This window comes from Sphingomonas floccifaciens, from assembly GCF_042681125.1.
In the GTDB taxonomy this organism is placed as follows: Bacteria; Pseudomonadota; Alphaproteobacteria; order Sphingomonadales; family Sphingomonadaceae; genus Sphingomonas; species Sphingomonas floccifaciens.
In genome coordinates this window covers 651-44228 of sequence record NZ_JBHUFC010000003.1, presented here as the reverse complement: position 1 = coordinate 44228, position 43578 = coordinate 651, and the positions used below count along the sequence as shown (strand labels likewise).

The following is a 43578-nucleotide window of genomic DNA, read 5'->3' as shown; positions in this document are numbered from 1 at the left end:
GAGTGGAGCGATGCTAATGCATCGTGACCGACGAGCGACGCCGCCCTGGGCCAAAATCGGCCCGCCGCAAGGCGGTTGCCCTGTCGCGCCCGCCGGTCAGCGTCGCGAGCCTCGCAGGTAGCGCCGCTACCTGCTGCGACGCGCTCCTCGCCGGACGAACACGACAGGGCAATCACGATGCCTTCACGCAGCCTAAACACGCTCCAAGGACGTCGCTCTTAACTCCCCTCCCTGGATAAGGGAGGGGTCGGGGGTGGGTCTGTATGGGGCGGGGCAAGCTCTTCGGCTGGCCGACTCACCCCATCCCCTCCCTTGTCCAGAGAAGAGAGGGCGTTGGCGAAGCCGACTATCTTTGGCTCTTCCGTTCCTGCTCCGGTTGCAATGTTGGAATCGATTTGCTCCGATCCCGATCGGCCACGCGGCCGTCGCTCCTTGACCTCGTAAGCTAACTCGTCCTCCGGCACTCTTCACCAACCGTTCGTGCTGAGCGCAGTCGAAGCACGTAGCGGAGGGCTGCCCTTCGACTTCGCTCAGGGCGAACGGGGGGTGAGTGCAGCCGTCTGGATGACTCGGTCACCGGCGCGGCGCGCACCACATCGCCCAAAAGTGGCAAAGGTGACAAAAGTGACGAAGGCTGACCGATTGACCGCGGTATCGCAACTTTTGCCGGTGCGCCGCCGCCTCGGCAGGACGATTGCACCGGACCGCTGCGCGCCCTAACTCTGCCGATATGCGCAAACACATCCTCATCGTGGTCGCCATCTTCCTCGCGCTCGGGGCCGGCGCCTTTTACTATCTCAGCCGCCCCGACGTCGCGCGGCTGCCGGTCGAGGCGGTGATGGGCGTGCGGCCCAACATCACAGATCCGCGCAAACAATGGTTCCCGACGATCGGCATCGCCGAAGTCGTCGGCTGGAACGGCGGCAAGCCGACGCCGGGCGCGGGGCTGCAGGTCGCGGCGTTCGCGTCCGGGCTCGACCATCCGCGCTGGATGTACCGGCTGCCCAACGGCGACGTGCTGGTCGCCGAAAGCAATTCGCCGCCGCGTGAAGGCGGCGGGATCACCGGCTGGGTGATGAAGCTGCTGATGGGCCGCGCCGGGGCCGACACGCCCTCGGCCAATCGCATCACCCTGTTGCGCGACGCGAACGGCGACGGCGTGGCGGAAACGAAGAGCGCGTTCATGACCGGGCTCAATTCGCCGTTCGGTATGGCGCTGGTCGGCGACTGGCTCTACGTCGCCAACACTGATGCGCTGGTGCGGGTGCGCTACACTCCCGGCGCGACGAAGATCAGTGCCAAGCCGGAAGTCATCACCACCTATCCCGGCGGCGGCAACCACTGGACCCGCGGGCTGGTCGCGGCGCCCGATGGCAAGACGCTGTACGTGTCGGTCGGTTCGGCGTCGAACATCGGCGAGAACGGGATGGACGTGGAGAAGAACCGCGCGGGCATCCTCCAGGTGTTCCCGGATGCGAAGTACAAGCGCCTCTATGCCGCGGGTCTGCGCAACCCGGTCGGCATGGCGATCGAACCGCGCTCGCAGCGGCTGTGGACGGTCGTCAACGAACGCGACATGCTCGGCTCCGACGTGCCGCCCGACTATATGGCGGCGGTCGATCTCGGCGATAACTTCGGCTGGCCTTGGTATTATTGGGGCGGCTATCCCGACACCCGCGTCGAGCCGCGCAATCCGGCGCTTCAGGAATATTCGAAGCGTCCCGACTATGCGCTGGGGCCGCACACCGCCTCGCTCGGGCTGGCGTTCGCGAGCGACGCGAAGCTGGGCGCGCAGTTCGGCAACGGAGCCTTTATCGGCCAGCACGGATCGTGGAATCGCGAGCCCAAGGCGGGGTACAAGGTGCTCTACGTCCCCTTCGGCGCCAACGCCTTTCCCGATCCGCGGGCAAAGCCGGTCGACGTGCTGACCGGCTTCCTCGACGGCGAAGGGCGCGCGAAGGGTCGGCCGGTGGGGGTCATTACCGATGCGACCGGCGCGCTGCTGGTGGCGGACGACGTCGGCAACGTCATCTGGCGCGTCTCCGCTGGGCGGTGAGCGGCGACTGACTCCTTCCCCCGCTCCGATGTATCGATCGGGCAAGCCGGCATGATCGAATCGGCGGACATCGTCGTCATCGGGGGCGGGTCAGGCGGCGCCGCCGTTGCCGGTCGCCTGGCTGAGGACCCCGGACGTACCGTCGCGGTGATCGAGCCGGGCGGCGACAACAGCGGCTGGCGCACGCGCATGCCGGGTGCGATGCCGTTCCAGACGCCGGCCACGAACTGGAGCTACCAGACGTTACCCCAGCCGGGTCTGAACGGCCGCTGCGGGTATCAGCCGCGCGGGCGGGGGCTCGGCGGGTCGAGCGCGATCAACGCGATGCTCTATGTCCGGGGCCACCCTCACGACTATGACGATTGGGCGGCGCTCGGGTGCGACGGCTGGTCCTATGCCGATGTGCTGCCGTGGTTCCGGCGGGCCGAATCGAACACCCGCGGTGCGGATGCGTGGCACGGCGCTGACGGGCCTCTGTGGGTCAGCGACCAGCGCCATGTCGTGGCCGCGTCCCGCGCCTTCCTAGACGCGGCGGCAAGCCTGCAAATCCCGCTCAACCCGGACTTCAACGGCGCGACACAGAATGGCGTCGGCCTCTATCAGGTCACGCAACGGCAGGGGGAACGCTGGACGAGTGCGCGCGCCTATTTGACGCCGCGGCCTAATCTGGCGGTGCTGACCGGTACGACGGCGGAGCGCATCCTGTTCGAGGACGGCCGCGCGTGCGGTGTCGCCTGTATACGCGACGGGCGGCGTCAGGTGATCCGTGCGCCGGGCGGGGTCGTGCTGGCGGGCGGCGCATTCGCGACGCCGCAACTGTTGATGCTATCAGGTATCGGGCCGGCTGCGCATCTGCGCGATCATGGCATCGCGGTCGGCATCGACCGGCCTGCGGTCGGGGCCGACCTACAGGACCATATTGACTATGTCGCGACCTTCGACTGCGATGCGCCGGGGCTGCTCGGCCGCTCGCTGAAGGGATCGCTGGCCGGGCTGAGCGGCATGGCACGCTGGTTCCGCAACCGGACAGGCCCGATGACCACGCCCTTCGCCGAAGCCGGCGGTTTCGTCGCGACCTTGCCCGGCCTGTGCGTGCCGGACGTTCAATTCCACTTCGTCGTATCGATGGTTGAGGACCATGGTCGCGTGAAGCTCAAAGGCCATGGCTACAGCTGCCACGTCTGCGTGCTGCGACCAGAGAGCCGCGGGACCGTGCGACTGGCGGGTGGCGATGTGCGGACGCCGCCCGTGATCGATCCCGCCTTTCTGAGCGAACCCGCCGACCTGGCGACGCTCGCCCGCGGCGTGCGGTCGATGTACCGGATTCTCGACGCACCGGCGATGCGGGCGCTCGGCGGGCGCGACCGCAATCCGGTCGACCTCGACGACATGACAGCGCTGGAACAGCTGATCCGTGCGCGGGCGGACACGGTGTATCACCCGGTCGGCACGGCTCGGATGGGATCGGACGAGGCCGCTGTCTGTACGCCGCGCCTGTCCGTCCGCGGAGTCGAGCGGCTGTGGATCGCCGACGCCTCGATCATGCCGCGCCTCATCGGCGGCAACACCAATGCGCCGACGATCATGATCGGCGAACGCTGCGCCGCCTTCATCGCCGCGGACCTTCGCTGACCTCCGCCGCGTTGTCGTCTTCCCCAAGGAGACGATGCGATGATCGACGATCCCGAACAGACCGACACGCCGAAGCCCGAACAGGACGAAAGCGAGATGGAAGCCGTGCAGGAAGAGGCCGCGCACGAGCGAGAGGAAGATCGCGGCTATCAATGACCGAAAAAAAGGGCCGGTAGCTTGCGCCACCGGCCCAGTCGTCCGCAGGAGGAACCTGGTTTAATAGTTGTAGGCGCGCTCGCCGTGTTCGTTGATGTCGAGGCCTTCCTTCTCGACGTCAGCCGACGGACGCAGGCCGATGGTGTACTTGAGCGCGAGGAACAGGACGGTCGACACGACGCCGGTCCAGACCACGGTGGTGCCCACGGCCCACAGCTGGGTGACGACCTGACCCGCCATGTCGTAGGCGCCTGCCTTGGCGACCGGAGCGGTGTAGTCGATCCAGCCCTGGCCACCCAGCGCCGGGTCGGCGACGATGCCGGTGCCGATCGCGCCGATGATGCCGCCCACGCAGTGGATGCCGAATACGTCGAGCGAGTCGTCATAGCCCAGCGCGCTCTTCACCTTGGTGACGAACAGGAAGCAGACGATCGAGGCGACGGCGCCCAGCAGGATCGCGGTGCCCGGATGGGCGAAGCCCGCGGCCGGAGTGATCGCGACGAGGCCGGCGACGACACCAGAGGCCGCGCCCAGCAGCGACGGCTTCTTATGGACGATCTGTTCGATGACGGCCCAGGCGACGCCGGCGGCGGCGGTGGCGGTCAGCGTGTTGATGAAGGCCAGCGCGCCGAACGCATTGGCTTCCAGACCCGAACCGGCGTTGAAGCCGAACCAGCCCACCCACAGCAGCGAGGCGCCGATCATCGTCATCACCAGGCTGTGCGGCGGCATCGGCTCGCTCTTGAAACCGATACGCGGGCCGATCACGATGCAGCCGATCAGGCCGGCGATGCCCGCGTTGATGTGCACCACGGTGCCGCCGGCAAAGTCCAGTGCACCCCAGCCCCACAGCAGGCCGCTATCGTTCGGCGCCGCATGAAGGAAGTCTGGGCCAGCCCAATACCAGACCATGTGCGCGATCGGGAAATAGGCGAGCGTCAGCCATGCGACCGTGAAGATCACCAGCGGGGTGAACTTCACGCGCTCGGCAAAGGCGCCGACGATCAACGCCGGCGTGATGCAGGCGAAGGTCATCTGGAAGATGACGAACACATATTCGGGCAGATAGACGCCGTTGGAGAAGGTCGCGGCGAAGGTCGCCGGGCTGACGCCCGCCAGGAACGCCTTGTCGAGCCCGCCGAACAGCTTCGGGAAGGGTGTGCCGGTCGAGGTGAAGGCCATCGAATAGCCCCAGCCGAACCAGACGAGTGCGGCGACGCAGACGATGGTCAGCACCTGCATCAGCACCGACAGCATGTTCTTGGTGCGGACGAGACCGCCGTAGAATAGCGCGAGCGCCGGCACCGACATCATCAGCACCAGTGCCGACGAAATGAGCATCCAGGCGACGTCGCCCTTGTTGACCATTTCCGCGGTCGGCACGAACGGCGCAGGCGGGGTGGCCGCCGCCTCCTGGGCCCAGGCGGGCAGTGCCGCAAACATCGCGAGGCCGGTCCCCGCGCCCTTGATCCAATGCTTCATCATGTCCCCCCTCACAGCGCGGTCTGGTCGGTTTCGCCGGTGCGGATGCGCACCGCGGATCCGACGTCGAGCACGAAGATCTTGCCGTCGCCGATCGCGCCGGTGTTGGCCGCGGCCTGGATCGCCTCGACCGCATTGGCTGCGACGTCGGAGGCGCAGACGACCTCGATCTTGATCTTGGGCACCATGTTGGTGCTGTATTCCGCACCGCGGTAGATTTCGGTCTGGCCCTTCTGTCGGCCGAACCCCTTCACCTCGGTCACGGTCATCCCCGCCACGCCGATTTCGGTCAGCGCCTCGCGCACCTCGTCGAGCTTGAACGGTTTGATGATGGCGATGATCAGCTTCATGCGCGCCCCCTTCGCAGTTTCGACGGGAAGCTTCGCAAGCGCTATGCCAAAGTGGATATGTTAGCAAAATCAACGATATCGCCTCGCGCGACGATCGTTACGCCTCGTTAATTTTTGTGCAGGTGCGAAAAGGGCTGCTTAAAAATCAGGCAGGATCGACGAAGCGGCGGGCTGCTTCGAGATCGTCAGAATCGACCATGACCCGCACCGGGATCAGCAGCCAGCTGCCGTCAGCGATGCTCGATCCGCCGTCGAATGCCAGCGCCGGAATGCCTTCGCTCTCCAGCCGCCCGACGATGATGTTCGCCAGGTTGCGGTCGACGCGAACGAGTTCGACGAGCGCCATCAGCCGGCCGGCGGGATGAAGGCCTGGACGCGCACCGGCAGTCCGTCGATACTGCGGTCGCGCGTGCGAATCTTCGCCATCCGCTCGACCGGGTCCTGTTGCGCATGGAATTTCACTAGCGTCTGGCGTTCGGTTTCCAGCGTCATTTTAGGGACGCCCCAGCCGCAACTCGTCTGCACGCTTTCGACGCGAATGACGAACACCTGTCGCACACCCGCCAGCTTCGGGAAGCGCTCCGCGAGGTCGGCGAAGCCCTCGTCCTGCGGCAGCACCGCGACACCGCGACCGTAGATGCGCAGGATCAGCGCGGGATTGTCGAAGGCGCAGAACATGACCGTGATCCGCCCATCGGCGATCAGATGCGCCTGGGTCTCGTTCCCCGATCCGCCCAGGTCCAGATAGGCGACCGTCCCCGCATCGATTACCCGGAACGCGTCATAGCCCTTGGGGCTCAGGTTCACCCGCGTCCCCTCCGCCGCGGTCGCGACGAAGAAGACGGGCTGGCGCGTGATGAAATCGACATGGATGTCGGTCAGGGCGGGGAAGAACTCGGCCATTGATCGGCACTCCGCTTGCGCATAATCTGTGCGCATGAAGCATGAAAGCATCCGGTCGGGCAAGCGCAAGGCGGTCAATCTGTCGATCGACTCCGGCATCGTATCAGCTGCGCGCGAGGCCGAGATCAATCTGTCCCAAGTTTGCGAAGCCGCGATACGCACCGCGACCGAGGCTGAGCAGGCTCGGCGATGGAAGGAAGAGAATCGGGCGGCCTTCGCCTATTGGAACAAATGGGTCGAGGACAACGGCCTGCCGCTCGTAAAATATCGTCTTTTCTGATGGCGCAATTTGATGTTTTCCGATTGTCGGACGGCAGCCTTGTCGTCGATTGCCAGTCCGACCATCTCGATTCCTATGACACACGTTTCGTCGTGCCGCTGATCGAATATCATCCCGGAATGGTGATGATGACGCGGCTGCATCCGCGGTTTACCATCGGTGGCGAGGACGTCGTCATGGTTACGCAGTTCGCTACGGCGGTTCAGGCGCGCGAGCTTCGCTCCCTGGTCGGTTCGCTAGCAGCCGATCGCTTACGCATCATCGATGCCATCGACGTGCTGACCGGCACCGCCTGACCGCTCACCCCGTCCCGCCGACCGTCAGTCCATCCACCAGCAGGGTTGGCTGACCGACGCCGGCCGGCACGCTCTGCCCGCCCTTGCCACACATGCCGACGCCTTCGTCGAGCGCCATGTCATTGCCGATGCCGCGCACGCGGGTCAGCACCGACGGGCCATCGCCGATCAGCGTCGCGCCCTTGATCGGGGCGCCCAGGCGGCCGTTCTCGATGCGATAGGCCTCGGTACAGCTGAACACGAACTTGCCGGACACGATGTCGACCTGACCGCCGCCGAAGGACTTGGCGAAGATTCCGGTCTTCACGCGGCTCAGCAGTTCGGCCGGATCGTCCTCACCGCCGCGCATGAACGTGTTGGTCATCCGCGGCATCGGCGCATGCGCGAAGCTCTCGCGCCGGCCGTTGCCGGTCGGGGCGACGCCCATCAGCCGCGCGTTGAGACGATCGTGGATATAGCCCTTGAGGATACCGTCCTCGATCAGGATATTCTCCTGCGTCGGCGTGCCTTCGTCATCGATGCTGAGCGAGCCGCGGCGGTCGTTGATAGATCCGTCGTCGACAACGGTGACGCCCGGCGCGGCCACCCGCTCGCCGATCCGGCCGGAAAAAGCCGAGGTGCCCTTGCGATTGAAATCGCCCTCCAGCCCGTGGCCGATCGCCTCGTGCAGCAGCACGCCCGGCCAGCCGGGGCCGAGCAGTACGGTGAACTCGCCGGCCGGCGCGGCGACCGCGTCGAGGTTGACCAGCGCCTGCGCCAGCGCCTCGTCGACCGCGCGGTTCCAGGTCGCGGGTTCGAGCAGCCGGTCATAGGTCGTCCGCCCGCCGGTGCCGAAGCTGCCCGTCTCACGCCGGCCGTTCGCCTCGACCACGATCGTCACGTTCAGGCGCACCAGCGGGCGCACGTCAGTTGCAACGAAGCCGTCGGCACGGACGATCTCGACCACGCTCCACGACCCGAGCAGCGACACCGACACCTGCACCACCCGCGGATCGCGGGCGCGGGCGGCGGCGTCGACCGTCTGGCACAGGTTCACCTTGTCGGCGAAGGGCACCAGATCGAGCGGGTCGGCATCGGTATAGAGGTGGCGGTTGGTCCTGGCCGGTGGCGCGGGGCGAGGGCCGACCGCGGGATCGATCAACGCCATCGTCTGCGCCGCCCGCCGGATCGCGTCCGCCGACAGCTCGTTGGCATGGGCGAAGGCGGTCGTTTCCCCCGATACCGCGCGCAGGCCGAAGCCAGCGTGGGTATCGTAGCTGGCGGTCTTTAACCGGCCGTCGTCGAAGCCGAAGGCCTCGGACTTGCGATATTGCAGGTAAAGCTCGCCATCGTCGGCGCGGGCCAGTGCATCGGCCGTCAGGGCTTGCGCGGCGTCGGGGTCAAGACCGGAGCGATACAGGAACTGGCGGGGGTCGGTGGGCGCGTTCATGTCAGGGAATATAGGGAGCCCCCGGCGAGAGTCACCGTATCTGTTCGACGGAGAGGCTTCCGCGCGCCAGCGGACGGCAAAGCTCGGCGCTGGGTATTAAGCGATCGAGCCACTGTGCCCAGTCCTCTCGACCCAACACCACCACCTGCCGATCATGATAGGGGGCTATGTCGGGGCCGGGCGGGCAGGTCAGCATCGACCAGGCTTCGCCGACCTCGGCATGAGTTTGCCAGATACCTGCGATGCAGAACCACGAATGGTCGTTCAACGTGAACGCCCATTTGGACTTCGGCCGGCGGCCTTTCACCGTCGAATCTTTTGGCGGATCGGTGAATTCGAAAAAGCCGTCGACCGGGATCAGGCAGCGTCCGCTGTCGATCTGTCGTCCGTCGGATCGGAAGTTGTATACCGGCCGACCGCCCTGCGCCAGCCAGCTCCAGCGGCGCATGACCAGTTCGGGCGTGCCGTCCCTGTCGGCGCGGATGATCGGTGCGCGGTCGGTGATGCGGATCGAGGGCTGTTCGCCGACGTTCGGTAGGCCTTCGGGGAAAACGAGCGGAATGCGGGTTTCACTCCAGTCGCGGGCGATCTCGCCGATCTGGGTGCGGCGATAGGCTTCGTTACACATCGCGAAGCCCCCGCCGCCGCCGTCAGTTGCTCGCGCCTTCCGAAATGTCCGGCAGCGTCGCCTGGTCGACACCGTCGGCCGGGCCGCCGATCAGCACGAAGCGGCGGTCGCAATAGCCGCAGTCGACATAGCCATGCTCGTCGATCTGCAACCACACCCGAGGGTGGCCGAGCGCGGCCGGCAGGCCGTCGTGCGCGCCATCGCAGGCGACGCGGGCGGAGGTGACGCGGGTGATTTCGGGCGGGGCGATCATGCAACCGCCGATAGCAATCGCGCGGGCGCCCTTCAATCGGCCATGTGAAGGCGTTAGGGGGACGGCATGACCGAAGCCGCCATCTCGATCCGCGACCTGTGCAAGACCTACGCCGCCGCCGGGGCGGCCGCGCCGAAGCGGGCGCTGGACGGGGTGTCGTTCGATGTGCCCCGGGGGCAGATCTTCGGGCTGCTGGGGCCGAACGGCGCGGGGAAGTCGACGCTCATCAACATCCTGGCGGGCCTGGTGAACAAGACCAGCGGGGCGGCCAGCATCTGGGGCTTCGACATCGACGCCCACCCGCGCAATGCCAAGGCGTCGATCGGGATCGTCAATCAGGAAATCCTGTTCGACCCCTTCTTCACCCCGGTCGAGACGCTGGAGATCCAGGCCGGGCTGTACGGCGTGCCCAAGGCGAAGCGTCGGTCGATGGAATTGCTGCGCGCGGTGCATCTGGAGGACAAGGCCAAGGCTTATGCGCGCACGCTGTCCGGCGGCATGAAGCGGCGGCTGATGGTCGCCAAGGCGCTGGTCCACAATCCGCCGGTGCTGGTGCTCGACGAGCCGACCGCAGGCGTCGACATCGAGTTGCGGCAGCAGCTGTGGGCCTATGTCCGCACGCTCAACGCCGCGGGGACGACGGTGGTGCTGACGACCCACTATCTGGAGGAGGCCGAGGAGCTGTGCGATCGCATCGCGATCATCAACCACGGCCGCCTCGTCGCCAACGAACCGACCCGCACTCTGCTCGGGCGCGCGCAGGAGAAGGTGGTCGAAGTGACCGTCGACCGCGACATCGCCACAGTCCCGGCGGCGCGTTGCTTCGAAAAGGTCGAGACGGCCGGACGGCTGCTGACGATCACCTATCGCAAGGATGTGGCGAACGCGGGCGAAGTGCTCGCGGCGGTGCAGGCCGATGGCTACGGCATCGTCGATGTGTCGACCAAGGAGCCGGACCTGGAGGATGTGTTCCTGAGTTTGACGCGCTCGGCGGGTTAAACCCGCCCCGTTCGTGCTGAGCGCGTCGAAGCACCGTACTGCGATACGCCCGCTGATGGTTTGCGGCACGAAGAACGGTGCTTCGACACGCTCAGCACGAACGGAAGTTGGCGGTTACCGCCGGTGACGCGCGAAGAACGCCCACATCGCGTCGTTGTCCGCGACCCAGCTGTGCCCGCCGCCGACCGTGATCCGGCCCGATACGTCGGCTTCGCTCCGGCAGCCCGAGTAGAGTTCCTCATACACGCCCGTCGTCACCCAGCGCGTGACCGGTGCCGCGGTACAGCCGTTGAGCTGTGCCCAGCGGGCCTCCGCAGCGTGCATCGTATATTGCCAATAGCCCGCGCCGCCGCCCTGGATGGGGTTGGTGCGGTCGGCGTCACCGGCAAAGGCGATGACGGGCATCGCTGCCTTTGGGCGGCACGTCTTCGGATCGGGGCGGGTCGGATCGTCCTTGCGCGGATTGCCGGCGCGCAGGCCGACGACCGGCGCGATCGCGGCAAAGCGCGGCGCGGCCACACAGCCCAGCCATGACGTCATGCGGCCGCCTCCCGACAGGCCGGTAGCATAAACGCGGGAGCGGTCCGCACAGCCCTGCGCTACGAACCAGTCGATCGCGGCGGTCAGATAGGCGACGTCGTCCGGATCGCCGGGGCCGGGAATGCGTCCTGCGACGGTCGGCACGCCGGGAATGTTCCAGACGAACCCCTGGTCATGCGCGATCCATGCATCGGGCGCGGCGACGACGAAGCCGTGGCGATCCGCCGCCTCCGCCAGCTTCGAATCCCGCAACATCGTCGCGCCTGTGCCGCCGCTGCCGTGGAGCAGCATGACGAGCGGTGCCGGCCGTGACGGATCGAAGCCGGTCGGCAGATGCACGGTCATCGCCCGCCCGGTATCGCCGATCGCGACGCGCTGGGTCGTGCCGGCGGGACCGATCGAACAGGTCGCGGCATGGGCGGCGGGGGCAAGGGCGAAGAGGACAGCGCTGATCAGGATACGCATCATGGCTTCATCCTGCACCGGCGGACGATCGCGACGCAACCGATGTGTCCGCCATGCACAAACCGCTGTCCTGCGGCGACGCACCTGTGCCACAGGATATCGCCATGACCGATCCTCGAACCGCCGACGTCCTCATCATCGGCTCCGGCGCCGCCGGGCTGACCGCGGCGCTGAACCTGGCCGACCGGTTCCGCGTGACGGTGCTGGCAAAAGGGGGCTTCGACGAAGGTTCGACTGCCTGGGCACAGGGCGGGATCGCCGCCGTGCTGGAGCCAGGCGACACGTTCGACAACCATGTCGAGGACACGATGGTCGCGGGCGCCGGCCTGAACGATCGCGACATTGTCGAATTCGTGGTGGAGGAGGCTCCGGCGGCTATCGCGCGGTTGCAGGCGCTGGGCGTGCCCTTCGCAACGGAGGGCGATGCGCTGCACCTGACGCGGGAGGGCGGGCATTCGCATCGTCGCATCGTTCATGTCGCCGACGCGACCGGCTGGGCGGTGCAGGAGGCGCTGCTCAAGGCGGCGCAGGCGCATCCCAACATCGCGATGGTGCCCGACATGGTCGCGATCGACCTGGCAACCAGCCGACACGAGGATCGCTATTCGGGCGCGGGCAACGTTTGGGGCGTCTATGCCTTCAACCGGCGGACGGGCAGCGTCGAGACCTACACGGCGCGCGCCACGATCCTGGCGACCGGCGGAGCGGGACGGACCTACCAATTCTCGACCGCGCCGCGCGGCGCGACCGGCGACGGCATCGCGATGGCGTGGCGGGCGGGGGCACGCATCTCGAACATGGAATTCATGCAATTCCACCCGACGTGCCTCTATAATCTGGAGGTCAAGAACTTCCTGATCACCGAGGCCGTGCGCGGCGAGGGCGGCCGGCTGATCAATCCGACCACCGGCAAGCGGTTCATGGCCGATTACGACCCCGAGCGCATGGAACTGGCGCCGCGCGACGTGGTGGCACGCGCGATCGATGCCGAGATCAAGCGCGACGGCCTGGATTACGTCCACCTCGACATCAGCCATCAGCCGCCCGAATTCGTGAAGGCGCATTTCCCGAACATCTACGACAAGCTGATCGGCCTGGGCATCGACATGACCAAGCAACCGATCCCGGTCGTGCCGGCACAGCATTATACCTGCGGCGGGATCGTCATCGACCGCGCCGGGCGCACCGACCTGCCGCACCTATGGGCCGCGGGCGAATGTACCCAGTCCGGGCTGCACGGCGCCAATCGCCTGGCGTCCAACTCGCTGCTCGAATGCTTCGTGTTCGGCGAGGCGGCGGCGAAGAGCATCGCGGACGGCTGGGACGATCTGCACGCCCCGCCGTCGGTCCGCGCATGGGACGAGAGCCGCGTGACCGATTCGGACGAAGAGGTCGTCATCAAGCAGAACTGGACCGAGATCCGCCGCTTCATGTGGAACTACGTTGGCATCGTGCGGACGACGAAACGGCTGGAGCGCGCACAGCACCGGATCGCGATGCTGATGGGCGAAGTCGCCGACTATTACGGCCACTTCCGCGTGACGCCCGATCTGATCGAACTGCGCAATCTGCTTCAGGCTGCCGATCTGATCGTCCGATCGGCACTGCAACGCCACGAATCACGCGGTTTGCACTATACGCTCGACTATCCGGAAACCGCTGAGATTGCGGAGGATACGATACTCGTTCCGTAGCGGTTCACCTATTTGTCGCTACGATGAGTCGGTTCGTCGCACGAGGGGGCGGATATGCTTGTTCCGCGGCGTCGATCGGGCATCTGGATAGGAATTGGGGCGAGGGCATAGCGAAGATCGTGACTTTCCTGGGCAGTTTCACCCGTATCGAACGTGCGATCACGCTGATCGGCCTGGCGCCGGTCGCGCTGATCGGGGCCGGCATTCATGGGGAGCCGGTTCCGGCCGACCTTCCGCCGCCGTCATACCAGAGCTTCCTGCCGGTCCCCGACGCGCGGCCGCGGACGCCGGCACCGGTCGGGCTGACCCGCGCGATCGAGACGTTGCGCAACAACTTCGACGGCCTCGCCGGCATCGCGGTGCGCAGCGTCGAGGATGGCTGGGCGATCGACAGCGTCGACGCCGACCGCCGCATGCCGCAACAGAGCGTGTCGAAGCTGTGGGTGGCGATGACCGTGCTCGATCAGATCGATGCGGGCCGGCTGACGCTCGATACGCCGGTGACGATCCGTCGCGAGGATCTGACGCTGTTCCATCAGCCGGTCGCGACACTGGTCGCAAAGGACGGTGCCTATGTCACCAACGTCCGCGACCTGTTGAAGCGCGCGATGACGCAGAGCGACAATACCGCGAACGACAGCCTGCTGCGCACGGTCGGCGGGCCGGCGGCGGTGCGGTCTTTCATCACCCGCAAGGGGCTGGGCAACATCCGCTTCGGTCCGGGCGAGCGATTGCTCCAGGCCGGGACCGCGGGGCTGACGTGGCGGCAGGACATGGCGATGGGCCGCGCGTTCGAAGCGGCGCGCGCCCGCCTTCCCGCCAGCGTCCGCCAGGCGGCCTACCAGAATTACGTCGCCAATCCGATCGACGGCGCCGCCCCGGCGGCGATCGCCAATGCGCTCGCCCGGCTCAAGAAGGGCCTTCTGCTCAGCCCGCAGTCGACTGATTATTTGATCCGCACGATGGAAAGCTCGAAGACCGGCAAATATCGCATGCGCGGCGCGGTGCCGCCGGGCTGGACCTTCGGGCACAAGACGGGCACCGGCCAGGATCTGCTCGGGCGGACCGCCGGATATAACGACGTCGGCCTGCTGGTTGCGCCGGACGGCCGGACCTATGCCGTGGCGGTGATGATCGGCGACACGCGCCGTCAGATCCAGGATCGCCAGCTGCTGATGCAGGGTGTGGTCAGCGCGATCGTCGCCAACCACCGCGCGCCCGGGGACGGCTTCGCCGACCGGTAACGCGCGGGCGCTGGCTCATCCATCGCGAGTGAACGCCCGAGCGACCCTGACGGCTCGCTCGGGCGCCTGGTTCAGTTGATTCGAATCTGAGATTAAAACCGCCAGCCGAGGCCCAGTTGGGCGATCGGATAGACCTTCACTTTGCTGATATCGTCTTGCAGGCTGACGCGCTCGCGCTCCAGGCTCGCCTTGAAGTTGGCGTCGTTCTGCAGCGTGCCGGAGGCGCGGAATTCGCGAAGGCGTGCTGCGCCCTGGAACAGCACGCCGCCCTCGGCGGTGAAGAAGAAGCCCTTGCGCTTGCTACCGCCCCAACCGAGCGTCAGGGCGGGGGCGAGCTTCTTCACGTCGGCGCCACCGGTCAACGTGCCGACCTGCGCCGCGGTGTAGGTGGTGTCGCCGACCTCGACCGTGCCGGTCGGCGTGGCACGGACATCGACGCGATTCTGGTTGATGCGCGCACCGGCCGACAGGCGGAAAGCGCCGCCGAAGGGATAAAGGTCGACCATCGCGCCGAACGACTTCAGCTTCAGATCGCCGCCGTAGGTGATGTCGTCCGAATCGAAGTCGGCACTGGCACTCAGGAACGCCGCATCGGCACGGACCCCGACGCGATCGGAAAAGCGCAATCCGATTTGCGGCCCGGCGCCCAGCGTGCCGGCGGTCGCTGCAACCGAAACCACCGGTCCCGTGTCCTCTGAGTCGGCCTGCGCCGAAGCCGGCGCGGAAAAGGCCATCAGCAGCAGCGCCACGGCAGCGCCACCGCTCAATTCTTTCAACGTCATCGTCATTCCCCCCATTTGTAGATTCGACACCGGACATCGCCGGTGCAGGGGGGCTTATGTGCATCAACAAACCAGCTTGCATCACCCAAAGGTGGTATGTCGGCGAGTAACTGAATTTAATTGGGGGAAAGAGTTCGACACGGGCGGATCGACGCTATCTCGATCCGCAAAGCGAGCGGACTGCACGACAGGATCGCTTGTTTCGTAGGTTTCCGTGCGAATGGAGGCGCGACGCCGCACGCCGGATGTAGATATCGATCCGGGCAAGAGGCTTAACCCGATCACGACGCTGCCGCGATCGGGTGAGATACTCTACCGCGCGATTCCGCCCGCAGCCAATACCGCCAGCGTGACGAGTTCACTCGCGGTCGACGTCATCGGTGCGATCTGGACCGGCTTTTCCATGCCGAGCAACATCGGGCCGATCACCGTCTCGCCACCCAGCTCTCGCAGCAGCTTTGCCGAGATATGCGCGGACTGGAGGCCGGGCATGATCAGGACGTTGGCCGGCCCCGACAGGCGCGCGAACGGATAGTTCGCCAGCTGCTTGGGGTTGAGCGCGACGTCTGGCGGCATCTCGCCTTCATATTCGAAGCTGACGTCGCGTCCGTCGAGCACGGCGACCGCATCGCGGACATTCTCCAGGAAAGCGCCCTTGGGGTTGCCGAAGGTCGAATAGCTGAGGAACGCGACGCGCGGTTCGTGGCCCATGCGCCGCGCGACCGCCGCCGTCTGTTCGGCGAAGTCGGCGAGCTGTTCGGCGGTCGGGCGTTCGTTGACCGTGGTGTCGGCGATGAAGACGGTATGGCTCTGCCCGACCAGGACATGGACGCCGAACGGCGTGCGACCGGGTTCGGGATCGATCACGCGCTTCACCTCGCGCATCGACACCGCCCAGGTGCGGGTGATGCCGGTGATCATCGCATCCGCTTCGCCCATCTGGAGCAGGGCGGCACCGAAGATGTTGCGATCCTGGTTGATCATGCGCTCGACATCGCGGCGCAGGTAACCGCGGCGTTGCAGGCGGGCGTAGAGGAACTCGACCATCTTCGGGACGATGGGCGAGCGGCGGCTGTTGTGGACCTCGTAGACGCTCGGGTCCTCGACGCCCAGCGCACGCAGGCGATCGTGAACGTCGTCGCGCCCGACCAGCACCGGCGTGCCGTAACCGCCCTCACGGAACGCGATCGCCGCGCGCAGCACGACTTCCTCTTCGCCTTCGGCAAACAGCACCCGCTTGGGGTTCGCGCGGGCGCCCTCATAGGCGAGCGTCAGGACCGAGGTCGTCGGGTTCAGACGCGCGCGCAGCGAGTGGCGATAGGCCTCCATGTCCGCGATCGGCTTGGTCGCCAGCCCGGCGTCCATCGCCGCCTTGGCCACCGCCATCGACACGACTTCCATCAGGCGCGGATCGAAGGGGGCAGGGATAATATATTCGGGGCCGAAGACGTGGCGGACGCCGTACGCCGCGGCGACTTCCTCCGGCACCCGCTCGCGCGCCAGTTCGGCGATGGCCTGCGCCGCGGCGATCTTCATCGAATCGTCGATGCCGGTCGCCCGCACGTCCAGCGCGCCGCGGAAGATGAAGGGGAAGCCGAGCACATTGTTGACTTGGTTCGGATAGTCCGACCGGCCGGTCGCGATGATGCAGTCGGGCCGTGCCGCCTTGGCGAGTTCGGGGCGGATTTCCGGTTCCGGATTGGCCATTGCGAAGATGATCGGCGACGGAGCCATGTCCTTGACCATCTCGGGCTTCAGCGCGCCGGCTGCCGACAGCCCCAGGAACACGTCGGCGCCGACCAGCGCCTCGGTCAGCGTCGTGCGGTCGGTCGCCTGCGCGTGGGCCGACTGCCACTGGTTGATACCGTCGCGGTCCGGCGTGATGACGCCGGTGCGGTCGCACATCAGGACATGGTCGTTGCGAACACCCATCGCCTTGATCAGTTCGGTGCAGGCGATGGCGGCAGCGCCGGCGCCGTTCACGACGACGCGGATGTCCTCTAGCCGACGATTGGTCAGCAGGCAGGCGTTGATCAGGCCCGCCGCGACGATGATCGCGGTGCCGTGCTGGTCGTCATGGAAGACCGGGATGTTCATCCGCTCGCGCAGGGTCTGCTCGATGATGAAGCATTCCGGCGCCTTGATGTCTTCCAGGTTGATGCCACCGAAGCTCGGCTCCATCAGCTCGACCGCGTCGATGATCCGGTCGACGTCCTCGGTCTTCAGCTCGATGTCGATCGCATCGACGTCGGCGAACCGCTTGAAGAGCACCGCCTTGCCCTCCATCACCGGCTTGGAGGCGAGCGCGCCCAGATTGCCCATGCCCAGGATCGCGGTGCCGTTGGAGATGACGGCGACGAGGTTGCCCTTGGCGGTATAGTCGTACGCGGTCGCGGGATCGTCGGCGATCGCCTGCACGGGAACGGCGACGCCGGGCGAATAGGCCAGACTCAGGTCGCGCTGGGTGGTCAGCGGCTTGGACGCGACGATCTCGATCTTGCCGGGGCGGCCTTCGGAGTGGAAGCGCAGAGCCTCACGCTCGGAATATTGGACGCTGGTTTCGGCTTCGTCGGACATGCGGGCTCTCTCCTGAATCCGGCCCGTCTTTAAGGGCGGGAGACGGATAAGGGAACCGGGCTTGCCGCAGGGGAACGCGGAAGGTTCGCAGGTTCCGGCGGCAAACTGGGCGGAAATCCACACAGTAGCGCGACTGGTCAAGCGAGCGCGGTCGCCCTATACATTCGTCATGGACCGCGAACCCGGCGACTTTTCCCGCGACGTGCCGCCCACTTCCGATGAAGGAGAGGACGCGGTCGATCGCTTGCTGGCCGAATTGCCGCCGGCGCCGGGTATCAAGCATATCGACGAAGACACCGAAGACGTCGATGCGCGAGCCTTGGCGGATGTCGCGGCCGGCCGGTATTACGATCACTCGGTGGTCAGCAAATGGTTGATGACGTGGGGTGAAACGGGTCAAAAACCGTTCAGGGAATGGCTCGCCGAACAGAATGTATAAGGTCGTCTGGCCGGATGCCGCTGTGGACGATCTCGATGCCATCGGCGACTATATACGAACATTTGACCCGTCCGCCGCGCGGTCGATCCGGCTCCGCTTGATACAGCTTGGGGAAAGTCTCGCCCATTTCCCAAACCGGGGGCGTCCATCCATTCGAGGCGCGCGCGAATTGGCGTCCGTCCCGCCCTATGTGTTGCGATATCGCGTCTATGGCGAGTTTGTCGTGATCCTTTCCATCCGCCACGGCCGCCGCCGCCCATTTGCAGACTGATCCCCGCATGACCGCCGCCCCTACCCCGATGATGGCGCAGTACCTCGCGCTGAAGGCCGAGGCCGATGATTGCCTGCTGTTCTATCGCATGGGCGATTTCTTCGAGCTGTTCTTCGACGATGCGAAGATCGCGAGCGGCGTGCTCGACATCGCGCTGACCGCGCGGGGCGAGCATTCGGGAGAGCCGATCCCGATGTGCGGCGTGCCGGTCCATGCCGCGACCGCGTACCTTCAGCGCCTCATCAAGGCCGGGCACCGCGTCGCCATCGCCGAGCAGACCGAGACGCCCGAACAGGCGAAGAAGGCGCGTGGGTCGAAGGCGCTGGTCGGACGGGCGATTGTGCGCGTCGTCACCGCAGGCACGCTGACGGAAGAAGCCCTGCTCGATTCACGGACCGCCAACTGGTGCGCGGCGGTGGGAGAGGCTGGCGGCGGCTTCGCGATCGCGGCGGCCGACATTTCGACCGGCGACTTCGTGGTGATCGAAAGCGACCGGGCGAACCTGTCGGCCGACCTCGCGCGGCTGGGTGCGGCCGAAGTCATCGCCGCCGAAGGGTCGGACGCGCCGGTGACCGGGCATCGCCCGAAGCCCGACTTCGACAGCGCGCGGGGCGAGGAGCGATTGAAGGCGCTGCACGGCGTCGCGACGCTCGACGGGTTCGGCACGATCGGGCGCGCCGGGCTGGCGGCGGCGGGCGGGCTGGTCGCGTATCTCGATCACACGGCCAAAGGTGCGCTGCCTTTCCTGCGCCCGCCACGCGTCGTCCAGTCGACCGCGACGATGGCGATCGATGCGGCGACGCGCGAGAGCCTGGAGATTTGTCAGGCGCAGGGTGGCGCGCGGGCGGGCTCGCTGCTCGATGCGGTTGACCGCACGGTGACGGGCGCCGGGGCGCGGCTGCTGGGGCAGGACCTCGCCGCGCCGCTGATGGACCGGGCCAGCGTCGAGGCGCGGCTGGCGACGGTCGCCTTCTTCCACGACGATGCCGGCGCGCGCGACCGGGTGCGGGGGGCCTTGCGCGCGATGCCCGATATCGGGCGGGCGCTGGGACGGCTGGCGGCGGGGCGGGGCTCCCCGCGCGATCTCGGGCAGTTGCGCGACGGGCTCGACGGCGCATGGCGGCTGGGCGAGAGTCTCGACCGGATCACCGATGCGCCGGAGCTGCTGAAGGCGCTTGCCCCGTCGCTACGCGGGCACGGTGCCCTCATCGACCTGCTGCAACGCGCGCTGGTGCCGAGCCCGCCGGTCGACGCCGCGCAGGGCGGCTATATCGCCGCGGCCTATGACGCCGCGCTTGACGACCTGCGCGATGCGGGCGCGGGCGGACGGCGGGCGATCGCGGCGCTGGAGGCGCAATATCGCGAATCGACCGGGATCGCCGCGCTGAAGATTCGCCACAATGGCGTGCTCGGCTATCATATCGAAGTGCCGGCGAAGTTCGGCGACGCGCTGATGGCGCAAGGGAGCGGCTTTACCCATCGCCAGACGCTGGCGGGCGTGGTGCGATTCAACGCGCCGGAGCTACACGAGGTCGCGATCAAGGTCAGCCAGGCCGGCGCCCATGCGCTGGCCGCCGAGGCGGCGCATCTGGAGGAACTGATCGCCACCACGCTATCCGACCGCGAAGCGATCGCGCGGACCGCCGATGCGCTTGCCCGGATCGACGTCGCCGCCGGGCTCGCCGAGCGGGCGGCGGAGGGCGGATGGGTGCGGCCGTCGCTGGTCGACCATGCCTGTTTCGAGGTCGAGGGCGGGCGGCACCCGGTGGTCGAAAGCGCGGTGGCGAAATCGGGCGGGCGCTTCGTCGCCAACGATTGCCGCCTGTCGCCGGATTCGCGGCTGTGGCTGGTGACGGGGCCGAACATGGGCGGCAAGTCGACCTTCCTGCGCCAGAATGCGCTGATCGCGGTGCTGGCACAGGCGGGCAGCTTCGTGCCGGCGACGCGGGCGACGTTGGGCCTTGTCGACCGGCTGTTCAGCCGTGTCGGCGCGTCGGACAATCTTGCGCGCGGGCGCTCGACCTTCATGGTCGAAATGGTCGAGACCGCCGCGATCCTCGCACAGGCGACGCCGCGCAGCTTCGTCATTCTCGACGAGGTCGGGCGCGGAACCAGCACCTATGACGGGCTCGCCATCGCCTGGGCGGTGGTCGAGGCGATCCATGAGGACAATCGCTGCCGCTGCCTGTTCGCGACGCACTATCACGAGCTGACGCGCCTCGCCGAGCGGTGCGATGCGCTGACGCTCCACCATGTGCGCGCGCGGGAATGGAAGGGCGATCTGGTGCTGCTGCACGAGGTGGCCGAGGGGCCGGCCGACCGCAGCTATGGCCTGGCCGTCGCGCGGCTGGCGGGGCTGCCGCCGGTCACGATCAAGCGCGCGAAATCGGTGCTCGACAAGCTGGAGGCGGGGCGGGCGAAGACCGGCGGGATCGCGGCGGGACTCGACGACCTGCCGCTGTTCGCCGCCGCGGTGCAGGCCGAGGACGAGGTGGTCGACGAATTGCGCGCGGAACTGGGCGCGCTCGACGTCGATGCGCTGAGCCCGCGTGAGGCGCTGGACGCACTGTACCGGCTGAAGGGACTTGTCGCATGACCGAAATCGTCTTCTACCTCGCGCGCGCCGAGAACGGCGTGATCGGCCGCGATGGCGATCTGCCGTGGCGCATCCCGGAGGATCTGCGCCGCTTCAAGGCGATGACGATGGCCAAGCCGATGGTGATGGGACGCAAGACGTTCGAGAGCTTCCCCAGCCCCTTGCCCGGGCGGCGGCATATCGTGCTGACGCGGGATGCCGATTGGCGCGCGGACGGAGCGGAAGTCGCCCATTCACTCGAGGCGGCTTTGGCGCTGGCGGGCGACGTGCCGGAAGTGGCGGTGATCGGCGGGGCGGAAGTGTTCGCGCTGTTCCTCCCCCATGCGACGCGGATCGAACTGACCGAGGTCCACGCGTCGCCTGAAGGCGATGCGGTCGTGCCGGCGTTCGTCGGGTGGCAGGAGGTCGCTCGTGAGGATCGCGAGGGGTTCAGCTTCGTGACGCTGCGGCGATAAGGAAGACGTGATTTTCATGCAAAGGCGCGAAGGCGCAAAGATTGTGGTATCTGCGGCTTGGGCGCGCAGCGACGACGACCTTCATGCAATCAGCACGATAAGCTCTCGCTCCCTTGAGATCAGCCGGAATAGAAACGTCTTCGCGCCTTTGCGCCTTTGCGTGAAAACATCTTCCTTCTTTTTCGCCTGAAGTTAAGGCATCCCACATGGTGCGCCTCAGCGGAGATGCGCCGATCCCCGACGCGTACCGCGGCGGGATCGTGGCGCTCGGCAATTTCGACGGCTTTCACCGCGGCCATCAGGCGGTCGCGGGGGCTGCGATCGCGCGGGCGCGGGCCGAGGGGCGGCCGGCGCTGATCGCGACGTTCGATCCGCATCCGGTGCGCTACTTCCGTCCCGACGCGCCGCCGTTCCGCCTAACGACGCTCGACCAGCGCGAGCGATTGTTCGCCGAGGCGGGGGCGGATGCGATGCTGGTGCTGGGTTTCGATTCTGCGCTTGCCGGGCTGGATGCGCGGGCGTTCGTCGAGCAGCGGCTGCTCGGTCATGTCGGCGCGGCCGGCGTGGTGACGGGCGAGGACTTCACCTTCGGTCGCGGCAAGAGCGGCGACGTCGCGGTGTTGCGCGATCTCGGCGCCGAGCTCGGCTTCTCGGTCGATACGGTCGGCCCGGTCGCGGCGGACGGCGCGGCCGTATCGTCGAGCCGTATCCGCGAAGCGCTTCAGGCCGGGCGCCCACGCGAGGCGGCGGCGCTGCTGACCCGGCCGTTCGCCGTCCAGGGCATCGTGCAGGGCGGGGCGAAGCTGGGGCGCACGATCGGCTATCCGACCGCCAACATCGACATGGGCAAGTACCTCCGCCCCGCCTACGGCATCTATGCGGTCCGCGGGCGGCTGCCCGACGGGCGCGTGCTGATGGGGGCGGCGAACCTGGGCATCCGGCCGATGTTCGAGCCGCCGGTCGAATTGCTCGAGGCCTATTTCTTCGATTTCGGCGGGGATCTCTATGGGCAGATGATCGAGGTCGAGTTGATCGAGTATCTGCGTCCCGAGGCAAAATTCCCCGATCTGGCGGCTTTGCAGGCGCAGATGGTCGCCGATTGCGACCGCGCGCGACAGATCCTTTCGGCGCCATAGGCGCTACGCCCTCTCCTCGTTCGCCCTGAGCTTGTCGAAGGGCTGCCCTTCTGACGCGCGACGGTAGAAGAAGGGCAGGGCTTCGACAGGCTCAGCCCGAACGGGAGAAGGTGTCTCCTTCGCAATCCCATTTGTTACGGCCCGAGTGACGCGCTAAGGGCCAACAATCTATGACCGACGCCCCAGAGTCCGCGCGCGATTGGCGCGACACCGTCTTCCTGCCGAAGACCGATTTCCCCATGAAGGCCGGCCTTGCCGCCAAGGAACCGGCGATCCTGGAACGCTGGGCGCGGATCGGGATTTACGAGCGGCTGCGCGAGCAGCGCGCGGGACGCGAGCGGTTCATCCTCCACGACGGCCCGCCCTATGCCAATGGCGACATTCATATGGGCCATGCGATGAACAAGATCCTGAAGGATCTGGTCGTCCGCTCGCAGACGCTGCTGGGCAAGGACGCGCCCTATGTTCCCGGCTGGGACTGCCACGGCCTGCCGATCGAATGGAAGATCGAGGAAGCCTATCGCGCCAAGAAACGGTCGAAGGACGAGGTTCCGGCGCAGGAATTCCGCGCCGAATGCCGCGCCTATGCCGCCAAATGGGTCGACGTGCAGCGCGAGCAGTTCAAGCGGCTGGGCGTGCAGGGCGACTGGGACGACCCCTATCTCACCATGAAGTACGAGGCCGAGGCAACGATCGTCGGCGAGCTGCTGAAGTTCGCGGAAAGCGGCCAGCTGTACCGCGGCGCCAAGCCTGTAATGTGGTCGCCGGTCGAGAAGACTGCGCTGGCCGAGGCCGAGGTCGAATATGAGGACATCACCTCGACTCAGATCGACGTCGGCTTCGAGATCGTCGAGGCGCCCAACGCACCCGAACTGGTCGGTGCCCATGCGGTGATCTGGACGACGACGCCGTGGACGATCCCGGTGAACCAGGCTTTGGCTTATGGGCCGGAGGTTGATTATCTCCTGTGTACGCAGGGCGGTGTCGACCTGCGCTTCCTGGTCGCCGAGCCTCTGCTCAACGCGTTCGAGAATCGTACCGGCATCGTCAGCGACGGATCGCCGGTCAGGATCAGCGGCTCCGACCTCGCCGGCGCGGTCGCTCGTCACCCGATGCACCATCTCGGCGGGTTCTTCGCCAAGCCGCGTCCGCTGCTGCCCGGTGACTTCGTCACGACCGACGCCGGTACCGGCTTGGTCCACATGGCGCCCGACCATGGCGAAGACGACTTCGCGCTGTGCAAGGCACATGGCATCGATCCCGTATTCGCGGTCGACGATGCCGGCTTCTACCGCGCCGACTGGGCGTGGCTCGGCGGGCAGGGGTCCGTCATCAACAAGAAGTTCACCGCGAGCGACGGGCCGATCTGTTCGGACCTGCGCGAGGTCGGTGCGCTGCTGGCGGCATCGGACGACTTCGCACACAGCTATCCCCATAGCTGGCGGTCGAAGGCGAAGATCATCTTCCGCTGCACGCCGCAGTGGTTCATCCCGATGGACCGCGCGGCGGAGCCTTCGCCGGAGCAGATCGCGATGGCCGCGATGGCACAGCCGGTCGAGGTCGGCGCGGGCACCGTGCCGGCGCTGGGCGTGGGTCTCGGCAACGGGCCGACGCTGCGCGAACTCGCGCTCGACGCGATCGAACGGACGCGCTGGGTGCCGGGTCGCAGCCAGAACCGCATCCGCTCGATGGTCGAGGGACGCCCCGACTGGGTCATCAGCCGCCAGCGCGCCTGGGGCGTGCCGATCGCGCTCTACGTCCACCGCCAGACCGGTGAGTATCTGAACGACGCGGGCGTGAACGCGCGCATCGTCGAGGCGTTCAAGGCGGGCGGCGCCGACGCCTGGTTCGGCGCGGACCATCAGGCATTGTTGGGGCCGGACTATGCTCTGGCCGATTACGAGCCGCAGAGCGACATCCTCGACGTGTGGTTCGATTCGGGGAGCACCCATGTGTTCACCGTGGAGGCGCGCTACGGCGAAGGCACGCGCGCGAACCTGTACCTCGAAGGCTCCGACCAGCATCGCGGCTGGTTCCAGTCGTCGCTGCTGGAAAGCTGCGGAACGCGCGGACGGGCGCCCTATGACGCGGTGCTCACCCACGGCTTCGCGCTCGACGGCAACGGGCGCAAGATGTCCAAGTCGCTCGGCAACGTCGTCGACCCGCTGAAGGTGATCGGCGAATCGGGCGCCGACATTCTGCGCCTCTGGGTCGCACAGACCGACTATTTCGAGGATGTGCGCATCGGTAAGGAAGTGCTCGCCGGCACCGGCGACACCTATCGCAAGCTGCGCAACACGTTCCGCTACCTCCTGGGCGCGCTCGACGGGTTCGACGATGGCGAGCGGCTCGACGTCGCCGAGATGCCTGAGCTTGAGCTCTACATCCTCCATCGGCTCGGCCAGCTCGATGCGGAACTGCGCTCGGCGGCGGAAGCGTTCGAATTCAACCGCTATTCCCGCGCGCTGACCGAATTTGCGCAGGACGATCTGTCGGCCTTCTACTTCGATATCCGCAAGGATTCGCTCTATTGCGACGCCCCCGACAGCGTCCGGCGGCGCGCGTGCCGGACCGTTATGGACGTGCTGTTCCACGCGCTGGTCCGCTACGCCGCGCCGATCCTGGCGTTCACGGCGGAAGAGGTGTGGCAGGCGCGCTTCCCGAGCGAAGATGGCTCCGTCCACTTCCTCGAATGGCCGGAATTGCCGACGCTGCCGGGTGACGATGCGGTGTCGACCAACTGGGCCGATGTCCGTCGCCTGCGCGCGCAGGTGACCGAAGCGATCGAGCCCTATCGTCGCGAAAAGACGATCCGGTCGTCGAACGAGGCGGAAGTGACGGTCCCCGACATGCCACTCGATGCCGCGTTGCTGGCGGAGACGTTCATCGTCGCCAGGGTGACGAAGGGCGAGAGCATCGCGGTCACCCGTACCGACTATCAAAAGTGCGGTCGGTGCTGGCGCCACCTGCCCGAGGTTGCGCAGGACGGCGCGTTGTGCGACCGCTGCGCGTCCGTCGTCGGCTGAAAGTGCAGATGCTTCGTTCCCGTACCCCCGGCTTCGCGCTCGCCGTCGCGATTTTCGCCATCGACCAGCTGATCAAGGCTTGGGTGACGGGGCCGATGGGCATCCGCCAGATCGGCGACGCGCGCGAGATCGTGTCATTCTTTGACCTTCGCTTCGTGCCGAATATCGGCATTTCGTTGGGGCTGCTGCCCGCCGATGGTCCCGTCACGCGCTGGGCGCTGGTCGCGCTGACCGGTGTCATCGCGATCGGCGTCGGCATCTGGATGTGGCGCGAGAAGGTGACGGGCGACATGCTCGCGCTGGCGCTCGTGCTTGGCGGCGCGATGGGTAACATCCTCGATCGGGTGCGGCTGGGCTATGTCGTCGACTATGCCGATCTGCACTTCGGCGAATGGCGCCCCTTTTTGGTCTTCAATGTCGCCGACGCCGCGATTACCATCGGTGTCGTGATCCTGCTCGTCCGTGCGCTGTTCGCGCCCAAGGCGGCCAAGCCGGGTCTTCAGGAGAAGTGAGAATGCGTAAGCTCGTCCTCGTCGCAATGACCGCCGTCGCCCTTGCCGGCTGCGGCCGCTCGGGCTTCGACCGTGCCCGTCCCGACGAGTTCGCCACCGCGCGCCAGGCGCCGCTGGTCATCCCGCCCGATTTCGCGTTGACCCCGCCGCAGCCGGGCGCCGCCCGCCCGCAGGACCAGAGCCCGTCCAGCCAGGCGCTGGACGCCCTGTTCGGCGGCCCGGCCCCACGGAGCCCGAGCGAGACGAGCGCCTTGTCGTCGGCCGGCCGCGACGTCGCCGACGCCGGCATCCGCGCCTCGGCCGGCGACCCGCAGACGGTGGTGGTCGACAAGGGAACGGTGACCCGTGACATCGTGGCCGCACCCGAAGGCGACGGCCAGGCCGCGCGCGTGTCGGCGGGCGGGCAGTAATCTCCTGATCTGTCAAAACCGTTCGTGCTGAGCTTGTCGAAGCACCGTCCTTCGTGCCGCGAGCGCACCGCGCGCGGGTCAAAGAGCGGCGCTTCGACAGGCTCAGCACGAACGGAGATAAGGGCGCTGGCGTGACCCTTTTCCGCCGCTGGTTCGCCATTCCCCTGTGGCAACGCGTGGTCGGCGGGCTCGTCATCGGCGTCCTGATCGGGCTGTTCGCACCGGCCGTCGCCCCCAGAATCGCGATTTTCGGCGACCTGTTCGTCCGTGCGATCCGGATGCTGGTCGTGCCGATCGTGCTCGTCACCATCGCCGCCGGGATCACCGCGCTTGGCGACGTGCGCAAGCTGGGCAGCGTCGGAGGGCGGACGGTCGCCTTCTTCGCGCTGACCACCTTGATCGCGGTCAGCGTCGGGATGGCGGCGGGGCTGATCCTGCGGCCGGGCGAGGGCGCCGCGCTGGCCGGAGTCGCACCGCACGTGCTGGGCGAGGCGGTGACGCCCTACGAGCAGCTGATCGGCATCGTCCCCACCAACATCGTCGAAGCGCTGGCGAAGGGCGACATGCTGGCGATCATCTTCGTCAGCATCCTGCTCGGTGTCGGCACGCTGGTCGCGGGCGAAGCGGGCGAGCCGGTCGCCCGCATGCTTCAGTCGCTGTCGGCAGTGCTGCTCAGGATCGTGCGGATCGTGATGGAGCTGACGCCGCTGGGTGTCCTCGCCCTCATCGCCAACGCGATCGCGACGGCGGGGCTGGGCGTGTTCGTCCATATCGGCTGGCTCGCGCTGTGCGTCGTACTCGCGTCGCTGTTCCAGATGGCGGTGGTCCATGCCGCACTTTTGCGCTTCGTCGCGCGGGTGTCGGTAACGCGCTTTTTCCGCAAGATCGTCGATGCGCTGGCGGTCGCCTTCTCCACCGCCTCGTCCTCCGCGACGCTGCCGGTGGCACTGCGGGTCGCGCAGGACCGGTTGGGCGTCGCGCGCGGGGTCGCCTCCACGGTGCTGCCGCTGGGGGCGAGCATCGGCAAGGATGGGACGGCGATGTATGTCGGGCTGCTGGGCCAGTTCTCGCTTCAGGCGCTCGGTATCGTGCCGGACGGCGTGATGCTGGCGACGATGCTGGCGACGGGCGCGCTCGCCGCGTTCGGGACCGCGCCGGTGCCCTCGGCATCGCTGTTCATGCTGACCGCGATGCTGGGCGCGGTCGGCGTGTCGGCCGAGCAGGTGGCGCTGGTCGTCGGTCTGGTCCTTCCCTTCGACCGGCTGCTCGACATGACCCGCACGGTGCCCAGCGCCAGTGCGAACCTGACCGTGGCGACCTGCGTCGCGCGGGGGGAAGGGGCGCTCGACGACGCGGTCTATCGGGGTGAGCGAACGGCGCCGATCGAGATGCCCGAACGCGCGCCGTAACACCGGGCGGTCGTCACCCGAACAGCCAATGGCCGAGCAGGCGGTTGAACGGGAAAGTGAAGAAGCCTGCGACCAGCAGTGCTCCCGTTACCAGCGCGCGCACGGCCCGGCGGTGGCGCTCCACCTGATGGGTTCGTGCGAGCCACCATAGCAGCGGCACCTGGAACAGCGTCCAGGCCGACAGGACGTGGATGAGACTCGGGCGGCCGTTCGCGATCTCGCGGATCAGGAACGACGATGCCGCGGTGGCGAGCATGGCGACGACCCAGATCGTGCCCACCGTGCGATGCCGGCGCGCACCGCGGCGGCCGAGCAACAGGACCGGAGTCAGCGCGACGGCGAGGGTGATCGTGGCGAGGTGAAGCCACACCGGTCCGGGCACGCGGTCGAACTGCTCGCGCCCACGCCACAGCGCGGCGAGGATGGCGATCAGGAGGATGACCGCGCCGCCGCTCAGGATGCGTTCGTAGGTGTCGGGTGCCAGGTTGCGCCGTGCTGGCGGCGCGTCCGCCTGTCCGATGATCGTCGCCATGTCCGCCCCCGGCTGCTTCCCGACACAGGCTAACCGGGGCACTGACACGGGGCAATGGCGCGTAGGGTCTACGGCGACGAACTATCCCGAACCCCGTTCGCCCTGAGCGAAGTCGAAGGGCAGCTCGGCATCGAGGGCTTCGACTGCGCTCAGCACGAACCGTTGGGCGAAGCCTTTGCGGGTTTAGGCTCCTCTAACGGCAACCTTCCGCTCTCTAGACACGAACGCGGCGAAGACCCCTCACTTCGGGATATAGGCGTTATCCTCGCGCTTCTTGGCCTCGATGATGCGCTTGTTATTCTGGATCTGCTGGCCCGCGCAGCCGATGCCGCCGCCGGGGCCGACCGCCGAGCAACTCCCGATCCCGCCGTTGCCGAGCGTCAGCGCCTGATCGACCCGCGTCGCCCACGCCTGATATTCCGGCTTGATCTCCGGCTGGCGGATTTCCTTGGGGATGCGGAACTGCTCGCTGGCGTCGCGACGCTGACAGACGACGATCTCGTCGCCGTCCTGATTTGTCGGGCATTTCTGGTCGCCGTACAGGATGACGACGCCGTTGATCGGAGCGTCCTGCGCGGCGGCCGGCGTCGCGGTGGCGGCGAGAGTCAGCCCGGCGGCGATCAGGATCGGTTTGAGCATCGTCAGGTCCTTCTCAAATGCGTTTGGCGACCGCGATCGCGGCGCGGCATCCCAGCCGGATCGCGGCCGAGAGCAGCGGATAGGCGGGCGCGTTTTCCGCCCCGCTGGCGAACGCGGTGTCGCGATGTTCGAGTTCCTCGTCGCGGAATCGCGCGACGGCGTCGGACAGTTCCGGGTCCTTGGTGCCGAGTTCGTCGAGTTGTGCGGCGTAATGCAGGTCGATCTCGGTTTCGACCGCCGCAGTGCAGGCCATTGCCGCCTCCGGCCCGATGGCGGCGGTGACGGCACCCAGCGCGAAGCCGGCGACGTGCCAGAATGGCTGGAACACGGTCGGCCGGACGCCACGCCGCGCGATCATCGCGTCGAAGAATTCGCGGTGGCGCTCTTCCTGCTCGGCCATATGCGCGACCTTGCGCCCAGCGGGCGAGCGATCCCCCAGGATCGCCAGCTGGCCGGCGTAAATGCGCGTCGCGCCATATTCGCCGGCCTGGTCGACACGGATCATCGCGTTCGTGCCCTCGCGGCGATCGCCCGGACGCCAGCGGGTCATCGCTTGACCGCCAGCAAGGCGACCACGCCGGCACCGACCAGCGAGATGATCGCGTTAAACCCGGCGAGCGAGATACCGGCAAAGGTCCATTGCGCGACGTCGCAGCGAATCATCGGGGCGTTCATGATCTGGGCCAGCATCTCTTCCGTACTTCCGGTCGGACGAACGGTCGAACTGCAGGTCGTGATCCCTTCCCACCAGCCATATTCGACCCCGGCATGAAAGACGCCGATCCCGCCGCTGATCGCGATCAGCAATGCGGCAAGCAGGACCAGGCCGCGGCGTGTCCCGCCGCTGGTGGCGAAGGCCAGCGCGGCGACGACGATCGCCGCATAATGCGGCCAGCGCTGCCAATGGCACATCTCGCACGGATAGAGCCCGCCGATATATTGCGAGCCGAGCGCCCCCGCCATCAGCGCGGCCGGGATTAAAAGCGCGAGGCGATTGGCGGTGACGAGCGGGCGGGCGGTCATCGAACCACACCGTTCGTGCTGAGCCGGTCGAAGCACCGTTCTTTGTGCCGCAAGGTCAGAGCGGGCGTATCGGAGTACGGTGCTTCGACAAGCTCAGCACGAACGGAGGTGGGGGCGCGCATCACTGAGTACCGCTCACCGCTTCGCCGTCACCGTCGGCGCCTTCGCCGGCGCCGCGCCGCCCAGCCGGCCGATCGTCTTCAGCGCGTAATCGAGCTGGAAGTCGGTCACGCCGGCCTTCTTCAGACCCTCCGCCGTCGCGGTGAAGCGCGGATCGTCGATCGTGTCTTCCTCCAGCGCCTTGTTGTCGACCTTGGCGGTGTTGATGAGGTGGCGGCGCAAATCGGCCTCGCGGAACACCGGGCGCGACTTGCGGTCGGGATCGGACAGTTGCGGCACGGCGATGTCGGGTTCGATCCCGCCCTCCTGCACCGACCGGCCTGATGGCGTGTAATAGCGCGCGGTCGTCAGGCGGAGCGCGGAATTCTCGCTCAGCGGCAGCAATGTCTGGACCGAGCCCTTGCCGAAGCTGCGCTCGCCCATCACCAGCGCGCGGTGGTGATCCTGAAGCGCGCCGGCGACGATCTCGGACGCAGAGGCCGTACCCGAATCGGTCAGGACGACGACCGGCAGGCCCTTCGCCAGATCGCCGGGCTTCGCATAATAGCGCTCGATATCGGTCTTCGCGCGACCGCGCTGCGATACGATTTCGCCATGGTCGAGGAACACGTCGCTGACCTCGATCGCCTGGGTCAGCAACCCGCCGCCATTGTCGCGCAGGTCGACGACATAGCCGAGCGGCGCATGGCCCAGCGATTTCTCGATCGCCATGATCGCGGCGCGGGTGTCGGCGCCGGTGTTGGCGCTGAACGTATTGATGTTGATGATGCCGATGCCGTTCTTGACCTCCCACTTCACCGGCTTCTGCACGATGACTTCTCGGACGAGGGTGACGTCGATCGGCTTGTCGCGGCCGGGGCGGACGAGGGTGATCGACACCTTGCTGCCCGGAGGGCCGCGCATGCCCTGAATCGCCTCGTCGAGCGACTGGCCGTAGATCAATGTGCCATTGATGTGGGTGATATAGTCGCCGGCCTTGATGCCTGCGCGATACGCCGGCGTATCCTCGGTCGGGGCGATGACCTTGACCGCGCCGTCCTCCATGCTGACCGTCAGGCCGAGGCCGCCGTAATTGCCCTCGGTCGCGATGCGCATATTGTCGAAATCGAGCGCGTCGACATAGCTCGAATGCGGGTCGAGCGCGGCGAGCATGCCCTGGATCGCACCCTTCATCAGCGTCTTGTCATCGACCTTGTCGACGTAATCCGCCTTCACCCGGTTGTAGATGTCCATGAACGTGTCGAGTTCGCGGTACGCACCGGTATCGACCTGCGCGAGCGCGGCGGTGGTCGCCGGCACGAGCGCGATGGTGCCGACAAGGGCGGCGGCTTGCAGGGCGGAGGCGAAGGGACGCGGCATCGATGTCCTGACGTACGGCGTGGAAACGGGTAAGATACAGGCTTGTAGCGAGCTTAGCAAAGCACGAGCGACGATGAACCGGGGCTGAGCATCACCCGATCAGTTGGGCCAGATCGACCGCCACGCCGCGGCGGCGGAGCTCGACGGTGACCCGCGGTGCCTCCGCCATCGCGGCGCGACCGATCGGCTGGCCCATGCGGACCGAATCGCCGGGTGCGAGATCGGCCGCGTCGAGGCCGGTGAGCGCGCTCGACCAGCCGCCCCCATGGTCGACGATGACGACGGTGCCATAGTCGCGGAAGCGCCGGGCGAAGACGATTCGTCCGGCGGCGGGGGCGAGGACGGGCGCACCGGCGGCGACGGCTAGGCTGAGCCCGCGTGAGCGCACGCCGGTGTCGGAGAGTTCGCCCAGCCCCTCGACGATCCGGCCGCGGACCGGCAGGCGATAGGGCGGCCGCGTGAAAGCAGGCGCCGCATCGCCGCCGCCCGGGCGGGGCAGCGGGCCGGCGAGGCTGACGAGCGACGCGCGGACATCGGCCGCCGCGGCGGTGGCGGCCATCATCCCGGCGAGGTCGCGCGCGCGCTCGCCAAGCGCGATCGCCTGCGGACTCTCGGTCCCGCCGCCAGTTGCGCCGCGCAACTTTTCCTCTCCCTGCAGCCGTGCGAGCGCCAGGCGACCAGACTGGAGCCGGGCATTGGCCTGGGTCAGCGCGGTAGCGGCCTCGGTCGCCCGAGCCCGCAGCGCACGGGTCTCAGCAAGGTCGCGGCGAAGCGACTCGGTGCGGGCCTGGACGATCGGCAGCATAGTGCCGAGCAGTGCGCGGGCGTGGACAATATCGTCGGTCGTCCCCGGCTGGAGGATGGTCAGCGCCGCCGGCCGCCGCGACAGCGCCTGGACCACGGCGACGAGGCGGGTGGCCGGCGCCTGCCGGACGGACAGACGGCGCGCTTCTTCGGCGAGTCGCTGGTCGGTCTCGGCGACCCGAGCCTGCGCCGCTGCGATGGTGGCTTCGGCGGCACGAATGCGCGCCGTGATCGCGGCCTCGCGCAGGCGGATCCGGCGTTCGGCATCGGGCTCGGCATCGGCCTGGCGTTCGAGCGCGGTGGCGCGCGCAGCGGCGGCGGCGGCGATCCGGTCTGCGCGCGGGGCGTCGGCCGCGCCCAGCAGCAACATCGCCACGGCGGCAAGGGCTAGTCTAGCCCTCGCGATGATAGGGGTGACCCGAAAGGATCGCGGTCGCCCGCCACAATTGCTCGGCAAGCATCGCGCGCGCCAGCATGTGCGGCCATGTCAGCCGCCCGAACGACAACAGCATGTCGGCCTGCGCGCGCTGGGCATCGTCGAAGCCGTCGGCCGCACCGATCAGGAACCGGCACTCGCGTACCCCGTCGTCGCGCCACCGTCCGATCCTTTGCGCGAAGGCGACCGACCCCGGCGTCTCGCCCGTCTCGTCGAGCATCACGATCCGCGCGCCGGCCGCGTCCGGCATCTTGCCGCCGGTATCGGGCAGTTCGGTAACCTTCACCGGCCAGCCGATCCGCTTCAGATAGCGATCGACCAACTCCCCTTCCGGACTCCGGCCAATCCGTCCACGTGCGACAATGTGAAGGAGCATCAGCGCAGTTCCGATCGACGATACGGGCGATGTCGTCCGATCCGTCGGGCGTCGGCGTGTGGCAAGCGCGTCTCGAACCGTCGCACTTCGTCCTTTGCCTCCGCATCGCCGGCGTCGGCCGCGCGCCGCAGCCAGTGCCGATAGGACGCCAGCTGTCCGCGATTGAAGGCGTCGATCGCACGGTTGTACGCGGCGACAGGGCTGCCTAGGCGCCAAGCGCGCCGATAGTCGAGGCGGGCTTTCATGGGCCGTTCGTCGCCTTCGACATCGGCCAGCACCGTCAGCGCCTCGGGCATGCGTCGAAGTGCCAAGCGCCGGATGATCGGCAGCCAGAAGCCGTTCGCCCGGCCATCGCGAATGTTCACGGCGCGGACATAGGCACGCTCGTGTTGCGTGACCTTCTCAAGACTGGGCCGCAAGGAGCGACCTCAGTTCAGCTCGCCGGCCGGCGTGTCGCCGAAGCCCCACATCCGTTCCAGATTGTAGAAGCTGCGCACTTCGGGACGGAACAGATGGATGATGACGTCGCCGGCATCGATCAGCACCCAGTCGGCGTTGGGCAGGCCCTCGATGCGCGCGGTGCGGCGGAACTCGGTCTTGATCTTCTCGGCCAGCTTGTTCGCCATCGACGCGACCTGGCGGGTCGAGCGGCCGGAGGCGACGACCATGTAATCCGCGATCGACGACTTGCCGGCGAGCGGGATCGAGACGGTGTCGACCGCCTGATCGTCCTCCAGGCTCGACAGGATGAGTGCGTGCAGCGCCTCTGCGCTGTCGGCGTCGGCAGCCTGGGCGTTATCGGGGGCGGCGGTGGGGGTGGTGGCCAAGATTACTCCAGTATCGGGTTGGTATGCCGTGCGGGCGACAGGGCACGCGTCGGCGTCAGATGCCAGTTCGGCGAAGCGGCGCGCACCGCGGTTGCGGAGGTCGGATCGGGGCGGAAGCGCAAGAGCACGAGCGCCGGCGGACTCCATTCGGTCCAGTGTTTCGCGTGTGACGTCGGTCGCCGGAAGCGCCGCAGCCAGGCCATCGCCGGACCCGCGAGGGCAGCTCCGTCATACCCCGGACGCGCGATGACCGCAATCGGCATCTCCCGCGCGATCGCGCGCCACGCCCGCCAGCGATGAAATCCGGCTAGATTGTCCGCCCCCATCAGCCAGATGAAGTCGTTCGCCGGATAGCGTCGCTTGAGCGCGCGGAGCGTGTCGATCGTATAGCGCGTGCCGAGCTTCGCTTCGATCGCCGTTGCCCGGATCGGCGCGTGGCGCGCCATCCGTCGCGCGGAGCCGAGGCGAGCGGCAAGCGGCGCCATGTCCGACGCGCCCGCCTTCAGCGGATTGCCGGGCGACACCAGCCACCACGCCTCGTCCAGCCCCAATGCCCGGACCGCGGCGAGGGTGATCCTGCGGTGCCCGCGATGGGCGGGATTGAAGGACCCGCCGAGGAGGCCGATGCGGGTCATCGCGGCGTCACCAATCCTGGCGTTCGTGGTGGACGCGAACGACAATGACGTCATCTCCGACGAGCCGATAGACGATTACATATCGTGAGTCCGAAACATGGACGACACGTAAGCCATCGAGGCCGGGCCGACCGCCGCGGGGGAAGGTCGACAACCATTCCGCACGCTCGCGAATGGCGCGGATCGTCGCCAATGTATGGCGGGGCGGGCGATGTTCGGTCAGCCAGGCGTCGATACGGTCGAGGTCGAGCGACGCCGGAATCGACCAGATCAGTCGCGGCATCGCGCCTCGTGCCTGGCGATCATCGCATCGAGTTTCGCCATCACTTCCTCGTGCGTGACGAACTCGCCGCGATCCAGCGCATCGATACCGACCTGGAGGAACGCCCGGTAGTCGGCCTCGCTCTCGGCGACGCGACGAATGGCCTCCGCTGCGAAGTCCTCGACCGAACGCCCCTGTTCGCCGGCCAGCCGCTCGACGATCGAGAAGGTCTCGGCGTCCAGCGCGGCGGTGATGTGCGACAGCGCATTCATGGGCGGGAAGGTAACCCGACGCGCGATGCCCTTCAACCCTTCGCCGGCGGCATACCGGCCATCGCGCCGCGGCGGTACTCGCCCTGGCGTTCGATCATCCAGCCGGGATATTCGGGGGTCAGCCGGCTCGCCGCATCGAGCGTCGCGAGGTCGTCGGTATCCAGCATCACGTCGATCGCGGCGAGATTGTCCTCCAGCTGCTCGACGCGCTTGGCGCCGACGATGACGCTGGTGACTACTGGGCGGTGCAGCAGCCAGGCGAGCGCGATGCGGGCGATCGACACGCCCTTGGCCTTGGCGATCCCATCCATCGCGTCGAGCACCGCATCGCCGCGCACCATGTCGACCGGCGGGAAGTCGAAATTCGCGCGCCGGCCGTCCTTGTCCTGGCCGCCCCGATATTTGCCCGACAGATAGCCGCCGGCCAGCGGGCTCCAGACCATCAGCCCGAGCCCTTCGGATTCGAGCATCGGCACGACCTCACGCTCCAGGTCGCGGCCGACGATGGTGTAATAGCTCTGCACCGACTGGAACCGGCTCGCGCCCAGCCGTTCGGCGATGCCCAGCGCCTTGGCGATCTGCCACGCCGCCCAGTTCGACACGCCGACGTAGCGGACATGACCCTGCCGCACGAGGTCGTCGAGCGCGCGGACGGTTTCCTCGACCGGCGTCGCCGGGTCCCAGCCGTGGATCTGGTAAAGGTCGATGTGATCGGTGCCCAGCCGCTTCAGCGACGCCTTCACTTGGTCCATGATGTGCCCGCGCGAGGCGCCGCGGGCGTTGACGCCCTCGCTCATCGGGCCGAGAACCTTGGTGGCGAGCACGACATCCTCGCGCTTCAAGCCGAGGTTTCGGATCGCCTGGCCGGTAATCTCTTCCGACAGGCCGTTCGAATAGACGTTGGCGGTGTCGATGAAGTTCACCCCCGCCTCGACCGCGGTCCGCACCAGCGCATCGGCCTCGTCCTGCTGGACCTGGCCGACCGCCTTGAACATGCCCTCCCCGCCGAAGGTCATCGTGCCGAGGCAGAGTTCGGAGACGAACAGACCGGTGCGGCCGAGCGGATTGTAGCGCATGGGGGGAGCCTTCTTGCGGGAAAGAGTGACGGGTGCCTTCAGATAGGAACCCGATGCTCTGTCGCTAGGTGTGCCCTTAACCGTACAGGTGAATGCGCTCGGTGATGTGTCGCGACGCGGCAAAGCCGCGTCGTCGGTCGGGGGCGCTCTGCCGCCCCCGCCGGGGCACCCCGCAAAGTAATACTTTGCGGGGACCCCTCGGCCGGTCGCGCTTGTTGAGCGTCAGCTCAACCTGCGCTGCCAGCTAGTGCTGCCAGCAGCAGCAGCGCGACGATATTCGTGATCTTGATCATCGGGTTGACGGCCGGGCCGGCCGTATCCTTGTAAGGATCGCCCACCGTGTCGCCGGTGACCGCGGCCTTGTGGGCTTCCGAGCCCTTGCCGCCATGGTTGCCGTCTTCGATATATTTCTTGGCATTGTCCCACGCGCCGCCGCCGCTCGTCATCGAGATGGCGACGAACAGGCCCGAGACGATCACGCCGAGCAGCATCGCGCCGAGCGAGGCGAAGCCCTGCGCCTGTCCGGCCACAGCGGTCACGATGTAATAGACCGCGATCGGGCTGACGACCGGCAACAGCGAGGGGATGATCATCTCCTTGATCGCCGCGCGGGTCACGATGTCGACCGTGCGGCCGTAATTCGGCCGGCTGGTCCCCTGCATGATGCCCGGATTGTCGCGGAACTGGTCGCGGACGTCCTGCACCACGCTGCCCGCCGCGCGGCCGACCGCAGTCATGCCGAACGCGCCGAACAGATAGGGCAGCAGCGCGCCGAGCAGCAGCCCGACGATGACGTACGGATTGCTCAGCGAGAAATCGACCGTGACATCGGGAAAGAACTCCTTGAGGTCGGTCGTGTAGGCGCCGAACAGGACGAGGGCGGCGAGCGCGGCGGAGCCGATCGCATAGCCCTTGGTCACCGCCTTGGTCGTATTGCCGACCGCGTCCAGCGCATCGGTCCTGTGCCGCACGTCGTCGGGCAGGCCCGCCATCTCGGCGATGCCACCGGCATTGTCGGTGACCGGGCCATAGGCGTCGAGCGCAACCACCATGCCGGCCAGCGCCAGCAGCGCAGTCGCGGCGAAGGCCACGCCGATGATCCCCGCCAGCTGATATGTCGCGATCACCGCGACGACGATGACGAGCGTCGGCAGCGCGGTCGATTCCAGGCTGATCGCCAGGCCCTGGATGACGTTGGTGCCATGGCCGGTCTCCGACGCCTTGGCGATCGACTTGACCGGGCGATAGGCGGTGCCGGTGTAATATTCCGTGATCCAGACCAGCAGCCCGGTCACCGCAAGGCCGATCATCATGCAGTAGAACAGGTCGAGCGCGGTGAACGCCTGTGTGCCGATCGCTTGTGCGCCCAGCACCGCTTCCGTCGTCAGCGTATCGGTGCCGCCTTCCAGGAAGCCTGCGCCGCCGATGACCGCATTCAGGTCGCCGAACGCATATTGGAACACGCCGTAGATCGCGAGGACTGACAGGGCGACGGTGACCCAGAACCCTTTGTACAGCGCGCCCATGATCGAGCCCTTCGATCCCAGCCGCACGAAATAGGTGCCGATGATCGAGGTGATGATGCACACGCCGCCGACGAGCAGCGGGACCGACATCAGCGTCAGCAGCTCCGCCGACGACGCCTTCACCAGCAGCGCGATCGACACCATCGTCAGACCGATGGTCACGACATAGGTTTCGAACAGATCGGCGGCCATGCCGGCGCAGTCACCGACGTTGTCGCCGACATTGTCGGCGATGACCGCGGGGTTGCGGGGGTCGTCCTCCGGGATACCCGCCTCGACCTTGCCGACCAGGTCGGCGCCGACGTCGGCGGCCTTAGTGAAGATACCGCCGCCCAGCCGCGCGAAGATCGAGATGAGCGACGCGCCGAAGGCGAGCGCTGTCAGCGCCTCGATCACTTCGCGATCGTTCGGCGCGACGCCGGCCAGGTCGACCAGATACCAGAAGATGCCGGCGATCGAGAGCAGGCCGAGACCCGCCACCAACATGCCGGTGATCGCACCCGATCGGAACGCGAGCGTCAGCCCGCCCTGAAGCGACCCGCGCGCGGCTTCCGCAGTGCGGACGTTGGCGCGCACCGAGATGTGCATACCGACATAACCGGCGACGCCCGACAGGACCGCACCGATCAGGAAGCCGGCGAGCGAGACGGTGCCGAGCGTCAGGAACAGCACCGCCGCAACGACGACGCCGACGATGGCGATGGTGGTATATTGCCGGCCCAGATAGGCCTTGGCGCCTTCCTGAATGGCGGCGGCGATGTCCTGCATCCTGGCATCGCCCGCGGGGCTTTTCAGCACCTGCGAACTGGTGACGATGCCATAGAGTACGGCGATAATGCCGCACGCGATGGCCAGATATACGATGATCATAAGGCGATCCTCCCCTAATTCCTTCACGCAACGCGAATGCGGCTTACAGTCAGGAAACGGCCCGGCTCTTTGCGGTCGGGTCCGAGATCAAGGAGGGGAGGCTATAGGCGCGCTCGGGCGGGCGCAAGCACCCTGCGAAATCAGTCGTGTAGCCAGCCGAGACGATCGGGCAACGGCACCGGGACGCCGTCGTCGGTCAGCGTCAGGCCATGGCCGACGGCGAACCGACCGACCGCGGTCGCGGCGACCGGCGGCGTGACGCCGGGGGGGAGGGCGAAGAGCAGCTCGTAATCGTCGCCTGCCGTCGCCGCGGCGATCCGGTCGCCGCTCCATACGGCATAGGCGTCGGACAGCGGGATGCGCGTCAGATCGATCGCGACCGCGCATCCGCTGGCGCTCGCCATCCGGCCCGCGTCGATCAGCAGGCCATCGGACACGTCCATCATCGCGGTGACGAGCGGAGCGAGCGCAAGCCCTTCGACCAGCCGCGGCGTCGGGCGGCGATAGCGATCGCGCAAGCGCTCGGGACCGGCCGCGCCGCGGGCGATGGCGAGGCCGGCACCGGCGTCCCCGATCGTGCCCGTGACCCAGGCGATATCCCCGGGACGCGCGCCGCTCCGCATTGGAGCGATGGCCGCGCGGCCGATCGCGGTCAGCGCATAGGTCCGACCGCCCGACACCGTGTCGCCGCCAAGCAGGGCGCAGCCGAAATGACGCAGGGCCGTGTCCAAGCCATCGATGAAGGCGGCATCCCAGTCGCGGCTGTGGAGCGGCATGCCGAGCAGCACACCCTCGGGCGTCGCGCCCTTGGCGGCGAGGTCGGACAAATTGGTCGCCAGCAGTTTCCAGGCGACGTCGCCGGGCGGGTCGTCGGGCAGGAAATGCACGCCTTCGACCAGCAGGTCGGTCGTCAGCACGAACGAGTCCAGCCGCGCGGCATCGTCGGCCAGCCCCAGCGCGCCGGGATGAAGCGGCAGGCTGCGCAGTCGCCGGAGGATGTCGCTTTCGGCCATCCGTGGCCTTTTAGGCGAGATCGATACCGAAGACGAACCCGTCTCTGACGATCGACCTGGGACAGGTCGACTTCAGCCCATACCGGCCTGAAAATGGCGCTATTCCGCGCTTTCGGTGCTCACGTGTCCTTCAGCATACTTCGCTCCGGGTCACATCGCCTGTCGGGAAGGACGATCAGACGCCATTGTCCGCTCGCTGGTCCGACCATCACCGTCCGCGCCGACGCCAGGACGACGGGCGCGCCGTTTTGAGTAGTCCTCGCGATGGGGGTGTTGCCGCATTGCCCTATGCCGCAGCGATCCCGCCCCGGCGCCATATTTCGGTATGGTAAATGCCTTGTTTCGGGACAATGATAGTAGCGGCGTCTTCAAGTCATTTACGCCTGTGCGCGAATAACATAAGTTACGAGTCGGAACGGATCGGCAAAAAGTGTGTGAATTCTATCCCAGAACTGGATCGGTGACGGATGGCCTAGGGCGGCTGTTCGGTACTCGGCATGTATTTTCGGTCGGCTCGATGCATGAAATTCTACCCGCGGTTTTCCGTTTTTGCCGCGGAGACGACCATGCGGGATAAAATCGCGGGTTTCACACGTTTGCACGATTTGAAGAGGAGAGGTGTGATGAGGCGCACCACGACGGTGATGGGGTGCATCGGGCTGGCGATGGCGGCTGGCGTCATGGCCGGCGTGAACCCGTCCGTATTACGCCCGCCCGCTGCTGCCGAGGCGATGCCGTCGTTGCTTCCTGCCGCAAGCGCGGCCACGCCCGCAATCTCGCTGATGCAGGTGCTGATGGCGCGCAGCCCGGGTCGTCGCGGTCACATCCACGTCCTGACGAAGGTCAAGGCGTCGCCGCTGGCCATGACCAAGGCGCGTGGCCCGCGCGTGAGCAGTCAGATCGTCCGCCGTCCGCCGACCGGCGCGGCGGTGCTGCCGACGACCGCCATCGATCGGATCGCTGCCGTTCCTGTCGGCGAGGCGCCGCTTCCGATCGATGATATCGGCACCGCGGGAATCGATTTCAGCGACATCATCGACACGCCGGCACCGTCCGTTGCCGTCACCCCGGGACAACCCGGCGGTTCGGTCTTCCCCCTGACCCCGGTCGTGCCGCTTGCGCCCGTGACTTCCGGGGAGCCCACGACCCCGCTCACTCCGGCCGTCCCCCCGGTCCAGACCGCGGTCCCCGAACCGGCCACCTGGGCGATGATGCTCCTGGGCTTCGGCGCGATCGGCGCGAGCCTGCGTCGTCGCACGGGGCGATTGGTCGCGGCTGCCGCCTGATCGGCCGACGAAGGCTCATCCGCTCTTGCTGATTATCGCGGCCGCTGACAGCTGCCATGATGGGCAATAACGCTCCTCCCGAGCGAAGCCGCCGTATCGGCAGAGACGTTCGATGACAGCCGCCTGACCGTGCAGCGGTGTGTCGATCGGGGGGCGGACGTGATCACGCCTTAGTCCGTCCGCGAGGCCGGGACGAGATCGCCCAGATGCAAATAGACAGCGCCTGCCGATCCGGTGCGGATCGACAGGCGCTGTCGTAATCTACCTCTTCGATCAGTTGCCTACGTAATAGACCTTGTCACCAAGGTTTACCTGCGGGCGCGTCGTGCGATATTTCGATTTCGGCTTGTCGAGATCGGCCGTGGTGAACGACGGGCCACGTTCGGCCACCGTTTCACCCGTGGATTGCGGTGACGACGCAGCACCGTTGGTAGCGGACGACGACCCTGCGATCGGCTGGAACGTAACGGTCGTCGATGTCGGCAGCATCGCGCTGCCACCCGCCGAGAAACCGGTGGTGCCGGTCGACGTCACGCCGACGCCAACGTTTGTCAGCGAAGACAGGGTGTTGGTCACCCGCCGCACTTCTGCGGTCCGATTGGCGAGTGTGTTCGTCCCGCCTCCGGGTGCACCACCGGTCGAACCACCCGTGGACGAGCCTCCGGTCAAACCACCCGTGGACGAGCCGCCGGTCGAACCGCCCGTGGACGAGCCTCCGTTCGAACCACCCGTTGACGAGCCGCCAGTCGAACCACCCGTTGACGAGCCACCGGTCGAACCACCCGTGGACGAGCCACCGGTCGAACCACCCGTGGACGAACCTCCGGTCGAACCGCCGGTGGAAGAACCACCGTTCGAACCGCCCGTGGACGACCCGCCGGTCGAGCCACCCGTGGACGAGCCACCGTTCGAACCGCCCGTGGACGAGCCGCCAGTCGAGCCACCCGTGGACGTACCACCGGTCGAACCGCCGGTGGACGAGCCACCGGTCGAACCACCCGTTGACGAGCCGCCAGTCGAACCACCCGTCGACGAGCCGCCAGTCGAACCACCCGTCGACGAGCCACCGGTCGAACCACCCGTGGACGAGCCACCGGTCGAACCGCCCGTGGACGAGCCGCCAGTCGAACCACCCGTGGACGAGCCACCGGTAGAACCACCCGTCGACGAGCCACCGGTCGAACCACCCGTGGACGAGCCGCCAGTCGAACCACCCGTGGACGAGCCACCGGTCGAACCGCCCGTTGTCGAGCCGCCAGTCGAGCCGCCTGTGGAAGAGCCGCCAGTCGAACCGCCGGTGGAGGTGCCTCCGCCTGAGCCTTCCGTAGAGCTTCCACCGGTCGAGCCGCCGGTGGAGGTGCTACCACTGCCGCCTGCCGTACCGGATCCGCTTCCGGTGGTACCGGTCGATGCGGGTGCTCCGCAGGTGCCGGACGCGCCGCTCGTCCCGTTACAGGAAACTGGCATGGCGAATGTATTGCGGTCGGCGTTCAAGGAGATCGCGTTTGGCGCACTTAATTGGGCAGTTCCGGTCACCGACAGCGGTCGATCCTGAGTGATCGTGCCTGCTCCCGACGTGCCGGCGGCGATAGCCAGAGGCCCGTCGACGACCGTCGGTCCGTCCAGCGCCACATTGCCGCCTGCCGTGATCGAGAAGGTGCCTGTAACGTTGGTTTCGCCGGCGCGAACCGATCCCGCTGCGTTGATCGACAATCCGCCGCCGGCCGTGATCGACGTATAGGCCAGATTGCCGACCGTCTGATATAGCGTAACCGCGCCTGACATCGCCAAGGTCCCGCCCGATTGCTCGAACCCCTTGGAAGCCGTCACTGTTCCTGCACCGAAGATCGTGCCCTCGGTCTGGAGGAGGGTTCCGACAGAGAGGCTGCTAGCGATGTTCAGCCCACCGCTCATCATCGTCAGCGTCGTGGCGTTGCTACCTCCGCTCGTCAGCTGGTCCAGCGAAACGATGCCCGCGCCGTCCGGCGTGTCGAAGCGAACGTCGGCCCCCGCAGGCAGCGTGACGACCGCGACATTGGCACCGTCCGGCAAGGCACCGCCTGCCCAGTTGGCCGGGTCGAACCAATCACGACCGTTGCCGGCCCCGGTCCATGTCACGCTCGACAACCGCGTGATGGTGGCCGTCAGCGCGGTGGGCTGAACCAGGATATAGTTGGCGGCATCGGCGCCGACCAGCGTATAGCCGGTTCCAACGACGACCTTGTCCGTTCCCACGTGTCGATCGGCGAAGCTGGCGGTAACGCCGCCGGCGCTCAATGAGACGGTATCGCCGGTAACCGTGTCCACCGTACCGCCCGTAACGACCGCCGCAGTGTTGCCGTCATAGACCTTGTTCTGGGCGGTGACGCCGGTAACGGCTACCGTGGCCTTGCCGATATTGGCGGTCAGGCCGGTCGGCTGGGTCAGGTCGTAGTTGGCGGCATCGATGCCCGACAACGTGTAACCTGTCGCAATGACCGCCTTGCTCGTTCCCGCGGCCTT

General features: G+C 67.2%; 43 protein-coding genes. 17 read left to right on the top strand and 26 right to left on the bottom strand.

From position 1 onward, the window contains the following. Positions 1-730: 730 nt before the first annotated feature. Entirely contained in the window at positions 731-2056 is a 1326-nt protein-coding gene (locus tag ACFSC3_RS07145; protein ID WP_380939729.1) for a PQQ-dependent sugar dehydrogenase, read from the top strand. A 54-nt stretch (positions 2057-2110) separates the two neighbouring features. Continuing rightward, positions 2111-3688 (top strand): GMC family oxidoreductase, encoded by a 1578-nt coding sequence (locus tag ACFSC3_RS07140; RefSeq protein ID WP_380940876.1) that lies wholly within the window; start codon positions 2111-2113, stop codon positions 3686-3688. 216 nt (positions 3689-3904) lie between these two features. Here the strand turns inward: ACFSC3_RS07140 and ACFSC3_RS07135 are convergent, their stop codons facing one another. The 4 genes from ACFSC3_RS07135 to ACFSC3_RS07120 all read right to left on the bottom strand — a co-directional run bounded on the left by ACFSC3_RS07135 (position 3905) and on the right by ACFSC3_RS07120 (position 6579). Continuing rightward, complete coding sequence (locus ACFSC3_RS07135) at positions 3905-5326, bottom strand: ammonium transporter (protein ID WP_380940875.1); 1422 nt, start codon at positions 5324-5326, stop codon at positions 3905-3907. Between the two features lie 11 nt (positions 5327-5337). Then, on the bottom strand, positions 5338-5676 hold the full coding sequence (locus tag ACFSC3_RS07130) for a P-II family nitrogen regulator (RefSeq protein WP_380939728.1): 339 nt from the start codon (positions 5674-5676) through the stop codon (positions 5338-5340). A gap of 145 nt (positions 5677-5821) precedes the next feature. Beyond that, positions 5822-6022, bottom strand: a complete 201-nt coding sequence (locus tag ACFSC3_RS07125; protein ID WP_380939727.1) for a putative signal transducing protein — start codon at positions 6020-6022, stop codon at positions 5822-5824. Next, a complete protein-coding gene (locus tag ACFSC3_RS07120) occupies positions 6022-6579 on the bottom strand; it encodes a pyridoxamine 5'-phosphate oxidase family protein (protein WP_380939726.1) in 558 nt (185 codons plus the stop codon). The genes ACFSC3_RS07125 and ACFSC3_RS07120 overlap by 1 nt, the downstream gene beginning before the upstream one ends. 34 nt (positions 6580-6613) lie before the next feature. Here ACFSC3_RS07120 and ACFSC3_RS07115 point away from each other — a divergent pair, with 34 nt between their 5' ends. Continuing rightward, on the top strand, positions 6614-6859 hold the full coding sequence (locus ACFSC3_RS07115; protein WP_380939725.1) for a type II toxin-antitoxin system CcdA family antitoxin: 246 nt from the start codon (positions 6614-6616) through the stop codon (positions 6857-6859). Continuing rightward, the gene (locus tag ACFSC3_RS07110; RefSeq protein ID WP_380939724.1) at positions 6859-7155 is read left to right on the top strand and encodes a CcdB family protein; all 297 of its coding nucleotides are present in this window, start codon (positions 6859-6861) and stop codon (positions 7153-7155) included. The genes ACFSC3_RS07115 and ACFSC3_RS07110 overlap by 1 nt, the downstream gene beginning before the upstream one ends. 4 nt (positions 7156-7159) lie before the next feature. On the opposite strand, the gene tldD is transcribed toward ACFSC3_RS07110, so the two are convergent. Genes tldD through ACFSC3_RS07095 form a run of 3 tightly spaced genes read right to left on the bottom strand, consistent with a single transcriptional unit; the run spans position 7160 to position 9465 of the window. Beyond that, positions 7160-8584: a metalloprotease TldD gene (gene tldD, locus ACFSC3_RS07105; protein ID WP_380939723.1), complete on the bottom strand. Its 1425-nt coding sequence runs from the start codon at positions 8582-8584 to the stop codon at positions 7160-7162. A gap of 31 nt (positions 8585-8615) precedes the next feature. Continuing rightward, the gene (locus tag ACFSC3_RS07100; protein WP_380939722.1) at positions 8616-9212 is read right to left on the bottom strand and encodes an SOS response-associated peptidase family protein; all 597 of its coding nucleotides are present in this window, start codon (positions 9210-9212) and stop codon (positions 8616-8618) included. Between the two features lie 22 nt (positions 9213-9234). Beyond that, entirely contained in the window at positions 9235-9465 is a 231-nt protein-coding gene (locus tag ACFSC3_RS07095; protein WP_380939721.1) for a zinc-finger domain-containing protein, read from the bottom strand. A gap of 66 nt (positions 9466-9531) precedes the next feature. On the opposite strand from ACFSC3_RS07095, the gene ACFSC3_RS07090 reads away from it, so the two are divergent. Continuing rightward, positions 9532-10464, top strand: coding sequence for an ABC transporter ATP-binding protein (locus ACFSC3_RS07090; protein WP_380939720.1), 933 nt, complete (start codon positions 9532-9534; stop codon positions 10462-10464). 114 nt (positions 10465-10578) lie between these two features. Here ACFSC3_RS07090 and ACFSC3_RS07085 read toward each other — a convergent pair whose 3' ends face one another. Continuing rightward, complete coding sequence (locus tag ACFSC3_RS07085; RefSeq protein WP_380939719.1) at positions 10579-11472, bottom strand: CE1 family esterase; 894 nt, start codon at positions 11470-11472, stop codon at positions 10579-10581. A gap of 101 nt (positions 11473-11573) precedes the next feature. Here ACFSC3_RS07085 and nadB point away from each other — a divergent pair, with 101 nt between their 5' ends. Both nadB and ACFSC3_RS07075 read left to right on the top strand, forming a co-directional pair. Next, positions 11574-13163, top strand: a complete 1590-nt coding sequence (gene nadB / locus ACFSC3_RS07080) for an L-aspartate oxidase (protein ID WP_380939718.1) — start codon at positions 11574-11576, stop codon at positions 13161-13163. Between the two features lie 23 nt (positions 13164-13186). After that, on the top strand, positions 13187-14407 hold the full coding sequence (locus ACFSC3_RS07075) for a serine hydrolase (RefSeq protein WP_380939717.1): 1221 nt from the start codon (positions 13187-13189) through the stop codon (positions 14405-14407). A gap of 92 nt (positions 14408-14499) precedes the next feature. Here ACFSC3_RS07075 and ACFSC3_RS07070 read toward each other — a convergent pair whose 3' ends face one another. Both ACFSC3_RS07070 and ACFSC3_RS07065 read right to left on the bottom strand, forming a co-directional pair. Then, positions 14500-15195: a hypothetical protein gene (locus ACFSC3_RS07070; protein WP_380939716.1), complete on the bottom strand. Its 696-nt coding sequence runs from the start codon at positions 15193-15195 to the stop codon at positions 14500-14502. A gap of 306 nt (positions 15196-15501) precedes the next feature. Beyond that, the gene (locus tag ACFSC3_RS07065; protein ID WP_380939715.1) at positions 15502-17766 is read right to left on the bottom strand and encodes an NADP-dependent malic enzyme; all 2265 of its coding nucleotides are present in this window, start codon (positions 17764-17766) and stop codon (positions 15502-15504) included. Between the two features lie 169 nt (positions 17767-17935). Between ACFSC3_RS07065 and ACFSC3_RS07060 the strand changes: the two genes are divergently transcribed. The 9 genes from ACFSC3_RS07060 (at position 17936) to ACFSC3_RS07020 (ending at position 28020) form a co-directional block, all read left to right on the top strand. Then, positions 17936-18205 carry a hypothetical protein gene (locus ACFSC3_RS07060; protein WP_380939714.1) on the top strand — a complete coding sequence of 90 codons (270 nt, stop codon included), beginning with the start codon at positions 17936-17938 and terminating at the stop codon, positions 18203-18205. Beyond that, complete coding sequence (locus tag ACFSC3_RS07055; protein WP_380939713.1) at positions 18198-18476, top strand: type II toxin-antitoxin system RelE/ParE family toxin; 279 nt, start codon at positions 18198-18200, stop codon at positions 18474-18476. The genes ACFSC3_RS07060 and ACFSC3_RS07055 overlap by 8 nt, the downstream gene beginning before the upstream one ends. 28 nt (positions 18477-18504) lie before the next feature. Then, on the top strand, positions 18505-21072 hold the full coding sequence (gene mutS, locus ACFSC3_RS07050) for a DNA mismatch repair protein MutS (RefSeq protein WP_380940874.1): 2568 nt from the start codon (positions 18505-18507) through the stop codon (positions 21070-21072). After that, positions 21069-21527 carry a dihydrofolate reductase gene (locus ACFSC3_RS07045; RefSeq protein WP_380939712.1) on the top strand — a complete coding sequence of 153 codons (459 nt, stop codon included), beginning with the start codon at positions 21069-21071 and terminating at the stop codon, positions 21525-21527. The genes mutS and ACFSC3_RS07045 overlap by 4 nt, the downstream gene beginning before the upstream one ends. Positions 21528-21733: 206 nt before the next feature. After that, positions 21734-22663: a bifunctional riboflavin kinase/FAD synthetase gene (locus ACFSC3_RS07040; RefSeq protein WP_380939711.1), complete on the top strand. Its 930-nt coding sequence runs from the start codon at positions 21734-21736 to the stop codon at positions 22661-22663. Positions 22664-22833: 170 nt separating this feature from the next. Beyond that, positions 22834-25689 (top strand): isoleucine--tRNA ligase, encoded by a 2856-nt coding sequence (ileS, locus tag ACFSC3_RS07035; RefSeq protein ID WP_380939710.1) that lies wholly within the window; start codon positions 22834-22836, stop codon positions 25687-25689. 8 nt (positions 25690-25697) lie between these two features. Then, positions 25698-26201, top strand: a complete 504-nt coding sequence (lspA, locus tag ACFSC3_RS07030; RefSeq protein WP_380939709.1) for a signal peptidase II — start codon at positions 25698-25700, stop codon at positions 26199-26201. A 2-nt stretch (positions 26202-26203) separates the two neighbouring features. Next, a complete protein-coding gene (locus ACFSC3_RS07025; protein ID WP_380939708.1) occupies positions 26204-26611 on the top strand; it encodes a DUF3035 domain-containing protein in 408 nt (135 codons plus the stop codon). A 131-nt stretch (positions 26612-26742) separates the two neighbouring features. Beyond that, on the top strand, positions 26743-28020 hold the full coding sequence (locus ACFSC3_RS07020; protein WP_380939707.1) for a dicarboxylate/amino acid:cation symporter: 1278 nt from the start codon (positions 26743-26745) through the stop codon (positions 28018-28020). A gap of 13 nt (positions 28021-28033) precedes the next feature. Here ACFSC3_RS07020 and ACFSC3_RS07015 read toward each other — a convergent pair whose 3' ends face one another. The 15 genes from ACFSC3_RS07015 to thiL all read right to left on the bottom strand — a co-directional run bounded on the left by ACFSC3_RS07015 (position 28034) and on the right by thiL (position 39790). After that, entirely contained in the window at positions 28034-28552 is a 519-nt protein-coding gene (locus ACFSC3_RS07015; RefSeq protein ID WP_380939706.1) for a DUF2306 domain-containing protein, read from the bottom strand. Between the two features lie 240 nt (positions 28553-28792). After that, the gene (locus tag ACFSC3_RS07010; RefSeq protein WP_380939705.1) at positions 28793-29191 is read right to left on the bottom strand and encodes a hypothetical protein; all 399 of its coding nucleotides are present in this window, start codon (positions 29189-29191) and stop codon (positions 28793-28795) included. A gap of 13 nt (positions 29192-29204) precedes the next feature. Further along, positions 29205-29741, bottom strand: coding sequence for a demethoxyubiquinone hydroxylase family protein (locus ACFSC3_RS07005; RefSeq protein WP_380939704.1), 537 nt, complete (start codon positions 29739-29741; stop codon positions 29205-29207). Next, the gene (locus ACFSC3_RS07000; RefSeq protein ID WP_380939703.1) at positions 29738-30214 is read right to left on the bottom strand and encodes a disulfide bond formation protein B; all 477 of its coding nucleotides are present in this window, start codon (positions 30212-30214) and stop codon (positions 29738-29740) included. The genes ACFSC3_RS07005 and ACFSC3_RS07000 overlap by 4 nt, the downstream gene beginning before the upstream one ends. A 135-nt stretch (positions 30215-30349) precedes the next feature. Then, positions 30350-31693, bottom strand: coding sequence for a S41 family peptidase (locus ACFSC3_RS06995; protein ID WP_380939702.1), 1344 nt, complete (start codon positions 31691-31693; stop codon positions 30350-30352). A gap of 91 nt (positions 31694-31784) precedes the next feature. Continuing rightward, a complete protein-coding gene (locus tag ACFSC3_RS06990) occupies positions 31785-32867 on the bottom strand; it encodes a murein hydrolase activator EnvC family protein (RefSeq protein ID WP_380940873.1) in 1083 nt (360 codons plus the stop codon). A 22-nt stretch (positions 32868-32889) separates the two neighbouring features. Continuing rightward, entirely contained in the window at positions 32890-33309 is a 420-nt protein-coding gene (locus ACFSC3_RS06985) for a 23S rRNA (pseudouridine(1915)-N(3))-methyltransferase RlmH (RefSeq protein WP_380939701.1), read from the bottom strand. Continuing rightward, on the bottom strand, positions 33309-33674 hold the full coding sequence (locus ACFSC3_RS06980) for a hypothetical protein (RefSeq protein WP_380939700.1): 366 nt from the start codon (positions 33672-33674) through the stop codon (positions 33309-33311). The genes ACFSC3_RS06985 and ACFSC3_RS06980 overlap by 1 nt, the downstream gene beginning before the upstream one ends. 63 nt (positions 33675-33737) lie before the next feature. Further along, complete coding sequence (gene rsfS, locus ACFSC3_RS06975) at positions 33738-34136, bottom strand: ribosome silencing factor (RefSeq protein ID WP_380939699.1); 399 nt, start codon at positions 34134-34136, stop codon at positions 33738-33740. Positions 34137-34138: 2 nt separating this feature from the next. Beyond that, on the bottom strand, positions 34139-34771 hold the full coding sequence (locus ACFSC3_RS06970; protein WP_380939698.1) for a nicotinate-nucleotide adenylyltransferase: 633 nt from the start codon (positions 34769-34771) through the stop codon (positions 34139-34141). 7 nt (positions 34772-34778) lie between these two features. Beyond that, a complete protein-coding gene (locus ACFSC3_RS06965) occupies positions 34779-35054 on the bottom strand; it encodes a type II toxin-antitoxin system RelE/ParE family toxin (protein WP_380939697.1) in 276 nt (91 codons plus the stop codon). Next, on the bottom strand, positions 35042-35305 hold the full coding sequence (locus ACFSC3_RS06960; protein ID WP_380939696.1) for a CopG family ribbon-helix-helix protein: 264 nt from the start codon (positions 35303-35305) through the stop codon (positions 35042-35044). Before ACFSC3_RS06960 ends, ACFSC3_RS06965 begins: the two co-directional genes overlap by 13 nt. Positions 35306-35337: 32 nt before the next feature. Next, positions 35338-36381, bottom strand: a complete 1044-nt coding sequence (locus tag ACFSC3_RS06955; RefSeq protein ID WP_380939695.1) for an aldo/keto reductase — start codon at positions 36379-36381, stop codon at positions 35338-35340. Positions 36382-36608: 227 nt separating this feature from the next. Further along, on the bottom strand, positions 36609-38777 hold the full coding sequence (locus tag ACFSC3_RS06950; protein WP_380939694.1) for a sodium-translocating pyrophosphatase: 2169 nt from the start codon (positions 38775-38777) through the stop codon (positions 36609-36611). Positions 38778-38917: 140 nt separating this feature from the next. After that, positions 38918-39790 (bottom strand): thiamine-phosphate kinase, encoded by an 873-nt coding sequence (gene thiL / locus ACFSC3_RS06945; RefSeq protein ID WP_380939693.1) that lies wholly within the window; start codon positions 39788-39790, stop codon positions 38918-38920. A 623-nt stretch (positions 39791-40413) separates the two neighbouring features. Here thiL and ACFSC3_RS06940 point away from each other — a divergent pair. After that, positions 40414-41076, top strand: coding sequence for a PEPxxWA-CTERM sorting domain-containing protein (locus ACFSC3_RS06940; protein ID WP_380939692.1), 663 nt, complete (start codon positions 40414-40416; stop codon positions 41074-41076). 273 nt (positions 41077-41349) lie between these two features. On the opposite strand, the gene ACFSC3_RS06935 is transcribed toward ACFSC3_RS06940, so the two are convergent. Beyond that, a partial coding sequence (locus tag ACFSC3_RS06935) for a YDG domain-containing protein (protein WP_380939691.1) occupies positions 41350-43578 on the bottom strand: 2229 nt, incomplete at its 5' end.

Excerpts from the sequence above, each read along its gene's own strand:
- ACFSC3_RS07055 (WP_380939713.1), top strand. The coding sequence starts at position 18,198 with ATGTATAAGGTCGTCTGGCCGGATGCCGCTGTGGACGATCTCGATGCC.
- ACFSC3_RS06990 (WP_380940873.1), bottom strand. The coding sequence starts at position 32,867 with ATGTTGCTGCTGGGCGCGGCCGACGCCCCGCGCGCAGACCGGATCGCC.
- ACFSC3_RS06970 (WP_380939698.1), bottom strand. The coding sequence starts at position 34,771 with ATGACCCGCATCGGCCTCCTCGGCGGGTCCTTCAATCCCGCCCATCGC.
- ACFSC3_RS07145 (WP_380939729.1), top strand. The coding sequence starts at position 731 with ATGCGCAAACACATCCTCATCGTGGTCGCCATCTTCCTCGCGCTCGGG.
- ACFSC3_RS06995 (WP_380939702.1), bottom strand. The coding sequence starts at position 31,693 with ATGCCGCGTCCCTTCGCCTCCGCCCTGCAAGCCGCCGCCCTTGTCGGC.
- ACFSC3_RS06965 (WP_380939697.1), bottom strand. The coding sequence starts at position 35,054 with ATGCCGCGACTGATCTGGTCGATTCCGGCGTCGCTCGACCTCGACCGT.
- nadB (WP_380939718.1), top strand. The coding sequence starts at position 11,574 with ATGACCGATCCTCGAACCGCCGACGTCCTCATCATCGGCTCCGGCGCC.
- ACFSC3_RS07120 (WP_380939726.1), bottom strand. The coding sequence starts at position 6,579 with ATGGCCGAGTTCTTCCCCGCCCTGACCGACATCCATGTCGATTTCATC.
- ACFSC3_RS07095 (WP_380939721.1), bottom strand. The coding sequence starts at position 9,465 with ATGATCGCCCCGCCCGAAATCACCCGCGTCACCTCCGCCCGCGTCGCC.
- ACFSC3_RS07000 (WP_380939703.1), bottom strand. The coding sequence starts at position 30,214 with ATGACCGCCCGCCCGCTCGTCACCGCCAATCGCCTCGCGCTTTTAATC.
- ACFSC3_RS07025 (WP_380939708.1), top strand. The coding sequence starts at position 26,204 with ATGCGTAAGCTCGTCCTCGTCGCAATGACCGCCGTCGCCCTTGCCGGC.
- ACFSC3_RS07015 (WP_380939706.1), bottom strand. The coding sequence starts at position 28,552 with ATGGCGACGATCATCGGACAGGCGGACGCGCCGCCAGCACGGCGCAAC.
- ACFSC3_RS07065 (WP_380939715.1), bottom strand. The coding sequence starts at position 17,766 with ATGTCCGACGAAGCCGAAACCAGCGTCCAATATTCCGAGCGTGAGGCT.
- ACFSC3_RS06960 (WP_380939696.1), bottom strand. The coding sequence starts at position 35,305 with ATGAATGCGCTGTCGCACATCACCGCCGCGCTGGACGCCGAGACCTTC.
- ACFSC3_RS06955 (WP_380939695.1), bottom strand. The coding sequence starts at position 36,381 with ATGCGCTACAATCCGCTCGGCCGCACCGGTCTGTTCGTCTCCGAACTC.
- ACFSC3_RS07085 (WP_380939719.1), bottom strand. The coding sequence starts at position 11,472 with ATGATGCGTATCCTGATCAGCGCTGTCCTCTTCGCCCTTGCCCCCGCC.
- ACFSC3_RS07110 (WP_380939724.1), top strand. The coding sequence starts at position 6,859 with ATGGCGCAATTTGATGTTTTCCGATTGTCGGACGGCAGCCTTGTCGTC.
- ACFSC3_RS07090 (WP_380939720.1), top strand. The coding sequence starts at position 9,532 with ATGACCGAAGCCGCCATCTCGATCCGCGACCTGTGCAAGACCTACGCC.
- lspA (WP_380939709.1), top strand. The coding sequence starts at position 25,698 with ATGCTTCGTTCCCGTACCCCCGGCTTCGCGCTCGCCGTCGCGATTTTC.
- ACFSC3_RS06985 (WP_380939701.1), bottom strand. The coding sequence starts at position 33,309 with ATGCTCCTTCACATTGTCGCACGTGGACGGATTGGCCGGAGTCCGGAA.
- ACFSC3_RS07115 (WP_380939725.1), top strand. The coding sequence starts at position 6,614 with ATGAAGCATGAAAGCATCCGGTCGGGCAAGCGCAAGGCGGTCAATCTG.
- ACFSC3_RS07060 (WP_380939714.1), top strand. The coding sequence starts at position 17,936 with ATGGACCGCGAACCCGGCGACTTTTCCCGCGACGTGCCGCCCACTTCC.
- ACFSC3_RS07130 (WP_380939728.1), bottom strand. The coding sequence starts at position 5,676 with ATGAAGCTGATCATCGCCATCATCAAACCGTTCAAGCTCGACGAGGTG.
- ACFSC3_RS06940 (WP_380939692.1), top strand. The coding sequence starts at position 40,414 with ATGAGGCGCACCACGACGGTGATGGGGTGCATCGGGCTGGCGATGGCG.
- thiL (WP_380939693.1), bottom strand. The coding sequence starts at position 39,790 with ATGGCCGAAAGCGACATCCTCCGGCGACTGCGCAGCCTGCCGCTTCAT.
- ACFSC3_RS07135 (WP_380940875.1), bottom strand. The coding sequence starts at position 5,326 with ATGAAGCATTGGATCAAGGGCGCGGGGACCGGCCTCGCGATGTTTGCG.
- ACFSC3_RS07125 (WP_380939727.1), bottom strand. The coding sequence starts at position 6,022 with ATGGCGCTCGTCGAACTCGTTCGCGTCGACCGCAACCTGGCGAACATC.
- ACFSC3_RS07010 (WP_380939705.1), bottom strand. The coding sequence starts at position 29,191 with ATGCTCAAACCGATCCTGATCGCCGCCGGGCTGACTCTCGCCGCCACC.
- ACFSC3_RS07100 (WP_380939722.1), bottom strand. The coding sequence starts at position 9,212 with ATGTGTAACGAAGCCTATCGCCGCACCCAGATCGGCGAGATCGCCCGC.
- tldD (WP_380939723.1), bottom strand. The coding sequence starts at position 8,584 with ATGAACGCGCCCACCGACCCCCGCCAGTTCCTGTATCGCTCCGGTCTT.
- ACFSC3_RS06950 (WP_380939694.1), bottom strand. The coding sequence starts at position 38,777 with ATGATCATCGTATATCTGGCCATCGCGTGCGGCATTATCGCCGTACTC.
- ileS (WP_380939710.1), top strand. The coding sequence starts at position 22,834 with ATGACCGACGCCCCAGAGTCCGCGCGCGATTGGCGCGACACCGTCTTC.
- ACFSC3_RS07070 (WP_380939716.1), bottom strand. The coding sequence starts at position 15,195 with ATGACGATGACGTTGAAAGAATTGAGCGGTGGCGCTGCCGTGGCGCTG.
- ACFSC3_RS07075 (WP_380939717.1), top strand. The coding sequence starts at position 13,187 with ATGAGTCGGTTCGTCGCACGAGGGGGCGGATATGCTTGTTCCGCGGCG.
- mutS (WP_380940874.1), top strand. The coding sequence starts at position 18,505 with ATGATGGCGCAGTACCTCGCGCTGAAGGCCGAGGCCGATGATTGCCTG.
- ACFSC3_RS07005 (WP_380939704.1), bottom strand. The coding sequence starts at position 29,741 with ATGACCCGCTGGCGTCCGGGCGATCGCCGCGAGGGCACGAACGCGATG.
- ACFSC3_RS07045 (WP_380939712.1), top strand. The coding sequence starts at position 21,069 with ATGACCGAAATCGTCTTCTACCTCGCGCGCGCCGAGAACGGCGTGATC.
- ACFSC3_RS07040 (WP_380939711.1), top strand. The coding sequence starts at position 21,734 with ATGGTGCGCCTCAGCGGAGATGCGCCGATCCCCGACGCGTACCGCGGC.